The following is a 55,987-nucleotide window of genomic DNA, read 5'->3' as shown; positions in this document are numbered from 1 at the left end:
ATGAAGACGCGCATGCAGCCGATCGGCAATGCCTGGCAGAAGCTGCCCCGCATCGTCCGCGACCTCTCATCCGAACTCGGCAAGCAGATCGAGCTCGAGATGCACGGCGCCGACACCGAGCTCGACCGCCAGGTGCTCGATTTGATCAAGGACCCGCTCACCCACATGGTGCGCAACTCCGCCGATCATGGCCTCGAGACCCCCGCCGAGCGCCTCGCCAGCGGCAAGGGCGAGCAGGGCACCATCCGCCTCTCCGCCTATCACGAGGGCGGCCACATCATCATCTGCATCGCCGACAACGGCCGCGGCCTCAACACCGAGAAGATCAAGGCCAAGGCGCTTTCCTCAGGTCTCGTCTCCGAGGCCGAGCTGGAGAAGATGAGCGAAGCCCAGATCCACAAGTTCATCTTCGCGCCGGGCTTCTCCACCGCGGCCGCCATCACCTCGGTGTCGGGCCGCGGCGTCGGCATGGACGTGGTCCGCACCAATATCGACCAGATCGGCGGCACCATCGACATCAAGTCCGTGGCCGGTGAAGGAAGCTCCGTCACCATCAAGATCCCGCTGACGCTCGCCATCGTCTCGGCGCTGATCGTCGAAGCCGCCGGCGACCGCTTTGCGATTCCGCAGCTCTCGGTGGTCGAGCTGGTGCGGGCCCGCGCCAACTCCGAGCACCGCATCGAGCGCATCAAGGACACCGCGGTGCTGCGCCTGCGCAACAAGCTGCTGCCGCTGATCCACCTGAAGAAGCTGCTGAAGATCGACGACGGCGCCGCCAGCGATCCCGAGAACGGCTTCATCGTGGTCACCCAGGTCGGCAGCCAGACCTTTGGCATCGTCGTCGACGGCGTGTTCCACACCGAAGAGATCGTGGTCAAGCCGATGTCGACCAAGCTGCGTCACATCGACATGTTCTCCGGCAACACCATTCTGGGCGATGGCGCGGTGATCATGATCATCGATCCCAACGGCATTGCCAAAGCGCTCGGCGCCGCCGGCTCCTCGGCCCATGACATGGGCGACGAGAACGGCGCCCATCACATCGGCTCCGGCGAGCAGACCACCTCGCTCTTGGTGTTCCGCGCCGGCTCGTCGCAGCCCAAGGCGGTTCCGCTTGGCCTCGTCACGCGCCTGGAAGAGCTGCCCGCCGACAAGATCGAGTTCAGTAACGGCCGCTACATGGTGCAGTACCGCGAGCAGCTGATGCCGCTGGTCGCCATGGACGGCGTCACCATTGCCAGCCAGGGCGCCCAGCCGATCCTGGTGTTCGCCGACGACGGCCGCTCCATGGGCCTCGTCGTCGACGAGATCATCGACATCGTCGAGGAACGCCTCAACATCGAGGTCGGCGGCTCCTCCTCCGGCATTCTCGGCTCGGCCGTGATCAAGGGCCAGGCCACCGAGGTGATCGACGTCGGCCACTTCCTGCCGATGGCGTTCGCCGACTGGTTCACCCGCAAGGAGATGAAGCCGTCGCTGCACTCGCAGTCGGTGCTGCTGGTCGACGACTCGGCGTTCTTCCGCAACATGCTGGCGCCGGTGCTGAAGGCCGCCGGCTACCGCGTCCGCACCGCGCCGACCGCGCAGGAAGGCCTCGCCGCCCTGCGCGCCCAGAGTTTCGACGTGATCCTGACCGACATCGAGATGCCCGACATGAACGGGTTCGAGTTCGCCGAAGTCGTCCGCTCCGACAACAACCTCGCCGCGACGCCGATCATCGGCCTCTCGGCGCTGGTGTCGCCGGCGGCGATCGAGCGCGGCCGGCAGGCCGGCTTCCACGATTACGTCGCCAAGTTCGACCGTCCCGGTCTGATCGCGGCGCTGAAGGAGCAGACCGCGGGCGCCGCCGGCGCCTCCGAGCTGAGCCGGGCCGCGGCGTAAGCAGGACGGGGATCAGGAGACACCGAGATGAGCAAGAAGACCCAGTCCGCTGAAGGCGCCATGGTCGAGTACGTCACCGCGATGATCGGCGGCCAGCTGTTCGGCCTGCCGATCTCCCGCGTCCAGGACGTGTTCATGCCCGAGCGCGTCACCCGCGTGCCCCTGTCCTCGCGCGAGATCGCGGGCGTCCTCAATCTGCGCGGCCGCATCGTCACCGTGGTCGACATGCGTGCCCGCCTCGGCCTGCCCAAGGCCGAAGACGGCAAGGTGCCGATGGCGGTCGGCGTCGACCTCCGCGGCGAATCCTACGGCCTGCTCATCGACCAGATCGGCGAGGTGCTGCGCCTGCCCGAGGCCGGCATGGAGGAGAACCCCGTCAACCTCGACCCCCGCATGGCCAAGCTCGCCGGCGGCGTCCACCGCCTCGACGGCCAGCTCATGGTCGTGCTCGACGTCGACCGCGTCCTCGAGCTCGCGCCCGAGATGATGGCAGCCTGATACGGCGGCACTGCCGCCGGCGGGCTCGCAATTGGAAGTATCCCCGCAAAGGGGAGGAAGCAGAGGTTCACATGCGAACGTGTCTCGTCGTTGATGATTCCAGCGTCATCCGCAAGGTTGCGCGCCGGATCCTGGAGGGGCTCGACTTCCAGATCCTCGAAGCCGAGGACGGTGAGAAGGCGCTGGAGGCCTGCAAGCGCGGCCTGCCCGATGCGGTGCTGCTCGACTGGAACATGCCGGTCATGGATGGCTACGAGTTCCTCGGCCATCTCCGCCGCATGCCCGGCGGCGACCAGCCGAAGGTGGTGTTCTGCACCACCGAGAACGACGTCGCGCATATCGCGCGCGCGCTGCACGCCGGCGCCAACGAGTACATCATGAAGCCCTTCGACAAGGACATCGTGACGGCGAAATTCCAGGAAGTCGGCCTGATCTGAGCGACCGCCCGGAGGCTGAACGGATCCTTCGGCGCTTGTTTTCAACTGAACCCGTGTCAGTCTGAGTTGGTGAGTAATGAGTGTTGCGTTCGCAGGTAATTCGACCACGAGCCCGTCGCGCGAAGCCGGACCTTTGCGGGTAATGATCGTCGACGATTCCGTCGTCATCCGCGGTCTGATCTCGCGCTGGATCGGTGCCGAGCACGACATGGAGGTCGCGGCGTCGCTGCGCACCGGGCTCGAGGCGGTCAACCAGCTCGATCGCATCAATCCCGATGTTGCCGTGCTCGACATCGAAATGCCCGAGCTCGATGGCCTCTCGGCACTGCCGCAACTGCTCGCCAAGAAGCGCGATCTCGTCATCATCATGGCTTCGACGCTGACCCGCCGCAACGCGGAGATCAGCTTCAAGGCGTTGTCGCTCGGCGCGGCCGATTACATTCCCAAGCCGGAATCGACGCGTGAGGCGTCGGCCGCAGACATTTTCCATCACGACCTGATCCAGAAGATCCGCCATCTCGGCGCGCGGCTGCGTCGCAAGTCTGCGGTTGCGAGCCCGCCGCTGGCGCCCGCGAGCCCGGCTCCCGTTGTCCGCGGTCCTGTTGCGCGGCCTGCCGCGCCTGCGCCCGCTCCGGCCGTGCATGCCCCGTCGTTAGGATCGCTAGCGACACGTCCGTTCTCGACCCAGGCGCCGAAGGTGCTGCTGATCGGCTCCTCGACCGGCGGTCCTCAGGCGCTGATGGCGCTCGTCACCGAGCTCGGCCCCGTGATCGATCGCTTCCCGGTGCTGATCACCCAGCACATGCCACCGACCTTCACCACCATCCTCGCCGAGCATCTGGGGCGCACGAGCCGCCGGCCGGCGGCCGAGGCGGTCGACGGTGAGCCGGTGAAGCCGGGACGGATTTACCTTGCTCCGGGCGGCAAGCACATGCGTGTCGCGCGCAGCGGCGCTGACCCGGTGATCGCGCTCGACGACGGCCCCGCCGTGAATTTCTGCAAGCCTGCGGTCGATCCGCTCTTCACCTCCGCCATCGACGTCTGGCACGGCAACATCCTCTCCGTGATCCTGACCGGCATGGGCTCGGACGGGATGCGCGGCGGCAAGGACATCGTCGCGGCCGGCGGCAGCGTGATCGCGCAGGACGAAGCCTCCAGCGTGGTCTGGGGCATGCCGGGCGCGGCGGCCAATGCCGGCATCTGCGCGGCGATCCTGCCGCTCAACCAGATCGGCGCCAAGGTCAACCGCCTGTTCGCGGGAGACCGCTCGTGACACCCGCAGATTACGACTATCTGCGCAAGTTCCTGAAAGAGCGCTCCGGTCTCGATCTCTCCGCCGACAAGCAATATCTGGTCGAGAGCCGGCTGCTGCCGCTCGCCCGCAAGGCAAGCCTTCCCGGCATCCCCGATCTCGTTCTGAAGATCAGGAACGGCGACGGCCGGCTTGCGACCGACGTGGTCGAGGCGATGACCACCAACGAGACCTTCTTCTACCGCGACAAGATCCCGTTCGATCATTTGCGCGACACCATCCTGCCGGGCCTGATCCAGGCGCGCGCGGCGCGCAAGTCGCTTCGCATCTGGTCAGCGGCCTCCTCGACCGGGCAGGAGCCCTATTCGATCGCGATGTGCATGAAGGAGATGGGCGCTGCTCTCGCCGGCTGGCGCGTCGAGATCGTTGCCACCGACCTGTCGCAGGAGGTGCTGGAGAAATCCAAGGCCGGCGTGTACAGCCAGTTCGAGGTACAGCGCGGCCTGCCGATCCAGCATCTGGTGAAATACTTCACGCAAGTGGGCGAGCTCTGGCAGCTCAACGCCGACATTCGTGCCATGGTGCAGTTCCGCCAGCTCAATCTGCTGCAGGACTTCTCCCATCTCGGCACCTTCGACGTGATCTTCTGCCGCAACGTGCTGATCTATTTCGACCAGGACACCAAGGCGGTGATTTTCGAGCGCATGGCGAAGGCGATGGAGGCGGACGGCACGTTGCTGCTTGGCGCCGCCGAATCCGTCGTCGGCATCACCGACGCGTTCCGCCCGGTCGCCGATCGCCGCGGTCTCTATCAGCTCAACCCCGCGCGTTCCGGCCGTCCGATGGGCGGATTGATGCCGCAGCCGCTGAAGCTCGCCGCGGCGAGGTGAGATGCTTCTCGTCATTCGGGGCCGCGCGTAAGCGCGGAGCCCGGAATCCATAATCACAGGACATCGAGATAGGCAGGCGGTTGGATGTGGGCCATTCCATCCGCCTGGGGTTATGGATTCCGGGCTCGCGACTGCGTCGCGCCCCGGAATGACATTACAAAATTGCATGCGGCAAAAACCGCGAGCGGTTGCCTGTGATCGGGCTCTCGTCCTCGCGGATCGACAGGCCGCAGGGCTCGTGGTTCACCAGCCAGCTTCCGATCACCGGATAAAAGCCCGAAAAGTTCGGCAGCGGTGACAATGCCTGGCGCACGAAACCTTCGGCGCCGTAGGGCCCTGCCTGCTCGTCGAGCTGCATGCCGCCGGACACCAGCGTGACATTGGCGCCTTCGCGCGACAGCAGCGGCTTGCGCACATAGGACGAGCCGAGCTCAGCGGCGCGCGGATCGTCCTCGAAGAAGGCCGGCAGCAAATTGGGATGATTCGGAAACATCTCCCAGAGCAGCGGCAAGATGCCCTTGTTGGAGAGCACCGCCTTCCACGGCGGCTCGATCCAGCGCGTCGGCGCATCCTTCAGCTTGGCGCCGAAGGCGTCCTGGAGCATCCATTCCCAGGGGTAGAGCTTGAAGGCGAGCGCGATATCGTTCTCGTCAACATCGACGAAGCCGCCGGTCTCGTCGCGCCAGCCGACCTGTTCGATGTCGAGCAGCGTCGTCGAGAGTCCGGCCTGGCGCGCGGTGTCTTCGAGATAAGCGAGCGTGCCGGCGTCTTCCTCGTTGCCGGTGATCCCGGTAAGATGGACGGGACGACCGCCAGCGATTTCCTTCCAAGCTGCGATCAGCCGCTCATGGATGGAGTTGAACTGGTCGGCGCGCGAGGGGATGACGCGGCGTTCGATCGCCTGTTCGAGCCAGGTCCATTGGAACACCGCGGCCTCGAAGATCGAGGTCGGCGTATCCGCGTTGTATTCGAGCAGCTTCGCCGGCGACTTGCCGTCGAACCTCAGATCGAGCCGGCCGTAGAGGCTGCGGTCGTCGCGCTTCCAGCTCTCGGCGATCAGGCTCCAGAACGCTTCCGGAATCTTCAAGCGCTGCAAGAAGCGCTCGTCGCCGATGACGCGGCCGGCAAGATCGAGGCACATCGCGTCGATCTCGCCGGTCGGCGTCTCGATGCCGCGCTCGATCTCGTCCAGCGTGAAGCCGTAATAGGCGCGCTCGTCCCAATAGCGCTCGCCGTCGATGGTGTGGAAGACGAAGCCGCATTGCGCCGCGGTCTCTCGCCAGTCGTCGCGCTCCAAGCAAGTGATGCGTTGCATGGTCAACCCCCGCCGGAGAAGCCATGGCCGAACGAGCCGAAGCCGCCACGGCTCACGCTGCTGTGGCCGGAATCCGACGACGTGCCCGACGAGGAATGGCTCGATGAATCGCTCTCGAAGAAGCTCGATCGCGACGACCAGCGCGAGCTGCTGCCGCCCGACGAACTGCTGCTGCTGCTGGTGGTGCAAGTCGTGGTCGTCTGCCCCGGCACGGCGCTGGGGGAGGGCTCGCAGGTCTGCCGCGGCATCAAGGTGTAGGCGGTGGTGCCGACGGCGATCGTACCCATCACCAGCAGCGCGACGTGGCCGGAGCGCTTCATCGGCGGCCGCGAGAGCGGCGGCTCGGCCACCGGCCGGCGCTTGCCGAACTCGTTCTTGGCGGGTTTGTCGGCCATGTCAGTAGATCATGCTGGCGGCGTTGAGCAGCCCCGCGGCGAGCGAGGACAGGCCGAGCCAGATCGCCGGGGCAAGCTCGCCGGCGGAGATCCGCTCCGAGAGGTTGGGGACCGGGACCTTGATGAGGAAGAACACGATGACCTGCACGATCAGCGCGATCGTCGCCCAGATCAGGCAGTCCAGCACGTTCGCCGAATGCGCGATGGCGCTGACCAGCGGCGCCACGAAGCCGAGCAGGCTCAGCCCGAGCGCGATCGCCGCGGCCGGCTCGTTGTCGCGGATGAGCTGGAACTCGTTATGGGCCGTGATGCGGGTATAGACGAACAGATAGGCCACGATCGCGATCAGCCCGGTGCAGAAATAGACCAGGAAGGCGGGCAGGCCGGCGAGTGATTGCAGGATCATCGTTCCCCCATCGTGCAGCGACCATTCGTCGGCAGGGGAAGGCTAGTGGTTCAAACGTTAAGCTTCGGATGAAGCCTCACCCCAAAAAACGAAAACCCCGCCATTTGCGGCGGGGTCCAGGCTGGGAGGAGCGAGCCTGACTGGGCTCGCGAAACCCCTAAGATCAGGCGGGGATGCGCTCGTCGGCCTCGTGCGGCTCGCGCAGCACGTAGCCGCGGCCCCAGACGGTCTCGATGAAGTTGCGGCCCTCGGAGGCGTTGGCGAGCTTCTTGCGGAGCTTGCAGATGAAGACGTCGATGATCTTCAGCTCGGGCTCGTCCATGCCGCCATAGAGATGGTTGAGGAACATTTCCTTGGTGAGGGTCGTGCCCTTGCGCAAGCTGAGCAGCTCCAGCATCTGATATTCCTTGCCGGTCAGATGCACGCGCTGGCCGCCGACTTCCACCGTCTTGGTGTCGAGGTTGACGACGAGGTCGCCGGTCTGGATGACCGACTGGGCATGGCCCTTGGAGCGGCGCACGATCGCGTGGATGCGGGCCACCAGCTCGTCCTTGTGGAAGGGCTTGGTCATGTAGTCGTCGGCGCCGACGCCGAGACCCTTGACCTTGTCCTCGATGCCGGCGAGGCCGGAGAGGATCAGAATCGGTGTCTTGATCTTGGAGACCCGGAGCTGCTTGAGCACGTCGTAGCCGGACATGTCGGGCAGGTTGAGGTCGAGGAGAATAATGTCGTAATCGTATAGTTTACCGAGATCGACGCCTTCTTCCCCCAAATCGGTCGTGTAGACGTTGAAGCTCTCCGACTTCAGCATCAGCTCGATCGACTGCGCGACGGCGCTGTCATCTTCAATCAGCAAAACGCGCATGCCAGTTCCCCATAGTCGCCGCTCCTGGGCGTCAGGTCGGCCGCATTCGCGGCACTCAACAAAACGCCTTTGAACAACTGATTCGGATCCTGACAACAGATGGTTAACAAAGTCTGATTCTGGAACGCAAGTCCCCCCGGTGCAATTTTTGTCGAATCGCCCTAAGGTCTTGCGGGAGAAGCAGCTTTCGTTACCCGATTCCGTTCAAGCTCCACTTTAAGAGACGGGCCTAACCGACTCCCGCGACTCAGCCTTCTTCTGAAGGGGAGTCACGCTCAGTCTCAAAGACAGTGACGCAATGATTAATGATGCGGGTAAACACGAAGTTAAGCGCCGTTCAGAAATATGGCGAAACTTAAGGTTTCCACCGTGATGTCCCGGGATCACCAAAGGCGACCATCTCATGAGGCCCCTCATATGAAGGTGCGCTGCCGATGAAGGCCCCCCTATGAAGGCGCTGGCCGAACAGATCGGCGACATCGACGGCATCAACATCTATGGCCGCGTCGTCGGCGTTCGCGGTCTGATGGTCGAGGTGGCCGGCCCGATTCACGCGATGTCGGTCGGCGCGCGGCTCGTGATCGAGACCGGCGCCAACCGCACCATTCCCTGCGAGGTGATCGGCTTCTCCGGCAACAATGCCGTGGTGATGCCGTTCGCCGGCCTCGAGGGCGTGCGCCGCGGCTGCAAGGCGGTGATCGCCAACGCCGCCAATCAAGTGCGGCCATCCGCGGCCTGGCTCGGCCGCGTCGTCAACGCGCTGGGCGAGCCGATCGACGGCAAGGGGCCGCTGCCGCAAGGCTCTTCGCCGATGCCGTTCCGCAATACGCCGCCGCCTGCACATTCGCGCAAGCGCGTCGGCAGCCCGCTCGATCTCGGCGTGCGCGCCATGAACACCTTTCTCACCTGCTGCCGCGGTCAGCGCATGGGCATCTTCGCAGGTTCCGGCGTCGGCAAGTCGGTGCTGCTGTCGATGCTGGCGCGCAACGTCGATGCCGATATCAGCGTCATCGGGCTGATCGGCGAACGCGGCCGCGAGGTGCAGGAATTCCTTCAGGACGATCTCGGCGAGGAGGGCCTCGCGCGCTCGGTCGTTGTGGTCGCGACCTCCGACGAGCCGGCGCTGATGCGCCGCCAGGCGGCGTACCTCACGCTCGCGGTCGCCGAGTACTTTCGCGACGAGGACAAGGACGTGCTCTGCCTGATGGACTCGGTGACGCGCTTTGCCATGGCCCAGCGCGAGATCGGCCTGTCCGCCGGCGAGCCGCCGACGGCCAAGGGCTACACGCCGACCGTCTTCACCGAGTTGCCGAAGCTCTTGGAGCGTGCCGGGCCGGGACTGGGCGAGGGCGCCATCACCGCGATCTTCACGGTGCTGGTCGACGGCGACGACCATAACGAGCCGATCGCGGATGCCGTGCGCGGCATCCTCGACGGCCATATCGTGATGCAGCGCTCGATCGCCGAGCGCGGCCGCTACCCCGCGATCAACATTCTCAAATCCGTCTCGCGCACCATGCCGAAATCGGCCGATCCGCAGTTCTGGCCCGTCATCCTGCGGGCGCGCCAGGTGATGGCGACCTATGCCGACATGGAGGAATTGATCCGTCTCGGCGCCTACCGCGCCGGCTCCAGTCCCGAGGTCGACGAGGCGATCCGCCTGAATGAGCCGCTGGAAGCCTTCCTGCGCCAGCGCAAGGACGAAAAGGCATCGCTCGCGGAGGGCTATCGCCAATTGGCGCAAATCCTCGGCAATTTGGAAACGGAACGCTAACTTTGTCCGGTCATCATCCGATCCCACAGAGTAGCAGAGCCGGTCTGGGCCCCCTTCGGGCCCGTGGGGTGACCGGTATCGTCCCACGTGCAGCGGGGGGACTTCTGGGGAGTACGAGTCGATGAAGTCACGAGATACCCTCATCCGCCTGAAGAAATTTCAGGTCGACGAGAAGCGCCGCCGGGTCACCCAGATCGAGACCATGATCGCCGACTTCCAGCGCATGTCGGTCGATCTCGAACGCGAGATCCAGACCGAGCAGGAGCGCGCCGGGATCAACGATCCCTCGCACTTCGCCTACCCGACCTACGCCAAAGCCGCGATCCAGCGCCGCGAGAACCTGACCCGTTCGGCCGACGAGCTCAGGGGCCAGCTCGAGGAGGCCAAGGCCGCACTGGCCGAGGCCTTCGAGGAGCTGAAAAAGGTCGAGCTGCTCGACGAGCGCGACCAGGCCCGCGAGCGCGCCGAGGAGAACGCCCGCGAGCAGGCCGACCTCGACAGCATCGGCCTGATGCGTGCCCGCATCGGCGCCGTCGCCTGAGCCGCTAGCGCCAGACCATCCAGAAATTCCAAAACCCGGACCCGCAAGGTCCGGGTTTTCGCATGTGCTGTCCACAGTGTGGCGCCGCGCCCCTTGGTGGTCGGCTTGGCCGCGCGCTATGGTAGCGGGGATGAATGCTGTGCCAGCGACGGCGGTGACCACCTCTCCCTTGGGAGAGGTCGGCGCGGAGCGCCGGGTGAGGGGTAACGGTCTCCCGTCAGCCCTGCGCCCCCTCACCCGATTTGCTGCGCAAATCGACCTCTCCCCGTCGGGGAGAGGTGAAGGGAAGCGACTGGGCCGCGTTTCAGGGGGCTGAATGCTGACGCCAGCAGAGCTGGTCGGGTTGATCGAGGCGGTGGCAAAGGGCGATCAGGCCGCGTTCGAGCGCCTCTACGCCGCCACGCGCGCGAAACTCTATGGCGTCGTGCTCCGTATCTTGCGCAGGCAGGATCTCGCGGAGGAGGTCATTCAGGAGACTTACGTCAAGATCTGGAACAGCGCCGGCCAGTTCAATCCGGCCCTGTCGTCGCCGATCACGTGGATGGCCTCGATTGCGCGCAACCGCGCGATCGACATCGTGCGGAAAAAATCGGAAACCTCCATCGAGGAAGAGCCTCAGGCGATGGAGGTGGCGGCCGAAAGTCCCGATCCGCTGGCGCGCCGCGAGATGACCGAGGAGCTGAAGCGGCTCCTGGAATGCGTCGGCCGGCTCGAGCCGGACCGTCAGAGGCTCGTGCTGCTCGCCTATTACAACGGCTGGAGCCGCGAGCAATTGGCGGAGAAATTCGCCGCGCCCGTCAACACGGTGAAGACGTGGCTGCGGCGCAGCATGCTGGAAATCCGGGAGTGCCTCGGACTGTGATCGCTTGGATGATGAGGGTGGTTCTGGACTGCAATTGATGGCCTACACGGAGGACCATATCGCGCTCGCCGCGGAATACGCGCTCGGTACGCTCGGCGCCGACGAGCGCGCGCAGGTCGAGACCATGATGGCGGTGGACCCGGCGTTCGCCGAAATCGTGCAGGCCTGGGCCTATCGGCTCGGCGTGCTCAACCAGATGGTCGGCTCGGTCGAGCCGCGTCCGATCGTGTGGGAGAACATCAGGGCGGAGATCGCGCGCACGGCCGCCGCGCAGGAGCAGCCCGTGCGCGTCGAGGCTTCGCCGCCGCCGCCACCTGTGCCCGACTCGTTCTCGCTGGGACCTGCGGAGCCTCCGTCCGAGAGCTCGCAGCCGCTGGAGACGCTGCAGCCCGAAGCCGGGCCGATCGAGGCGCCGCATCCCGAGCCTGATGCGCTTCCGGACATCGCGCCGCAATTCATCCCGCAAGTCCATGCTCCGGATGCCAACGTCGTCCGTGCGCCGCAGCCGCCGGTGGTCGACGACAGCAATGTGATTCGTCTCGAGGGCCGGGTGAAGCGCTGGCGCAATGTCGCATCCGCAATCGGCGCGCTCGCCGCCGCGCTGCTCGTGACGCTGTCGCTGCAGATCTTCCTGCCCGAGGCGCTGCCGGGCGCCTTGCGTCCCGCGCCGCGCATCCAGACGGTCGAGGTGAAGACGCCGGCGGCGCCGCTCGCCGCCTCCGCGCAATATGTCGCGCTGCTGCAGGGCCAGGGCGGTGGTCCCGCCTTCATCATGACGATCGACGGCGCGACGCGGAATTTCACGGTGCGCAAGGTCGGCGCGACACCGGAGCCCGGGAAGAGCTTCGAGCTCTGGCTGATCTCGGACAAGCTGCCGCGCCCGCGCTCGCTCGGCGTCATCGGCGCCAGCGATTTCACCGCGCGTCCGCTGCTCGCTTCCTACGATACCGAGGTCATCAACGGCGCGACCTACGCCGTCACCGTCGAGCAGGCCGGCGGCTCGCCGAACGGCCAGCCGACCTCCGCGCCGGTGTTTTCCGGCAAGCTGATCGAGACCGTGCCGCCGTCCCAACCGCAGGCGCCCGCGCAAAAATAGGGGCCGCGGCGACTGTCGCCACGGTCCGTCCCACCGTCGCATCCCGACAAATGCCCCTGAATCCGCCCCCGATTTGAACCTCCGCCCGGTCCGCGGCGTCAAATTCCCGGAATTTGCACGCGGTGATGCCGGAAAGGGCGAGAAATCAGATGGATGCAGCGAGAACGCCGGGCATCTTCGTTCACCAATATACCGGCCTGCCGCACGGTGCGGCCTTCGAACATTGGCGCGAGCGGGCCGTCGGTCCGTGTGGCCTCGATATCGGGCCGAGCCATGGCGACAGCATCGATTGCCGGCTGCAGATCAGCGTCGTCGACAACATCGCGCTCGCCATTGCCGAAGGCGCCTCGGCGCAATATTCCCGCACGCAGAGCCACCTTGCCGACGGCAGCGACGATCTCGTGCTGATTTCGGCCCATGCGGGGCTCGTCCGCGTCGGGCAGAACGGCCACACCGTCGAGCTCGCGCCCGCCCAGATGGTGCTGGTCGACATGAGCGTGACCGGGACAGTCGGCCACACCGAGGCAGACCGCTTCACCACCATTCGCATGCCGCGCCGTGCGTTGCTCGACATCAGCCCGCGTGCCGAGGACAAGCTCTCGCAGGTGCTCATCGACGGCGCGGTCGCCGAGACCATCTTCCGCTACCACGCGCTCGCCGCCAATCACGCGCCGCATCTCGATGCGGTCGGCCAGCGCCTGACCGCGCAGCACATGGTCGATCTCGTCGGTCTCCTGCTCGGCACCGATGCCGAGCATGCAAGCCGCGCCCGCGGCCGCGGGCAGGCGGCGGCCCGCCTCGATCTCATGCGCGCCGACGTGATGGCCGCGCTCGGCCGCAACGATCTCTGCCTCGCCGAAGTTGCGACGCGCTCGGGCTTGAGCCCGCGCCAGGCCCAGCGCCTGTTCGAGCAGGCCGGCACGACCTTCACCGAATTCGTGCTGGAGCAGCGCCTGCTCCAGGCACGCAAGCTGCTCGGCGATCCCCGCGCCAGGATGCGCAAGATCAGCGACATCGCGCATTCCTCCGGCTTCTCCGATCTGTCCTACTTCAACCGCGCCTTCCGCAAGCGCTTTGGCGCGACGCCGTCGGAACTGCGCGAGGCGTAGATCGCAGGTCTGTAGGAAGGTCGTCATTGCGAGCGCAGCGAAGCAATCCAGTCTGCCCCAGCGGAAAGACTCTGGATTGCTTCGCTGCGCTCGCAATGACGGTGTATGTCGCACCAGGTCGTCCTCAAGCTGCGCTCCGCTTCGCTCCACCCATCCCACGGCCGCGTTGCGCGAAGCGTAGATCGCGATTTCGTGTTGGCGGCGCGGGCGCTGCCGCATTTGGTCGCCGCCCGCTGTTGAGCTAGTCTGTCTCTGCGGGCAGGCCGCAGGTAATCCTCGGGAAAGTGCAGTAGGCGGAGATGGCGCGTATCGTCGTGCTCGGCGCCGGGTTTGCAGGCTTGTGGGCGGCCATCGGCGCTGCGCGCAAGCGCGAGGAGATCGGCGCAAGCGAGCGCGACATCGAGATCCATCTCGTCGACCGCAATCCCTATCACAACATCCGCGTGCGCAATTACGAGGCCGATCTGGCCGAGGTCGCGCTTCCGCTTCCGCAATTGCTCGATCCGATCGGTGTCAGCCACGGCCTCGGCGAGATCGAAGCCATCGATCCGGCCCGGCGCGAAATCTCGCTCGTCACCAGCGCCGGCGAGGAGACGCTGTCCTATGACCGCCTCGTGCTGGCGCTCGGCAGCGAGGTGATGCGCCCCGACATTCCCGGCCTTGCCGCGCATGGCTTCGACGTCGACAGCTATGCCGCGGCGCTCCGCCTCGAAGATCATCTGGTTTCGCTCGGACGCAGCGCGCCGTCTGTCGGCCGTTCAACGGTGGTTGTGGTCGGCGCCGGCTTCACCGGCATCGAGGTCGCGGCCGAAATGCCGGCGCGGCTCGCGCATGCGGGCATCACCGGCAGCCGCCGCATCATCCTGGTCGATTCCAATCCGAGCGTCGGTGCCAGCATCGGCGCGCATGCGCGTCCCGTCATCGAGACGGCCCTGACCTCACTCGACGTCGAGATGCGGCTCGGCGTGCGCGTCGCCTCGGTCGAGGCGGCCGGCGTGCATCTGAGCTCGGGCGAGTTCATCCCGGCGCAGACGGTGATCTGGTGCGCAGGCATGCGAGCAAGTCCTTTGGCGGCGAGCTTTCCGGGCGGGCGCGATCGCCTCGGGCGTCTGCTGGTCGATCCCTTCATGCGGGTTGCGGATGTCGGCGGCGTGTTCGCGGCAGGCGATGTCGCCTCGAGCGTGATCGACGGTCTGCATCCGACCGTGATGTCCTGTCAGTTCGCCCGTCCCATGGGCCGCTTCGCCGGCCACAACGTCGTCGCCGATCTCGTCGGCCTGCCCATGTTGCCGCTGCGGATCGACTGGTACGTCACCGTGCTCGACCTCGGCGGCTGGGGTGCGCTCTATACGGAAGGGTGGAATCGCGAGGTCCGCGCCACCGGCGCCGCGGCAAAGGCGACCAAAGAGACCATCAACCGCAAGCGCATCTATCCGCCGCTGACCGGCCGCAAGGACGAGCTGTTCGCCGCGGCCGCGCCGACCGTGCAAGCGCCGCCGCCGACGTATGGGGGGAGGTAGTTTGACAGGCAGGGCCCTGCCGCTTGCTCCGTCATTGCGAGCGCAGCGAAGCAATCCAGAATCTTTCCGCGGAGGCAGTCTGGATTGCTTCGCTGCGCTCGCAATGACGAGTTTGACGCGCGTGCGCTCGCAATGACGAGGTACCCCAGACATGGGAAAGCGCCCGTGGGGGGCGGGCGCTTTCTGTAGTCGACTTGGGGTTGGGGTCGTCTACATATCCACGTGGCGACTTTGGGGGGCTGGTAAAGAGCCGCGTGAATTCAGAAAACTCGTCAGATCTCCTTAGCGAACGAGGGACGCGTTCGAGCTGGTGACAACGACCGGCTTGCCGGCCTTGATGACGCGGGCGGTCTGGGTCAGGCCTTCATCCGAACCCGAGCGTGCCGTGATGCCGAGGCCTGCCAACGCGATCCCTGCGACGAGGGCGACGACCACGACTTTCAAATGGGTCGCGCGATCTGCGCTGTAGATCGAGTGGTTCATGGAAGCCTCCTGCCGCCATCTACCCGAAGTAGTCGCCGGCCGCTTCAGGCAGGTTCATACTTCCGGTGCCCAACAACCTAGTATTGGGTGGAATCGTTCCCAAGAGGCCATCACAAGAGCGTGATAGGACGTGAAAGATCGCGATCAAAAGCGACCTTCGATCGTCGTTTTATACAATTATTTCAAAGCTGTAATGTGCCTGTGGCCCGACTTTTGGGCGCTTGGTCGACAAAGCGCCAGGAACTCAAAAACCATTTGCCTGTGACTGAAAAACACACGGCTTCTTAAGGCAAATCAGATGCTTCCGACCGTTTTCAGCCTCGCCCTGGGGTGGATTTCGGCCTGCGACAGCACGGTGGTCTGGGCCCGGAACCGTTCCACCAGGGACCGCACGAAGGGCCGGATGGACGCGGAGGTGACCAGCACGGGCGCCTCGCCCTCGCGGGCGGCGCGCTCGAAGGCCTCGCGCACGGCGGTCATGAATTCCGACAGCTTCGACGGCTGCATCGCAAGGCTGCGCTCCTCGCCCTGGCCGATGATGGATTCGGCGAAGGCCTGCTCCCATTTCGCCGAGAGCGCTATCAGCGGCAGATAGCCGGCGTAGGAGGTGTTCTGCGCGCAGATCTGCCGCGCCAGCCGCGCGCGGACGTGCTCGACCATGGTGGCGGGGTTGCGCGAAAAGGCGAGCGAATCCGCGATGCCTTCGAGGATGGTGGAGAGATCGCGGATCGAGATGCGCTCGGCGAGCAGCAGCTGCAGCACGCGCTGGATGCCGGAGACCGTGACCTGGCCCGGCACGATGTCCTTGACCAGCTCGCTCTGCTCCTTCGGCAGCTCCTTGAGCAGCTTCTGCACCTCGCCGTAGGACAGCAGGTCCGACATGTTGGCCTTGAGCAGCTCGGTGAGATGGGTCGACAGCACGGTCGCGGCGTCGACGACGGTGTAGCCCTTGAGGGAGGCCTCTTCCTTGAGGCTGGCATCGACCCAGGTCGCGGGCAGGCCGAAGGTCGGCTCGGTGGTGTGGATGCCGGGCACCTGCACCTGGCTGCCGCCGGGGTCCATGACCATGAACTGGTTCGGCCAGATCTTGCCGGTGCCGGCGTCGACCTCCTTGATCTTGATGATGTAGGTGTTGGCCTCGAGCTGGACGTTGTCGAGGATGCGCACCGCCGGCATCACAAAACCCATCTCGATCGCGAGCGAGCGGCGCAGCGCCTTGATCTGCTCGGTGAGGCGATCGGTGCCGTCGGGCCCGTTGACCAGCGGCAGCAGCGCATAGCCGAGCTCGATCTTGAGGTCGTCGATCTTGAGCGCGGCGGAGATCGGCTCTTCCGCCGCGGCAGCGCCCGGAGCGCCCGGCGTTCCCGGAGCGGGTGCGGCCATGGCGGCCTGCTCGGCCTTGATGGCGGTCTTCTTGTGGTTGCGGGCGTGCCAGGCCAGCGCGCCGGCGCCGGCGCCGAGCGCGAGGAAGGGAATGGTCGGAATGCCCGGCAGCGCCGCCAGCACCAGCATCACCGCCGAGGACATCGCCAGCGCCTGCGGATAGCCGGAGAACTGCTTCATCAGCGCCTTGTCGGCGGCGCCGGAGACGCCGGCCTTGGAGACGAGCAGGCCGGCCGCGGTGGAGACGATCAGCGCCGGCACCTGGGTGACGAGGCCGTCGCCGACGGTCAGCAGCGTGTAGGTGCGGCCGGCGTCGGCGAAGGACATGCCCTGCTGCGCGACGCCGATGATCATGCCGCCGACGACGTTGATGAAGACGATCAGGAGGCCGGCGATGGCATCGCCGCGGACGAACTTGGAGGCACCGTCCATGGCGCCGAAGAAGCCGCTTTCGTCCTCCAGCTCCTTGCGCCGTTCCTTGGCGACCTTCTCGTCGATCAGGCCGGCGGAGAGGTCGGCGTCGATCGCCATCTGCTTGCCGGGCATGGCGTCGAGGTGGAAGCGCGCGGCGACTTCGGCGATGCGGCCCGAACCCTTGGTGATGACGACGAAGTTGACGATGATCAGGATGGCGAAGACGATGATGCCGATGACGAAATTGCCGCCCATCACGAAGTTGCCGAAGGCCTCGATGACGTGACCGGCCGCAGCCGTGCCCTCGTGCCCGTGCGACAGGATCAGGCGGGTCGAGGCCATGTTGAGCGACAGGCGCAGCATGGTCGAGATCAGGAGGATGGTCGGGAAGGCGGAGAATTCGAGCGGCGCCTGGATGAACAGCGACGTCATCAGGATCAGGATCGAGAGCGTGATCGAGATCGCCAGGAACAGGTCGAGCACGATCGCGGGCAGGGGCAGGATCAGCACCACCAGGATGGTGAGGATGCCGAGCGCCAGCGCGATGTCGCCGCGCTTGAGGACGGTGACGATGTCGTTGAGGGAGGGGATGCCGGGCTTGGCGTTGCCTACGCCCTGTCCCGCGGTGACGTCGACCATGGTAGCTGCCTCCCCGCGCGACTGCCGTCCGCGCGCCCCAAACGTCTGCGCGGCGGCCGATGGGCCGCCGTTCCGAAAGTGAGGCACCGCACTGGCGTCCACGGGGTTCCTCCCGTTCTACGCGGCCGACGACACTCGACTTCACCCGGCAATTTTTGCCCGGTGTATGGTTAGCAAAGGGTTAACGGAGGGGTGGGAAGGGGTGGACCGGTGTGTTTCGGGGTGTCATTCCGGGGCGATGCGGAGCATCGAGCCCGGAATCCATCGGGTCGCAGGTATGGTGGTGAAATGGATTCCGGGCTCGCGCCAAGGGGCGCGCCCCGGAATGACAGCGGAAGCTACTTCGCCTTCTCCATCTTCGTCACCGTGTAGCCCGACGACGCCTCCTCGGCCTCGAAGGTCACCTTGTCGCCGACCTTCACCTGCTTGAGCATCGCCGCGTCCTTGACGCGATAGACCATGGTCATGGGGTCATCCATGCCGAGACTCTTCGCCGGTCCGTGCTTGAGCGTGATCTTGCCGGCGCCTTCGTCGATCTTCTTCACTTCGCCGCTGATCGAAGCGCCTTCGGCGGCGAGGGTTGCGGTCGCAAGGCCGGCGGTCAGCGCCAGCGCGGCCGTGATATTGATGATGCGGTTCATGGGAATCTCCTTTCGCGTTACTTCACGGTGACCTGGCCGACCATGCCGTACTCGCGGTGGTCGGGAATGAGGCACGAATATTCGAACGTGCCGGGCTTGCTGAACTTCCAGAGGATCTCGGTCGTCTTTTTTGGTGCAAGCCGCACCGCATTGGGATCGTCGTGCTCCATGTGCGGATGCTTCTTCATCTCGACTGCATGCGCGAGATTCTCTTTCGTCGTCGCGAGCAGGAATTCGTGGTCTTCCTTGCCGACATTGCGCAGCACGAAGCGGATCTGCTCGCCGCGCTTCACCTCGATCTTTGCGGGCGTGTAGTCCATCTCGTTCATCAGAATCTCGATGGTTCGTGCGGGCTTCTTGGGATCGCCGGGCTCGCCGGCCGAATAATTTCCGTGCCCGTGCTTGTCGTGAGCAAAGGCCGGTGCGGTCGAAAGTGCAGCCAGCGCGAGGGCGAGCTTGATCGTGATCTTCATCGTAGTCTCCAGTTGGTGGTTCATCGAAACGCTCACATCTTGTGCTTCATCGGCGCCCTGCCGGGTTTGTGCCGTGCCGGCTCCGTGGCGGGTGCGGCCACTTCGTAGGCGACGGTGCCTTGCGGGAACTTGTACGGACCGGGATCGCGGTAATCGTCGCGCGCGAGGTCTTCGCGGATCTTCATCACCGTGAACATGCCGCCCATCTCGATCGGGCCGAACTGGCCGGTGCCGGTCATCATCGGCAGCGTGTTGTCGGGCGCGGGCATCTCCATGTTGCCCATCGCCATGCCGGTCGAGCCCATGGCCATGCCGTCAGGCGCGAGCTTGCCGACGGCCTTGGCGAGGTCCTTGCGCGACACGCCGATCAGGTTGCGCACGTCGTGTCCCATCGCGTTCATGGTGTGGTGCGACTTGTGGCAGTGGAACGCCCAGTCGCCGGGATTGTCGGCGAGCACGTCGAACACCCTGATGGCGCCGACCGGCACGTCGGTGGTCGTCTCCGGGATCTGCGCGCTCTCGGCAATCCAGCCGCCATCGGTGCAGGTCACCGCAAAGCTGTGGCCGTGCAAATGGATCGGATGGTTGGTCATGCTGAGATTGCCGATGCGCACGCGCACCTTGTCGCCGAGCCTGACCGGCAGCGGATCGATGCCGGGAAAGACCCGCGCGTTCCAGGTCCACATGTTGAAGTCCGTCATCTCGTTGACGTGCGGCAGATAGGTGCCGGGGTCGACGCGATAGGTGCTCATCACGAACACGAAGTCGCGGTCGACGGCGCGGAAGTTCGGATCGCGCGGGTGCACGACGACCATGCCCATCATGCCCATCGCCATCTGCACCATCTCGTCGGAGTGCGGGTGGTACATGAAGGTTCCGCTCTTCTTCATCTCGAATTCGTAGACGAAGGTCTTGCCGGGCTCGATGTGCGGCTGGGTCAATCCGCCGACGCCGTCCATGCCGCTCGGGATGATCATGCCGTGCCAGTGCACGGTGGTGTATTCGGGCAAGCGGTTGGTGACGAAGATGCGGAGCTTGTCGCCCTCGACGGCCTCGATGGTCGGGCCCGGCGATTGCCCGTTGTAGCCCCACAAATTCACCTTCATCCCTTCCGCGAACTCGCGCACCACCGGCTCGGCGACGAGATGGAATTCCTTCCAGTCGCCGTTCATGCGGAACGGCAGCGACCAGCCGTTCAGCGTGACCACGGGACGATAATCCGGGCCGCTGGTGGGGTGCAGCGGCGGCTGCATCACCACCTTGTCCATGGTGGCGGCTTCCGGAATCGAAGCGGCCTGGACGCGGCCTTGAATGGCCGATGCGCCGACCAGCGCGGCGGTGCTCAAAAATCCTCGGCGGGAAAACATCTCAGCCTCCGTCTTTAGTGTCCGCCGCCTTCGGCAGGTGCTGCCGCGGCGATAGTGGTTGGAGTGTCCCCGCCGGCGGCGGACGCGCCGCCGCCGTTGACGGCGGTCTGCAGATCGGCCTGGGCAAGGAAGAATCGCTGCCTGGCATCGATCGCGCCGCGCAGCGCCGCGAGGCGCTGCCGCGCTTCGGTGAGCAGCGCGAAGATGTCGACCTGCATGCTGGAGAAGCGCAGCTGCATCTCCTCGGTAATGATCTTGCGCAACGGGATGATCTCGCGCTGGTAGTGGCCGGCGATGTCGTAAGTGGAGCGATAGACGCGATAGGCGTCGCGCGCTTCGGAGCGCACATTCACGGCCCGCTCGGCCAGGCGGTTGAAGGCGAGGTTGTAGGTCTCGGCGGCCTGGCGCACGCGCACCTCGCCGCCGTCGAAGATCGGAATCTGGAATTGTATGTCGAAGCCGCGCTCGCGGAACGGCGGCCCTTCCGGATCCTGGGTGCGGCGGGAGATGCCGGCGAGATCGAGCAGCGTCACGAAGCGCGTCGCCTCGGTGAGATCAAGCGCCTTCGCCAGCGCGGCCAGCTCCAGCCGTGCGATTTGCAGGTCGATGCGATGCGCCACCGCATCGGCTTCGATCCTGGGAAGCGCGAGCGGCCGACGCGGCAGCGGCGGCAATTGATTGGGCAGGCGGAAGTCGAGACCGTCGTCCCACAGCCCCATCAGGCGCGCCAGCCTTTCGCGCGCGCTTCCCGCCGCCTGCCGCGCGGTGGCGAGGTCGGCGGTGGTCTCGGCATAAAACACCTGCTCGCGGGCCTGGTCGAGCTTGTTGAGCGAGCCGGTCTCGCCGAGCTTGAGCGCGAGCTGTGCGGTCGATTCCGCCGTCGCTTTCGCGTCGGTCAGCAGCCCCACCATCTCGTTGGCAGCGACAGTGCGGACATAGGCGAGGCGCACGTCCGCGGCGAGCCGCAGCGTCGCCAGCGCGGCGCGCAGCTGCGCGCCGCGAAAGCGCTCCCGGGCGATCTCGGAGCGGAACGGCAGGGTGGCGAGCGCGAGGATGTCGCCGACCACCTGGCGCTCGATCTCGCTGGCGCCATTGCCTGTGATGCGCGAGACCGCGAACACCGGATTGGGCGGCAGGCTCTGCTCGACCAGGTCGGCCTCCGCCAGCGCCAGCTCGTTATAGGCAGCCTGCAGTCCCTTGTTGTAGAGCAGTGCGATCTGCACGGCGGCGTCGACGCTGAGGGTGCGCGAGAGCAGCTGGCGGACGCGGGCGTCGACCGTGGCGGCGCCCTCGGCCGAGCGCACGAAGGCGACGTCCTTGTTGATGGTCCGGCTCGTCAGATCCGCGACTTCAGTCATGCCGCCGTCGGGCGAGAACGCGGCGCAACCGGACATGCCGAGCGCGGCGAGCAGGAGCAGGGCTCGCGCAAAATGCTGTGACATGGCGCGCCCCTAGCGGTCTTGCTTCGGCCGCGGCGTCACCGCCTCGTTGCGGTCACGCCACGGCGCCGGCGTCGCCGGCCGCAGGCTGGTATAGGGCGCGGTGGTCGAGCGATAGCCGATTGGGGCCACCTTCGCCGCCGGATCGGCGGGATCCGCGCTGGCTATCTGCGTCGTTGCCGGCATGCAGCCGGATAGTACCGTCGCAGCAAAGGCGAGCAGCAGCCAAATGAATCGAGAATGTCGTTCACCCACCGCGGATGCGGCGGATGTCGCCCCGGAAAGCGCAAGCATGTCTTCATTCCTGATCTGAAAGACCACAGGTTCGCGCGCGCAAAAGCGCGTGTCGAAACCGACGCCGTCGTGTCAGATCAGGCGATGGGGGGACGATAGTGCTGGGGCGGCGCGGCGCTGTGCAGGCTGGGCACGATCTCGGGCGCACAGGTCGACATCGGCTGGACCGGCGTGGCGACGCTGGGCAGATCGGCCGGCAGCGCACTGACGCACATCATCGCACAGCACGGGCCCACTGTTCCCTTGCCGTCGTGATGATTCGGAAGAGGTGCGTCCTTCGCGGCAGTCCGGGAAGGGGTGCCCGCATGCTCGTGCGGAACATCGCCATGGCTCGCAGCCATGTGATGATGCACCGGGACGAGGTCGGCCAAGGTCTCGTCGCCAAGGCAGGGCGCAGCACTGCCCCAGGCAAGGCTTGCGGCTGGCGCGAGCACGCAGAACAGATAGGCGAGGGCGATGATTCGCCCCACCCTGATCCGCACCGATCGCGTCAATCGCAACAACATCCCGCCGATAGGCTCCTCGCGCGGCAATGTTGCACGCGCTTATTGCAACCTAATGTCAAAAGACGCATTCGCCAAGAACTTATTACCGCAGCGCACCGCGCATGCCCAATATCGCGGCACGCTGGTTGACCATGCGACGGTCCGCGAACATGGTCCTGACCGTGCACGCGCCAAATCATCCAGGACAAACACCTGCTTCCTTCACCCCTGACTCCCGTCAGGCCTGGGTGCGACTCGTCCTTGCCCTCGTGATCGGCTCGATCGGCGCCGTCGGCATGTGGGCGGTCGTGGTCGTGATTCCCGTGGTGCAGACCGAATTCGCTGCCACGCGCGGCGCGGTGTCGCTGGCTTTCACCCTGATGATGTTCGGCTTCGGGCTTGGCGGCGTGATCGCCGGCAAGATCACCGACCGGTTCGGCATCGTGCCGGCGATGGCGATCAGCATCGCCTTTCTCGGCGTTGCCAATGTGCTCGCGGGCCTGTCGGGGCAGCTGTGGCAGTTCGTGGCGGCATATTTCCTGATCGGGCTCGGCACTTCCGCGACCTTCGCGCCGCTGATGGCCGAAGCCTCGCACTGGTTCGAGCGCTATCGCGGATTGGCCGTGACCATCGTCGCCAGCGGCAATTATGTCGCCGGCGCGATGTGGCCGCCGATCGTGAGCTGGGGCACGCAGGAGATCGGCTGGCGCTACACCCATATCGGCATCGGCATCGTCTGCGCCGGCCTGATGACGGTGCTGGTGCTGATCCTGCGCGCGCAAATGGGCCGCGACACCGTCCACGATCATGCCAACGCACCGCCGCCGCGGGTCGATCTCAGGCTGTCGACGAATACGCTGACGGTGCTGCTCTCGATCGCCAGCATCTCCTGCTGCGTGGCGATGGCCATGCCGCAGGTGCACATCGTCGCCTATTGCGGCGATCTCGGTTATGGCGTCGCGCGCGGCGCCGAGATGCTGTCCTTGATGATGGGCTGCGGCATCGTCAGCCGGATCGGTTCGGGCTACCTCGCCGACAAGATCGGCGGCATCCGCACGCTGCTGGTGGGATCGCTGGCGCAGGGCTTTGCGCTGGTGTTCTATCTGTTCTTCGACAGCCTGACCTCGCTGTATCTGATCTCCGCGATGTTCGGCCTGTTCCAGGGCGGCATCGTGCCGAGCTACGCCATCATCGTGCGCGAGGCGATGCCGGCGAGCGAGGCCGCGACCCGCGTCGGCATCGTGATCTTTGCGTCCGTGTTCGGCATGTCCTTCGGCGGCTGGGTGTCAGGCGTCATCTTCGATGCCACCGGCTCCTATGCCGCGGCCTTCGCCAATGGCGTCGCCTGGAATGCGCTCAACATCGGCATCGTCGTGCTGCTCTTGATCCGCGCGCGGATGGGCTCGGTCAAGACCGGGGCGGGTTTTGCCACTTGAAGTTTGAGCATGATCTTTTCGGAAAACCGCTACACACTTTTCCGGATCATGCTTTAAACGGCCTGTCCCGCCTTCAGCAGCGAGCAGCCGGTGATCTTGTAGCTGCCGTCGCCCTGCTGCTCGAGCGTGTAGAGCGCCTCCCAGGCCTCGCCATTTGCATCGACGATATGAACGCGCTGGGCGATCCAGGTGCCATCGGTCTTGCTCTCGCCGAATTCGAAACTCTTGTGACGATAGACCGGCGCGTAGCCGTTCTGCACCATGGACATGAAGATGTCGGGTGCGGGAAAGATCTCCTTGATCGCCGGTGCCGCATGGGAATAAGCCGCCGTCGCATCGTCGCGAACGAAGGCCTGCTCCTGGGCGCGGATCACGCTTTGGGCGGCCGCGACATCGCCGGCAAACGCTGCGTGATGACAGGCAACGATGAGAGCGACCAGCAAGGCTGCGATGCGCATGGCAGGCTCCGCGTTGAGATCCCGGCGGAGGCGATCCTAGCACATGTGCACCGACAGGGCGTGCACTCAGATATCACGCGCTGGGCTTGGATGCTCCAGATGCCCATTCATCCGGGACAGCGACACAAACCGCAGGCAGCTGCGACATGTTCTCCTAAGGCAGGAACGGCTCCGCGATGGCCGAGTTAAGCCGGCAAAACCACCTTATCAAGGAGCAAAGTCATGGCCCGTGCAACAGCCCATCCGGATCATCACTGCATCTCAAGCGAGGACATTGAGGGAACCGAAGTCTATGGAGCAGATGGGACGAATATCGGCGAGATTGATCACCTCATCATCGACAAGATGTCAGGCCGCGTGGCTTATGCGGTCATGAGCTTTGGTGGATTTGTGGGCTTGGGTCACAGCCACTACCCCATTCCCTGGGGCGCTCTGACATATGACAGGTCGCTTGGCGGTTTTCGAACCAATATCACCGAGCAACAGCTGAGGGATGCGCCCGAGTTCAGCGATGACTCCTGGGAAGATAGAGACTGGGAACAGCGAACTCACCGGTATTATGGAACGCCAACCTACTGGGAAGGGCGAGGTGGCCTATAACGCCAGCTGCGCGTCAGGACAGCTGAACTGACGGCGGCACCAACATCAGAGGTCGTGCAAGTCGCCAATCGGGCAGAAGCTGATTGACTTGTCCTCACTGGATCGGAGGACTGGACTTCGCAATGCCTAGTGCTTTCGCCTTGGAGAAAGGATGGGTTTCGCTGGCGATCTACCCCCATCCTACGAGCTGTCCAGCAGCGCTGCCATGCGGTGTCGGTCGATGATGTTGGGATCCGGCGGGATTTGATAGCCGTCCATTTCAGCCAGTTTTGCGGCGACGCGCGGTCTGGTGACGACCTCCTGAGGCAGCGCAACGCACATTGCGATCTCAATGATGCCACGGAGCACGTCGGCGTCTTGAGACGACGCAATGAGAAGCTTGGCCATGACCGGGTTGGGTGCGGGCAGCGGCGTGCCCGCTTCCAGAGCATTCATCTCAGCGATCCGCGCACGGTCCGCGGCGATCTGGTTGCGGTAAAACGGACCGACCTGGATTTCGGTCTCGGCGTCGTATTCCCGGGAGAACGCTTCGGGATCGTCGAGGTGTCGGCGGGCAACATTGCGAAGCACCTGTGCATGCAGAAGTCCGACGCTCAAGCCTCGTCCGGCGGACGGGTTGGTGCACGCCCATGCATCGCCGACAGCAGCGAATCCCGTGATGACGGGACGGCCATCGACGACAAATCGCCGGTATCGGTCGATAACTCCCGCCATCAGAAGGACGGGTGTTATTGGCTCGCCGTCGAGCCAATGGGCTTGCCGTGGGCACGCTGAGACGACGCGATGGAATGTCGCCGTATCGCGCAAGGCGCGCATCGCCTTGTTTCTCGACGAGGTATACAAGGTGACCGACCAGGTGTCGTTGTCGCCGTCCAGGGTCAGGATCGAGAACAAGCCCATCGGAGTAAGCGCGCGTCCCATCCTGCGAGGCCGCTGTTGCCCCGAGAAATATCGCGTAAAATAGACAAAGTTGCTGTCTTCCGCTTCCTCGAACGGGCTGCGGGCACCCGCGCCGCTGATCCAGTCACAAGCCGTGCTTCGCCGTCCCATGGCGTCGATGACCAAGTCAGCGCGAATCTCTTCGCCGGATGTCGTGCGCACCCCCGTGACGTGCGGCACACCCGCGACCGCCGATGCGCCAATGATCAGTTCGCGAACCTTGGTCCCCCGACGAATAGCCACGTTAGGCGCGGCTTGCGCCATTGCAGCTACGGACCATTCTATAATTGGCCTTCTTCCAGTGACGAAGCGCATGGCCTCGTCGCCGGGACGCGGTGTCTTGTCCGTTAGCGTCGGGGGAAGAGATCGACTGTCGAGAAAGTCCACCCAAACGCATCCGGCGCGCAGCAAATCATCCGTCAATCCCGGCAATTCCAGATCGCTGATCATCCGAAATCGCGAACCGAGGCTGTGCGGTTGCCTGAATTGTGCAACTCCCGGACGTGCCCACGTGTCCCATCCCTCGGCAGCGGCCACAGGGTGACCGGCCGGATCAGCCTCCAGGACCGTGACGTCGTGGCCGTCGCGACCAAGCATCGTCGCAACGCTCAATCCAATCACGCCTCCGCCGCAAATGACGATTTTGCTCATCTTCTTCCCCACCTGTTCGAGCTCGGCGGGCCGCAGAAGCGGCGATGAAATCGTCATCGTCTCCTCCCGGCGAACGACAACGATGCCCACCCACGTGGGCACGGGTACTCAAGAGATTGAGTCGGTGTGGCGAACCGGAGGTTCAAAGAAAGGCGCCAGAAGCGGCCTCGCCCCTTGCAGCTCCTCGTCCAATAGGTCAGCATCAACGCTGCGAGCGTGCAATGCTTTCCACTAGTGATCATAGGGGAAGTCATGTCGGTCGAAGAACATTGGCAAATGGATGCCGCCGCGCCGGAACTTTACGATCGGTACCTGGTACCAGCGATCACTTCACTATGGGCCGGCGACCTGCTCGACCGCATCGCGCCAAAGCGCGGCGACAGCGTACTCGACATCGCCTGTGGAACTGGGGTCGTAGCGAGGTTCACGGAGCAGCTTGGCCTGGCGAGACGCGTCGTTGGCCTTGATCTCAATAGTGCCATGCTCGCGATTGCGCGCTCGAAGTCTCCACAGGTTGATTGGATCGAGGGGAGCGCGCTCGACCTTCCATTCGATGCAGGCAGTTTCGACGTGGTGCTTTGCCAGCTCGGGCTTCAATTTTTTCCAGATCGGCCTCTCGCGCTAAAGGAAATGGTGCGGGTGCTCAAGCCCCGAGGCCGCGCAGGCTTCAGCGTTTACAGCGCAATTGAGAACACCCCCGCAGCGTACGCATTTGTCCAGGCGCTCGATGAGTGCGTCGGAGAAGAGGCGTCACGCACCAAGCGTGCTGAGCATCTCTCTTGCGATGCTCAGGAGATTGCCGATTGGACGAAGCAGGCGGGCTTTGATCTTGTCGATGTGGCCACGGTCACCAAACAGATCAAGTTTCCGTCAATGTTGGATTATGTTCGCTTTCAGCTCACGGCAACACCAATGGCTGGGCTCCTGAAGGACAAGGAGGTACCTGAGCGGGAGCGCCTAATCGTCTCGATTTCCGATGATGCAGCCTCTCGCCTTGATCGTTCGATGTTGGCAGGTGGCAAGCTGACATTTCCGCAGCAATCCTTCGTAGCGATTGCTTCCCTCTAGTGAGCCCCGCTTGGGTTAAAATGCGAAGGAGATCGCTGCTTCCGTCTCCTCCGAGCACCGAACGGTCATGAGCCTCGCAGCGTGACGCAAGGGGCCAGTTCAGACATTTCGATGCTATTCAATCACCTCATCCGCACGAGCAATGAGGACCGATGGCAAGTCGGCTCCAATGAGACGTGCCGTCGCAAGGTTGAGTACCAGCTCGTATTTTGAAGCCTGCTCGACAGGGAGGTCGCCCGGCTTTTCCCCTTTCAGTATCTTGTCGACAAAGAAGGCGACGTAACGATACATGCTGTTGAAGTTCGGTCCATAGCTCATGAGCCCGCCAGCTTCCACGTTCGCTCTGTTCGCAAACATGGTCGGTAATCGGTGCTTGATACCCAGTTCGGCGAGCGCCCGACGGCGAGCGTTTGTGATCGGGGACGATGGGACAAGCACCGAAGCAACCTTTTCGTTCACCATCAGGTCAAAAGCTCGGTTGAAATCGTCGGCCGTGCTGATCGGCGCTCCCACCAAATCGATGCTCTTGCGCTTAGCCGCTTCTTCAAGGACGGACAGTACACGGGCATGCGTCGGCGTGGTCAAATTCCACAGCACCCCCACACGCTTCCCCGGTTGTGCCTCGACAAGGATTTCCAATCCTTTGGCAGCCATTTCTGTAAGGACCATCGATACCCCGGTAACATTGCCACCCGGGTGCGCCAGACTGGCTACGTGCCCAATTCCGACTGGGTCGGCGTGCTGCGCAAAAACGATCGGGATCGTCCTCGTGGCCCGTAGTGCGGGTTCAACCTGCGTCGACGCCGGCGCGATGATAATGTCGACATTCAACTTCGAAAGCTCTTCGGCAAACCTATCCAATTCAGCAATCGCGGCGGCCCATCGAAATTCGATCAGCAGGTTGCGGCCTTCGTGATATCCGAAGCGCTTAAGTCCAAGGCGCAAGGCTTCGATCTGGTCAGTCCAATCCTCGGACTTGCCAAGACCGAGAAACCCGATCCGAGGAACACTCCCGGTCCGCTGCGCCAGCCCCACGACTGGCCACCCGATCACGCAAACCGCCGTGGCAATGAACTGCCTCCGGTTCATCCCTGACTCCAGCTGTACTTAAAAGCCATCGTAGAGACCGGCAGTTCATCCAGAAGGGCCATGTCCGTTACTATCATAGGCACCGCTCTGGCGCATTGCACGCTCAGTGATCTTGGTTGGGGACCCATTCCTCAGCGGTTTCATCCCAATGATGGGTATCGTCGAAATGCTTCCAGAGTGGCTGCCTTTGCTTCCTTTCGTCCTCCTGCCGGTTTGCCTGTACGCCGACAACGAGTGTCATAGCCAACATTACCCATTCGCGAGTGCGAGAATTCCATTTGATTGCTGAGAGCATGGGAGGCCTCCGTCAAAGCAAGAACTTGTCTTCACACTAGGCCGCGCCATGAGCGAGGAGATGTAAACTACTTCACAAGCAGTCAATATCTTCGACAGAGGTGACGGTGATGCGGTGCAGCGAACGAGAGGCAAAGCGTCGGCTTGCCTTCCAGGTTAAGAAGAGTTGCGGCCTGCGGCCCCTGGCGAGGACTCATGGCAGGGGATGCCCAGGCGGCTCGAAAAGCCAGTCCACCTTCCATTGCGGCGGAGCAGATCGAAGCCCACAACCTGTTGGCGCGCGAGCGAGCTTCGGTTGGTTCGACACCGCGCCTGCATGTGCGAGATGGAATGGGCCTGGTATCGACGCAGCGATGCCTGCAACAACTGACTCACCCACCGATGTTGCTGCAATCGTGATTGTCACCATGGATATGACGACTACAACGAAGTAGGGCACAACGCTGTTTGAAAAGTGCTTCGTCATGAGTTGAGTCCTCACAACCGAAATAAACGACCGTGCAGCTACAATCTCAGTTCGTGGCAGATGGTTATTTCTATCGTTGCTCGCAGCAAATGGCGTGCTCGTCGCCTTTGTAGGGCAGACGTGAACAATGTTGTAGCAGCGATCCAGACCTAGTCTGGCGCAAAAACAGCTCCCATCGTGCGTACGCGCTCCTGAAAAGAGCGCCTTCATAAATCAGAGATCGTGCTGCCGGTTTTCACATGATCTTGGATTGTGGTTTGCGACCCGCGTGGCGAAGCGCTTCGCCCGCGGCGTAGGTCGCTCTGCGCGCCCTACCGCTTCCGCTTCGTCGCGGGCTTCGTCGTCTTCGACGAGCGCGCCTTGGCCTTGCTGGGCGGCGGCACCCGCAAGCCGTCGACGAACACGTCGAGCAGGCGCAGCGCCGTCGCCTGCCAGCCGGGCTGGTCGTGCACGTAGCACATGCCAAAGAAGGCGCGCAGCAGGTCCTCCGGGCTGAGGTCGGCGCGCATCTCGCCAGCTGCGACCGCCCGGTCCAGCAGCGAGCCGATCGCCTTGGTCAGACGCTCGAAGGAGAAAGCATGCAGCTCCGACCCGCTCTGCACCGCGAGCGCCAGCGCTGCCATCATCCCCTTCTTGGTCGCAACGAACTCGACCCCCGAGTGCAACCAGCGCCGCAGCGCCTCGACCGGGTCCTTCTCGTTCTTCAGCAACTCGGCAAGCTCGCTGAACTGCTCGACCTCGCGCCGATACACCGCCTCGAACAAGGCCTCGCGCGTCGAAAAATGACGATACAGCGTGCCGATGCCGACGCCGGCCCGCTTCGCCACGGCTTCCAGGCTCGCCTCGGGCCCGCCCGCGCTGAACACCAGCTTGGCCGCTTCGAGCACGCGCTCGCGATTGCGCACGGCATCGGCGCGGGGCTTTCGGGTCTGGTCGGTGTGGTCGTCCATGGCGCGCAATGTAGATCACGAATTGGTTAGATTGAACCCTCGCCGGACCCATGCAGGGCTGCATCGCGTTGGCGGCGCACGCGGTTTTGACGAATTCCAAATATTTCCGGGCGGCTCTTGTTAAACGGAGGGTGCCTCCGTATCTTCGCTCGTGCGCCGGCCGCATCATGTTCGGGCGGCGCTATTCGACGGCGGCCACGGCGGTGGCGCGCTGCGCGATGACTCATGTCCATATCTGATCGGAGCCTTGTATGAACCACTCCATCAGCCTCACCGTGAACGGTGCGCGGCGCGACTTCGTCCTCGACGATCCGCGCGTCACGCTGCTCGATCTCCTGCGTGAGCGCCTCGATCTGACCGGAACCAAGAAGGGATGCGACCGCGGCCAGTGCGGCGCCTGCACCATCCTGGTCGACGGCAAGCGCATCAACTCCTGTCTCGCGCTCGCCATCAGCCATGACGGCGCCGACATCCTCACCATCGAAGGCCTCGCGCGCGGCGACCAGCTGCATCCGGTGCAGGCCGCCTTCATCGCCCATGACGGCTTCCAGTGCGGCTTCTGCACGCCCGGCCAGATCATGAGCGCGATCGGCATGATCGGCGAAGGCCAGGCCGGCAACGATCCCGAGCGCGTCCGCGAATGCATGAGCGGCAATCTGTGCCGCTGCGGCGCTTACGCCGGCATCGTCGATGCCGTGCTGGACGCGCAGGCCGGGATGGACGAGACCAATCAGAGGCGCTCCGCATGAAACAGTTCGATTATGTCAGGCCGGCCACGGTCACTGAAGCCGTTGCTGCCGCGGCCCAGCCGGGCGCGGTCTACCTCGCTGCCGGCACCAACCTGCTCGACCTGATGAAGGGCGGCGTCAGCCGTCCGGACCGGCTGGTCGACGTCACGCGTCTCGATGGCCTCGACCAAATCGAGACGCTCGCGGACGGGTCGTTGCGCATCGGCGCGCTGGTGCGCAATGCCGATCTCGCCCATGATGCGGAGTTTGCGCGGTCCTATCCCGCTGTGGCCGAAGCGCTGCTCTCCGGTGCGTCGGCTCAGTTGCGAAATGCCGCCACCGTCGGCGGCAACCTGTTGCAACGGACGCGCTGCGCGTATTTCTACGATACCGCCAGCCGCTGCAACAAACGCGCGCCCGGCTCCGGCTGCGACGCGCGCGACGGTGAGAACCGCAGCCATGCCGTGCTCGGCTGGAGCGAGAGCTGCATCGCCACGCACCCTTCCGACTTCTGCGTGCCCCTGGTCGCGCTCGATGCCATCGTCGAGATCGAGGGCAGGGGCGGCCGGCGCGAGGTTGCGCTCGACGAGTTGCACCGACTGCCGGGCGATGCGCCCGAGCGCGAGTCCGTGCTCGAGCCCGGCGATCTCATCGTCGCGGTGCGCCTGCCGCCCGCCGCACGCGGCTTTGCCGCGCATGCGCGCTACCTCAAGGTCCGCGAGCGCACCTCCTATGCCTTTGCCGTCGTCTCGGCCGCGGCTGCGCTGCGGATCGAGAACGGCAGAATCGCACAGGCGCGGCTCGCGCTCGGCGGCGTCGCCGCAAAGCCCTGGCGCGCTCGCGCAGCGGAAGGCGTCCTCAAGGGCGTCGCGCCCACGGCAGACGCATTCCAGGAGGCGGCCTGGCGCGCGCTCGAGGGCGCAAAGCCGTCCGGCGACAACGCCTTCAAGATCGAGCTCGCGCGTCGCATCGTCGTGCGCGCGCTGACCTTGGCCGCCGCCGGCACGCCCGCGCGGATCCCCGCGCTGCCGGCCTCTCCCTTTGCCTCGACCTCCGGAGCCATCAATGTCTGAGCTCAATTTGACCAGCGCTCCCGCCCATCTCAGGCACGGCTCGAATATAGGCCAGCCGCTGACCCGCCGTGACGGCATCCTCAAGGTGACGGGGCAGGCGACCTATGCCGCGGACAATCATCCGCCCGGCATGCTGTTTGGGGTGATCGCCGTCTCCAGCGTCGCGCGAGGCCGTGTGGTCTCGCTCGATGTCGCTGCCGCAAAACGCCATCCCGGCGTCGTCGACGTCATGACGCCGGAGAATAAGCCGGCGCTCGCGATCGATCCGGAGATCAAGACCAATCCGTTCGTGTTTCGGATGGAGGCGTTGCAGAGCAACGAAGTCCGCTACGCCAACCAGCCGATCGCCGTCGTGATCGCCGAGACGCTTGAAGCCGCGACCGAAGGTGCCGCGCTGCTGGCACCGCGCTACGAGACGCTGCCTCCGCTGGTTGGACTCGACGCCGGCGAGAGTTTTGTGCCGCCCGTCGTCGGCGTCGGAAACCCGACCGAAAATCACCGCGGCGATGTCGAGGCCGGCCTTGCCGCAGCCGAAAAGCAGATCGATGCGACATACGAGACCCCGCCGCAATATCATAACGCCATGGAGCCGCATGCTGTCGTGGCGCACTGGGATGGCGGCAGGCTGTCCGTGGACATGCCGACCCAGGGCCTGAAGCTGTCGCTGGCGCGCATCGCCGAGCTGTTCGGCATCGCGCCCGACAAGATCCACGTGCGCAGCCCGTTCCTCGGCGGCGGCTTCGGGTCGAAGGGGCTCATGGGCGGGCCGCCGGTCCTCGGCATCATGGCGGCAAAGCTCGTCGGCAGGCCAGTCAAGCTGGTGCTGCGCCGCGAGCAGATGTACGGCCCGGTCGGCCATCGCGCGCCGACACGTCAGCGCCTGCGGCTCGGCGCTGATCACGAGGGCCATCTGACCGCGCTCGACCACCATGCCAGAACGGTGTCGAGCACCTTCGACGATTTCTACGAGCCCGCCGCCGATGCCTCGCACACGCTCTATGCGGCGCCGGCGATCCGCACCTCGCACGATGCCGTCCGCGTCAACACCGGCACGCCGCTGTTCATGCGCGCGCCCGGCGAGGCGACCGGCTCGATCGCGCTGGAGAGCGCGATCGACGAGATGGCCTGGGCCTGCGGCATGGATCCGCTGGCCTTCCGCCTGAAGAACTACGCCGAGGTGGAGCCGATGACGGGGCGGCCTTTCTCCTCCAAGGCGCTGCGGGCCTGCTACGAGCAGGGCGCCGCGCGCTTCGGCTGGGCGGAGCGTCCGTTGCAGCCGCGGCAGATGCGCGACGATGCCGGCCTCCTGGTCGGCTGGGGCATGGGGACGGCGACCTTCCCGGCGCTGATGTTCCAGGCCGAGGCGCACGCGGCGATCCGCCGCGACGGCTCCGGCGTGATGGAGATCGGCGCGCACGACATGGGGCAGGGCGCCTGGACGGCGCTGGCGCAGATCGCGGCCGATTCCGTCGGCCTCGACATCGACCGCCTCGACTTCAAGTCCGGCACGTCCGACCTGCCCGACGCCGGCATCGCCGGCGGCTCGGCGCACACGGCAACGGCGGGCGCGGCGATCCACAGCGCCGGTGCGGCCGTGATCGCAAAGCTCGCCGATCTCGCCACCAGCGACGAGCGCTCGCCACTGTTCGGCGCCGGCAATGCCGGCGTGATCGCGCGCGACGGCAGGCTGATCCGCCGCGACGACGAGAGCCGCAGCGAGAGCTATGCCGAGATTCTCGCGCGCGCCGGCGTTGCCGAGGTCGAGGCGCGCGGCACCGGCGCGCCGAACCCTGCGGCGATGGAGCAATATGCGATGCATGCCCACGGCGCGGTGTTCGCCGAGGTGAAGGTCGATCCCGAACTCGGCCAGGTCCGCGTCAGTCGCATGGTCGGCGCGTTCGCCGCCGGACGCATCGTCAATCCGCGCATGGTGCAAAGCCAGTTGTTCGGCGGCATGATCTGGGGCCAGTCCTTCGCGCTGCACGAGGCGGCGATCACCGACCGCCGCAGCGGGCGGATCATGAATGCCAATCTCGGCGAGTACCACATCCCGGTGAACGCCGACGTGCCGCCGCTCGACGTCATCACCGTCGAGGAGCACGATCCGCACGTCAACGCGCTCGGCATCAAGGGCGTCGGCGAAATCGGCATCACCGGCAGCGCCGGCGCGGTCGCCAACGCGGTCTGGCACGCCACCGGCGTGCGGGTGCGCAAATTTCCGATCCGGATCGAGGAGTTGCTGACGCAGCTTTGAAGCGCGATGAAATGAGGCCAAATCGCTGCAACGACGGAGGTGCGCTCCCTCTCCCGCTTGCGGGAGAGGTGAACGAGTCGCGCCGGATGCGTCGATCTCGCCTTCAGAACGTCGGCGGCGTGCAGGCCGAGATCACCTCGCACGGCTTGCCGCCGACGCAGCGGAAGCGATGCGGGCGGCGGCTCTCGAAGTAATAGGCATCGCCGGGATTGAGGATGCGGCGCTCGTCCTCGACGGTGACTTCGAGCTTGCCTGAGATCACGATGCCGCCTTCCTCGCCGTCATGGACGAGATGCACGCGCCCGGTGTCGCTGCCGGGCTCGTAGCGCTCTTTGAGGATCTGCAGGCTGCGGCCGAACAGATTGTCGCCGATTTGTCGGTACGAGATCGGCTTCTTGCCGACCTCGGTGAGCTCCTCGGCGCGGTAGAAGATCTTGCGCCTGGACTCCGGCTCCAGCGCGAAGAACTCGGCGAGCCCCATCGGGATGCCGTCGAGGATGCGCTTGAGCGCGCCGACCGAGGGGTTCATCTGGTTGGATTCGATCAGCGAGATCGTCGAATTGGTGACGCCGGCACGCTTGGCCAGCTCGCGCTGCGACAGCTTGTGGCGCGCCCGGATGAATCGCAGCCGTCCACCGATGTCGACGCTCATGCCCTGGTCCCGTGTTGCAGGTGTTGCGGATCGCGCAAATATGGACCGGCAGCCCCAGCTAAATCAATGGCTTGCAGGTCACCAGAAAAGGACTTGTTGCGCTTTCCAAGCCGTGGCTCTGCTAGCGGGTCAGCAAAGGAGCGCGGCCGTGACCCTTCATCAGATTCCGAACACCATCAAGACCGACTCGTTCTGGATGCCGTTCACGGCCAACCGGCAGTTCAAGAAGGCGCCGCGCCTGTTCTCCTCGGCCGAGGGCATGCATTACACCACCGTCGACGGCCGCAAGGTGATCGACGGCTCCGCCGGCCTCTGGTGCGTCAATGCCGGCCACGGCCGCAAGCAGATCGCCGCCGCGGTCGAGCGCCAGCTGATGACGCTGGATTTCGCGCCCACGTTCCAGATGGGCCACCCGCTGGCCTTCGACTTCGCCGAGCGTCTGGCCGAGATCGCGCCGAAGGGCCTCGATCGCATCTTCTTCACCAATTCCGGCTCCGAGTCGGTCGACACCGCGCTGAAGATCGCGCTGGCCTATCACCGCGCCAACGGCCAGTCGAGCCGCACCCGCCTGATCGGCCGCGAGCGCGGCTATCACGGCGTCGGCTTCGGCGGCACGTCGGTCGGCGGCATGGTTGCCAATCGTCGTGCCTTTGCGACCCTGCTGCCCGGCGTCGACCACATCCGCCATACCCACGATCTCACCCGTAACGCCTTCGCCAAGGACCAGCCCGAGCATGGCGCCGAGCTCGCCGACGATCTCGAGCGTCTGGTCGCCTTGCATGGCGCCGAGACCATTGCCGCCGTCATCGTCGAGCCTGTGCCGGGCTCGACCGCGGTGCTGCCGCCGCCGAAGGGCTATCTGCAGCGCCTGCGCGAGATCTGCGACAAGCACGGCATCCTCCTGATCTTCGACGAGGTCATTACCGGCTTCGGCCGCCTCGGCACGCCGTTCGCCGCCAACTTCTTCGGCGTCACGCCGGACCTGATGACGACGGCCAAGGGCATCACCAACGGCACCATTCCCTGCGGCGCCGTGTTTGCGAGCCGCAAGGTGCATGACGGCATGATGGTCGGCCCCGAGAATCAGATGGAGCTGTTCCACGGCTACACCTATTCGGCGCATCCGACCGCCTGCGCCGCCGGTATCGCGACGCTCGACATCTACAAGGACGAAGGCCTGCTCACGCGCGGTGCGTCGATGGCCGAATATTGGCGCGATGCGCTGCATTCGCTGAAGGGATTGCCGAACGTCGTCGACATCCGCAATTGCGGCCTGATGGGCGCGGTCGAGCTCGCCCCGCGTGACGGCATCGTCGGCGCGCGCGGCTATGACGTCATGGTCGACTGCTTCAACACCGGCCTTTACTTGCGCATGAGCGGCGACAGCTTCGCAATGTCGCCGCCGCTCATCGTCGAGAAGAGCCACATCGACCAGATGGTCTCGATCCTCGGGGACGCCATCAAGAAGGTGGCCTGATAATTGCTCTCGCCGCCAGCGAGTTGTGTCCTTGCAGCGGCGAGCGCCGCGGGAGTTTGACGAAGCGTGAAAGTCCTGATCCTCGGCAGCGGTGTCATCGGTGTCACCTCTGCCTACTACCTCGCGCGTGCAGGCCATGAGGTGACGGTCGTCGACCGTCAGCCCGAGCCGGCACTGGAGACCTCTTTCGCCAATGCCGGCGAGGTGTCGCCCGGCTATTCCTCGCCCTGGGCCGGCCCCGGCGTGCCGGTGAAGGCGGTCAAGTGGCTGTTGATGAAGCACGGCCCGCTGGTGATCCGGCCGAAGCTCGATCCCGTCATGTGGGTCTGGCTGCTCAAGATGCTGCGCAACTGCACCAGCGAACGCTACGCGGTCAACAAGAGCCGGATGATTCCGATCGCGGAATACAGCCGCGACTCTTTACGCGATCTGCGCCGCGACATCGGCATCCAGTACGACGAGCGCTCGCAGGGCACGCTGCAGCTGTTTCGCTACCAGGCCCAGCTCGACGGCACCGCCGAAGACGTCGCCGTGCTCAAGCAGTACGGCGTTCCTTTCGAGGTGCTGAGCCGCGAGGGCTGCATCGCGGTCGAGCCGGCGCTTGCGGGCGTGAAGGAGAAGTTCGTCGGCGGACTTCGCCTGCCGCAGGACGAGACCGGCGACTGCCACATGTTCACGCAGGCGCTCGCCAAGCACGCCCAGGCGCTCGGCGTGCGCTTCATGTTCAACACCTCGATCGATCGCATCGTCACCGAGGGCGCGCGCGTCAGCGGGGTCGCGACCAGCGCCGGCCTGTTGCAGGCGGATGCCTACGTGCTCGCGCTCGGCAGCTGGTCGTCGCGGCTGGCGGCGCCGCTCGGCATCTCGCTGCCGGTCTATCCGGTGAAGGGCTATTCGATCACGGTGCCGATCAAGGACGCCTCCGGCGCGCCGGAATCGACCGTGATGGACGAGAGCTACAAGGTCGCGATCACCCGCCTCGGCAATCGCATCCGCGTCGGCGGGACCGCGGAGATCTCGGGCTATTCGAGCAAGCTCTACGACGCGCGCCGCGACACGCTCGATCATTCGCTGACCGACCTGTTCCCGCGCGGCGGCGATCTGTCCAAGGCGACGTTCTGGAGCGGCCTGCGCCCGATGACGCCGGACGGCCCGCCCGTGATCGGCCCGACCCACTACGCCAACCTGCACCTCAACACCGGCCACGGCACGCTGGGCTGGACCATGTCCTGCGGCTCGGGCCGCGTTCTCGCCGACATGCTGTCCGGCAAGAAGCCGGAGATCGACGTCAGCGCGTTGACGGTGGAGCGGTACAAGCACCGGTTTGGCTAAGGCTCTATCCCCTCGTCATTGCGAGGAGCCCTTGCGACGAAGCAATCCAGGCTGTCCCCGCGGTGAGACTCTGGATTGCTTCGCTGCGCTCGCAATGACGGCGTGGCGATGTCCCGGGATTTCTTCACTCCGCCGCGTGCGTTGAAGCAGCTACCCCGCCCCCGTCACGCAATTCACCCACAGCACCACGGCCTTCGCATCCTGCGCCGGATTGGAAAACCGGTGCGGCCGTCGGCTCGCGAAGCGAAAGCTGTCGCCTGTTTTCAGCGACCACGTCTGGCTGTCCACCGTCAGCATCATCTCGCCTTCGAGCACCAGCCCTGCCTCTTCGCCATCGTGGGTGTAGAGCTCATCGCCGGTGGAGCCGCCGGGCTCCAGATGCACCAGGAACAGATTGAGCTTGTTGTCGCTGCTGGCCGGGCTCAGCAATTGTTTGGACACGCCGGTGCGCCAGAGCTTCAACTCGGGCCGTTGCAGCCCGCGTGTCACCACCTGATCCGATGCGCCGTCAGCGCTCGGGCTCGCGCCGAACAGCGCGGCGATGCCGACGCCGAGCACGTCGGCGAGGGTCGCCAGCACCCGCAGCGACGGCGACGACAGCCCGCGCTCGATCTGGCTGAGAAAGCCGATCGAAAGCTCCGTGCGCGCGGCGACCGTCTCCAGCGAGAATTGCCTGACCCGCCTGAGGTCGCGGATGCGGCGGCCGACCGCGACGTCCATCGCCGGCTCGGCCGGCTTGGCCTTCACCTTAGCCGGCCTTTTCTTGGCCGGCTTTGCGGCGGCCGGTTTGCGCATTCTTTTGCCACCGCTCACGTCAAACCGCTTCCTTCATGTGCATGAAAACCGCTTGCATCGTCCGCGAAAGTATGACCAAAATTTCATATTAGTGAAAATAGGCCGAAACGGCCCGGCCCGCAACGTCTGATCGCGACATGTGCCGGCCAGGCCCAAAAGGGGGATGCGATGAAGCGTTTTGTTCAGGCCGCAATCGCGGCGCTCGCCATTGCCACAGCCGTGCCGGCTTCGGCGCAGCAGGTGCTGAAGGTCGGCTCGACACCGACAGGCATTCCCTTCACGTTCCTCGACACCAAGACCAACACCATCCAGGGCATCATGGTCGATCTCGTCACCGAGATCGGCAAGGACGCCGGCCTCAACGTGCAGATCGAGCCGATGGCGTTCTCGGCGCTGATCCCGTCGCTGACCTCGAGCAAGATCGACATCATTGCGGCCGCGATGTTCATCACCGCGCCGCGCAAGGAGGTCGTCGACTTCTCAGACCCGATCTACACCTATGGCGAAGGCCTCGTGGTGCCGAAGGGCGATGCCAAGGCCTACGCTGCGCAGGAGGACCTGAAGGGCGAGACGGTCGGCGCGCAAGTCGGCACCGCCTTCGTCGATGCGCTGAAGAAGTCCGGCCTGTTCGCGGACGTGAAGGCCTACGACACCATCCCCGACATCCTGCGCGACGTGAACACCGGCCGTCTCAAGGCCGGCTTCGCCGACTATCCGATCCTCGCCTACAATCTGAAGCAGGGCGGTTTCCCCGACGTGCGTCTCGTCGACAGCTACAAGCCCGTTACCGTCGGCTCGGTCGGCATCGGCGTGCGCAAGGGCGAGAGCGCACTGCTCGGCAAGATCAATGCCTCGCTGGCGAAGCTGAAGGCCAACGGCACCATCGACAAGATCCTCGAGAAATGGGGCCAGAAGGCGCAAGGTTGATTGCCAAGACCTGACCGCAAGACCTGATCGATCGAAGGCTGCCCGATGAAAGGCTTCTGGCGCGACGCCGTCGAGTTCTTCCCGATCCTGCTGAACGGCGTCGCCCTGACGATCATCGTCACGGTGGGCTCGCTGCTGCTCTCGACGGTGCTGGGCCTCGTCTGGGCGATGATGCGGGTCTCCGGCATAAGAGCGCTGTCGATGCTCAGCGCCAGCCTGATCAACGTGATCCGCGGCATCCCGATCATCGTGCTGTTGTTCTACCTCTACTTCGTGATGCCGGATCTCGGCGTCACGCTGTCGGCCTTGCAGGCCGCCATCCTCGGCCTCGGCATCGCCTATTCGGCCTATCAGGCCGAGAACTTCCGCGCCGGCATCGAGGCCATCGACAAGGGCCAGATCGAGGCGGCGCAGTCGATCGGCATGGGCTGGTGGCTCACCATGCGCCGCGTGGTGCTGCCGCAGGCGGTGCGCATCGTGCTGCCGCCTTACGGCAACGTCATGATCATGATGCTGAAGGATTCCTCGCAGGCCTCGACCATCACGGTCGCCGAGCTCGCGCTGCAGGGCAAGCTGATCGCGTCCTCGACGTTCAAGAACACCAGCGTGTTCACGCTGGTCGCCCTGATGTATCTCACCATGAGCATTCCGTTGATCCTGCTCGTCCGTCACTTCGAGAAGCGGGCCGGCAAGCGATGATCGAGCTGAGCGACGTCCACAAGAGCTTTGGCAAGGTCGAGGTGCTCAAGGGCATCACGGCGAGCGTCGAGAAGGGCGAGGTGGTCTGCATCATCGGCCCCTCCGGCTCCGGCAAATCCACCATCCTGCGCTGCATCAACGGGCTCGAAAGCTACGACCGCGGCGAGATCAGCGTCGAAGGCCTGAAGGTTGACCGCGACGCGCCGTCGATCGTGAACATCCGCACCCAGGTCTCGATGGTGTTCCAGCGCTTCAATTTGTTCCCGCATCGCACTGCGCTGGAAAACGTCGTCGAGGGACCGCTCTTCGTGAAGAAGGAGCCGCGTGCGCAAGTGCTGGAGCGCGGCCGGACGCTGCTCGCCCAGGTCGGGCTTGCGGAAAAGGCCGACGCGCATCCGCCGCAGCTCTCCGGCGGCCAGCAGCAGCGCGTCGCCATCGCGCGGGCGCTCGCCATGCAGCCCAAGGCCATCCTGTTCGACGAGCCGACCTCGGCGCTCGATCCCGAGCTCGTCGGCGACGTTCTTGGCGTCATGCGCAAGCTCGCCGACGACGGCATGACCATGGTCGTCGTCACCCACGAGATGGGCTTTGCCCGCGACGTTGCCGATCGCGTGTTGTTCATCGACGGCGGTGTGATTGTCGAGCAGGGGCCGGCGAAATCGGTGCTCAATCAACCGCAGCACGCGCGGACGCAGGACTTCCTGCGCCGCGTGCTGCATCCGCTCTGACCGGACTCGCCATGACGCGCCTGCCTCTGCCGCCCTCGCTCTATGCCGATACTGCAGTCGCGCCGGTTGCCACGCCGCCGCTCGACGTCGACAAGAGCGTCTCCGTCGCGATCGTCGGCGGCGGCTACACTGGCCTCTCCACCGCGCTGCATCTGGTGGAGCAGGGCGTCGAGGCGCTGGTGCTGGAGGCGCAGGAGCCGGGCTGGGGCGCGTCCGGCAACAATGGCGGCCACACCAACCCCGGACTGAAGCACGATCCCGATCAGATCGAGGCCGATTTCGGCGCTGACCTCGGCCGCCGCATGATCGCGTTCGCCTACGGCACGACCAACTTCACGCACGATTTGATCCGCCGTTACCAGATCCCGTGCGAGGCGCGGCAGAACGGTACGCTGCGCGCGGCTTACAATGAGAGCAGCGCCGCCGCGATCGAGAAGACCGCGCAGCAATGCATCCGCCGCGGCCTGCCGGTGACGTACCTCGACCGAGCGCAGCTCCGCGACATGACCGGCACCGACCGCTACATCGGCGCCATGCTCGATACAAGCGGCGGCGATCTGCATCCCCTCAGCTACGCCCGCGGGCTTGCGCGGGCCGCCATTTCGGCGGGCGCGACGGTTCATGGCGAGACGCCGGCGTTGTCGCTGCGCCGCGACGGCTCGCGCTGGCGCATCGAGACGCCGCGCGCGGTGGTTCATGCCGACAAGGTCCTGCTCGCCACCAACGGTTTTACCGACGATCTCTGGCCGGCGCTCCGCCGCACCATCGTGCCGGTGTTTTCCTCCATCGCCGCCACCGCGCCGCTCTCCGACGCGGTCGCCCGTTCGATCATGCCGACGCGTCCGGTGCTCTACGAGAGCGGCCACATCACGGTCTATTATCGCATCGATCAGCAGAACCGCCTGCTGATGGGCGGACGCGGCCCGATGCGCTGGATCAAGTCGCCGCATGACGTCGCCTATCTCATGCGCTATGCGGAGCGGCTCTGGCCGCAGCTCAAGGGCGTTGCCTGGACCCACGGCTGGAACAGCCGGCTCGCCATCACCAAGGACCATTATCCCCACGTGCACGAGCCGGCGGAAAGCGTTCTGATCTCACTCGGCTGCAACGGCCGCGGTGTTGCGCTCTCGACCGCGATGGGCGCGCAGCTCGCCCGCCGCCTGATCGGCGGCGCCAAGGCCGAGATCGACATGCCCATCACCGGCATCAAGCCGATCCCGATGCATGCGTTCTGGCCGGTCGGCGTGACCACCGCCGTGATCGCGGGCCGCGTGCGGGACCAGCTCGGCATATGAAAAAAGCGTCGCCCGTGAGGAGCGACGCCTTGTGTGAATTCCGGATCGGCTTTAGCAGCGACCCTGCTTCCACAGTCCGGGCGGGCAGCCGTAACCGCGCCAGCCCACTTTGCGTCCATGCGACCAGCCGGGCGGCGTGCCATGGTAATGATGGCCCATCTTATGGCCATGACCATGGCCATGACCATGACCGCCACCGTGGCCGCCCTTGGCCAAAGCAGGGCTGGTGAATGTGAACCCGGCCGCAATGACCAGCGACGCAGCGAACGCAAGTTTCTTCATATGTCCTCCAGGGGTGAGCGCACTTGTCCGTTCAATGAACGACGTTCGGCTGCCTAAGTTCCCCGCGAATGTGGAGGAGTCGTGACGCTCGCCTTGATGCGTAATCGCGCAAATGCTCAACGCGCGCTGGCACGATCTTTCTTCGATCCCCGCGTTCAGCTCTCCGCCACCGCATCGGCCCACGGCTGGAAGATCTCGACCGCGCCGGAATTGAGCTCGCCCTCGCGCATCACGACGCTCGGGAAGGCGAACTTCTGCGGCACCGCCTGCAGCCGGCTCTCTTCATAGTCGAAGCGCGCGGCCAGCGCTTTGCGCACCTCCGCCGGCAGGCGCGCATCGCCGATCACCACCGCGCCTTCGCTGGCGTCGATGCGCGGCTGGTGGGTGGCGGCGTCCAGGTCCATGCCGTAATCCATCGCGAAGGACACGAGCTGTATCACCGCGGGCAGGATGCGGCGTCCACCGGAGGCGCCGACGGCGAGGCGCTTGCCGTCCTTGGTCTCGGCGATGACCGGCGTGTAGTTGCAGAGGCAGCGCTTGCCCGGTGCAAGCGAGTTGGTGGTACCAGGCGTCGGGTCGAACCACATGATGCCGTTGTTCATGGTGATGCCTGTGTGCGGTGTCACGTAGCGCGAGCCGAACGACGAGAGCAGCGTCTGCGTCACCGCCGCGATGTTGCCGTGACGGTCGACCACCGAGAAATGCGTGGTGCAGGCCGGCGCCAGATATTCGGCGCCGAGCGAGCGCTTGCCGTCGGCATCGCCCATGTCCTTGAGCCGCTCACGGAAGGCGGCCTGCAGGGCGAGCGCATATTCGACATAGGCGCCGGCATTCGGCGCGCCTGCGGGCGTCAAGCTCTGCTGCAACAGCCGCAGCGCATGCGCCATGGTCGGCCCCGCGGTGAGCTCCGGGGTCGCGAACACCCTGCCTTCGCGATAGGGGATCGCCAGCGGCTCGCGCAGATGGGCGCGGAAGGCAGCGAGATCCTCCACCGACAGCGAGCCGCCGTCGGCCTTGATGTCGGAAGCAATGCTCCTGGCGAGATCGCCTTGGTAGAAATCGCGCGCGCCCGCATCGGCGAGATGTGACAGCGTCGCCTTCAGGGCGTCCTGCGGCAGCCGCGTCTCGAACTTGATGCCCCATGGCGCGGTCGGCGGCAGGCCGTCCTTCAGATATGCCGCCGCGCTCGCGGGATAGCGCCTGAGATCGGCTGCCGAGCCCGCGATCGTCACCGTCGTCCACCAATCGACCAGCAGGCCTTCGCCGGCGAGCCGAGCTGCCGGCGCGATCAGATCCTTCCACGGCATCTTGGCGTAGCGGCGATGCGCCTCTTCCATTCCGGCGACGACGCCGGGCACGGCAATCGAGCCGGGGCCGTGAATGTTGCGATCGCCTTTCACCCTTGGCCAGGGAAACAGGTCGGAGGCGGCGCCTTCGCCGCTGAGCGGATAGTCCTCAGTGCGCAGGCTCCGCGGCGCGCACATGCCGTAGTCGATCACCTCATAGCGATTTTCCTTGGCGCGGTAGAGCACCATCGCACCGCCGCCGCCGATGCCGCTGTTCCAGGGCTCGAGGACGTTGAGGGCAAACGTGGTCGCGACGATCGCGTCCACGCAGTCGCCGCCGGCGGCCAGCACCTGCGCCCCGACTTCAGCCGCCCGCCGCGATTGCGAGGCAACGATGCCGCCCTGGGATGTGACGGCGGGCTTGCGGACGGTTTGGTTGAGACTGAACTGCTGAGGCATGGTGTTGTCTTGATGCTTGTCGATGGCTTCGCTGCGTTGAATGCGAGGCTCCGCAATTGGCGAAGCGCGCGGACAATGGCACATTGCCGCCAACGAGAACATCCAAAGGGAGGCGCGGCATGGCTGGTGTGAAACAGGCGCGGGATGGCGCGGTCGGGATCCTGACGCTCGACGAACCGGCCAGCCTCAACGCGATGACGCCGGACCTGCTCGGCGCGCTCGCCGCTGCCGTGACCGAGATGACGCAGGACGAGGACATCCGCGCTCTGATCCTGACCGGCGCCGGGCGCGGCTTCTGCTCGGGCCAGAACCTGAAGGCCTCGGAGGCACTCGGCGAGGACATCGCGGCCGGCGTGATGCGCTTCTACTGGCCGGCCTTCAAGGTTTTGCGCGAATGCCGCGTGCCCGTCCTCGTCGCCGTCAATGGCGTTGCGGCTGGCGGCGGTTTTAGCCTGGCCATGGCCGGCGACATCATCGTCGCGGCGCGGTCGGCGAGCTTCATCCAGGTTTTCAGCCGCATCGCGCTGGTGCCGGATCTCGGCTCGACCTGGCTGCTGCCGCGACTGGTCGGCCGGCAGCGCGCGCTCGAGCTGATGCTGCTCAACGAGCCGCTGACGGCGGAACGTGCCCAGGAGATCGGCCTGGTGCGGCAGGTCGTCGACGACGCCAAGCTGATGGACGAGGCGTTAGGTCTGGCCCGCCGCCTCGCCGAAGGACCGACCCGCGCTTTGGTGGCCACGCGCGCGCTGGTCGAGGAGAGCGAGCACGCGACCTACCAGGCGCAGTTCCGCCGCGAGATCGAGCTCCAGGCCACGATCCGCAAGAGCGCGGACGCCATCGAGGGCCGCAACGCGTTCGTCGAAAAGCGCAAGGCGAGGTTTACGGGGAGGTGAGGTGGGGCACACTTTCTCCCCTCGTCATGCCCGGGCTTGTCCCGGGCATCCAGCGTCCTCGTATCGGCGCCCCCAAAACGTGGATGGCCGGGACGAGCCCGGCCATGACGAAAGATAAAAATGTCTGCAAAGGCGCGCTAAGCGCTGCCTCAGCGCATGCGATCCAGCCGGCTGGCCTGATACTTGGCGCGCCATTTCGGGCCCGGTCCGCGCATGTAGTGCAGCTCGGGGCGATAGGGGTTGGCCGCGACGCGGATCAGCGTCTGCCATCGGGTGGCGACGAAGCTCAGGGGCTGACGCAGCAGGCTCAGGGAAGCGAGCAACATGGCATCACCTCAATGCGGCTTGCCGAGCATGGCGGTGAAGGGGAGATCGAAGATCTCCTCGCCAGCGTCGTCGCTGACATGGATCACCCAGTCGCGCCAGTCTTCGGCACCGGGGGTCTGGATCATCGAGTTCATGATCTGAGCGGCGCGGTCGCGCGCCTCGGTCAGATTGGCGACGGCGGCGCCGTAGCGGTCGATCAGCGTGCCCTCGGTGTTGGAGCAGTGAAAATAGACCTGGACCATAGGCGCCTCCTGTAGAAAGCGATCGGGACGGCAAACCGATACCACCCCAAGCATTCGCGAAACATTCGGGTCGAGCCCGGTAAGGAAATCTACGGATATTGGTCGGACCCAAGGTCGTTACAGGTTTAATCACAGGCGGGTGATGACTGGACGGCGCCGCCGCGGCATGGAACAACGTCCGCGGGAAGGCGGGGGTCACCGTGAACCAGCTCACATTCGCGCGCGAACGCCGACATCTGCGCTTGCTTGCAGCGATTGTCTTTCCAGCGGTTTTGGCCGCCGCGTTGCTCGGCTTGGCCCCGGCTTCGTCCGAGCCGGTCAGGAAGAGCGGCTATGCGATCGGCACGGAAGCCTGCGGCAGCGGCGAACTGGCCTTTCCCAGGATCCAGATCGACATGAAGGCGGGATTTTGCGCCGGCCTCGTCGCCAGCGAAGAGGACCGCCTCAAATTTCCGCGCGCGATCGTGCAGGTGCCCGGCCGCGACCTGTTCGTGCTCGCCGACATGGGCGGCTGGGGCCACACCGACGGGCGGCTGCTGCTGCTCGATCCGCGTGCGCCGCAGGGGCAACGCTTCAAGGATCTGTTGACGGGGATAGAATATCCGTTCGGCCTCGTCGTCGGCCCGGACAGGAAGCTCTACGCCTCGACCGCGGAGACGATCTTCCGGTTCGATCCGCTTGCCGACAACCCGCGCAGCACGGTCGAGACCATCATCCGTCACATGCCCGGCCGCCGGATCACGCTGCCGGATGGCAAGAGGGTCGATGAGAGCGCGCATCCGCTCAAGCAGTTCGTGTTCGATCGCGACGGCCGGCTGTTCGTCAATCTCGGCTCGCACAGTGACGACTGCATCACGCCTGCGCCGATCACAAAAGCCTGCGCGGCGGCCGAGGGCGCGTCCGCGCTGGCCTCGATCTGGCTGTTCACGCCGCCGGCAGGCGGTGTCTTTCCGGCATTGAAGCCCGGCGATCCCGACCCGCCGCACACCGTCTATGCGCGCGGCTTGCGCAACTCGATGGCCCTGGTGCTGCATCCGAATTTTCCGGATGCCGGCTACGCCTTCCTGCAGGGCGAGAACGCCCGCGACCTGCCCGACATCTTCAAGCCGAACGAGGAGATCAACGCAATCGAGCAGGGCAGGCACTATGGCTGGCCCTATTGCTACGATTTGTCGACGCCGAGCCCCGAATTCAGGCTGGTGCTGCAATCGGGGATCTACAAATCGCTCTGCTCAGCCAACGCGCTCTACAAGCCGCCGCTCTCGCTGATGCCGCCGCACGGCGCGCCGCTCGCGATGCTCTATTACCACGGCGCCAAATTCCCGGAGCTGGAAGGCAAGCTCTTGGTCGGCCTGCACGGTTATCGGCCGACCGGCAGCCGGCTGCTGGTCTATGACGTCGACGAGCACGGCTTTCCCAAACCCAGTGCGGCACCGGTGCGCTATCACGTGAGTTGCGCGGCCGACCCGACCCGCAGTTTCCAGACCGACGCCGGCGAGGTCGCGGCCGCGCCGTTCGAGGAGCTGATCGCAGGCTGGCATCGCGTCAACGGCGCGCGGCCGCAAGGCGCGCCGGTCGGCATGACGGTCGCGGAGGACGGTGCGATCTGGCTGGTCGAGGACAAGAACAAGACCGTGATCCGGATCGATCGCGCGGCCGGCGAGCGACCTCAGCCGCTCCCCTGCGATACGCGCAGCCAGGCGATGATCGACCAGCTCGCAGCTTTCGTCGCCAGGGATGCGCAGAACAGCGCTCGCCTCACCACCTTGCGCAAGGGCCTCGTCCAGAAGCATTGCGTCGGCTGCCATTCGGATTTCGGCCTGATTGCGGGGCAATCGGATGCGGAGAAGGACAGGGTGGTGCTGCACTTCATGCTGGCGCAGGACGGCTGGATCTATCCTGGCGATCCCGACGCCGGCAGGCTGCGCACGCGCCTGCGCGGCCTTGGCGCCGAGAAGCTGATGCCGCCCGGCGGTGAGAGCCTGCCCAAGACCGAGCCCGGCTATTCGCGCCTGCGCGATACCGCGGACCTGTTCGTCGCCAAAATGGTTCCGGGCACGCGGATGCGGATCAAGCCGGGCCCGCCGCAGCGAAAGTTTTTCAGCAAGGCCAACAAGGAATGCGGCGAAATACCGGTCGGAAAGGTCGTCGTCGTGACACAAAGGAGCGCTGTAGACAAACCCGGCTTCAGCCGATTCTTCCGGCCAGCCGATCCCTATCTGAATGGTGAGTGCACCGACGGCGATGGCTATTACATCCGGCAGGAACTTCTGGTGCCTGTGCAGTAGCATCCTGCTGGTCGCGACGCAGCCGGCCGCCGCCGAAACGAAATTGTTCGAAAGCGCACAGGTGACGCCCGCCAGCGAATACACCTTCGGGATCGAAGGGCCGGCCGCCGATCTCGACGGCAATCTGTTCGTGGTCAATCTCGGCAAGCCCGGCACCATCGGCAAATTGCCCGCGGGCGGCGCCGCCTCGGAGCTGTTCACGACGCTCCCCGGCGGCAGCGTCGGCAATGCGATCCGTTTCGATCGCAGCGGCACCATGTTCATCGCCGACTACAAGAAGCACAACATCTTCGCGATCCCCAAGGGCGCGACCGAGCCCGCGGTGTGGTTTCACTCCGACGAGATGAACCAGCCCAACGACATCACCATCGCGCGCGACGGCACGATCTATGCGAGCGATCCGAACTGGAAGGGCCGCGAAGGCCACATCTGGCGCATCGTCAGGGGAGCGGACGGGACCGCGCAGGGGCAGGTGATGTCGGCACCGCGCGCGATGGGCACCACCAACGGCATCGACCTCAGTCCTGACGGCAAGACGCTCTATGTCGGCGAGTCCAGCAGCGGCCAGATCTGGTCCTATGCGATCAGCGGCAACGAGCTCACCGCGGCAAAACTGGTCAAGGCATTTCAGCCCGACACCATCGACGGCCTGCGCACCGATGTCGCCGGCCGCCTCTACGTCGCACGCATTCTCAAGGGCACGATCGCCTTGATGAAGCCGACCGGCGCGGTCGAGCGCGAGATCCCGCTGAAGGCCAAGGAGCCGACCAACCTTGCCTTCGGCGGCAGCGACGGCAAGACCGTCTTCGTCACCCAGCGTCAGGGCGGCTTCATCGAATCCTTCCGCACCGACCAGCAGGGCCGCGAGCACTGTCTCCAGCGCGGCCGCTGCTGAGCTTCGCAAGCGCTCTGCTTTCGGCGCAGAGCAGCGCAACGATGGACGGCATTCTTCTTGCTTGCATCCGGCGGCCGTGGCGATCAAGACTCTGCGGCAACGTCCAGTAGCATGCGACCACGGAGTGTTTGAGTGAAAGCCGTCCATACCGAACTGCACCGCAGCCACGATCCGCAATTCTTCCTGGTGCGCGGTGTCGTCAAGCGCACCACCGAGCAGCCCGAGCGCGCCGACCGCCTGCTCAAGGGGTTGAAGGACGGCAAGCATCAACTGGTCGAGCCCAAGACATTCGGGCAGGGGCCCCGCGCGCGCATTCACAGCCCGGAATACCTGTCGTTCCTCAGCGAAGCCTGGGACGCCTGGACCGCGCTCGGCGATTCCGGCCCGGAGATGATCGGCAATATCCATCCCGTGCGCCATGCCGCGACCTATCCGACCCACATCGTCGGCAAGCTCGGCTGGCACACCGCCGACACCGCGGCGCCGATCGGCCCGGGCACCTGGGCCGCGGCCTGCGCTGCCACCGACGTCGCGGTCACCGCCGCGCAGATGGTGATGGATGGCGAGGACGCCGTCTACGCGCTCTGCCGTCCGCCCGGCCATCACGCCTATCGCGACATGGCCGGCGGCTTCTGCTTCCTCAACAACAGCGCGATCGCGGCGGCGCATCTGCGGCAGAAGCACGAGCGCGTCGTGATCCTCGACGTCGATGTCCATCACGGCAACGGCACGCAAGGTATCTTCTATGCCCGGCCCGACGTCTACACGATCTCGATCCATGCCGACCCCTCTGCGTATTATCCCTACGTATGGGGCTATGCGCATGAGCGCGGCGAAGGTCCGGGCCTCGGCACCAATCTCAACATTCCGCTTCCCATCGGCACCGGCGATGACGGCTATCTCCAGGCGCTGGACGTCGCGCGCAAGGCGATCGAATCCTTTGCCCCCGGCGCCCTCGTCGTCGCACTCGGCCTCGATGCCTCCGAGCACGATCCGCTGAAGGGATTGGCCGTCACCACACCCGGCTTCCGCCGCATCGGCCAAGCCATCGCGAAGATGGGCCTGCCGACCGTGTTGGTGCAGGAAGGCGGCTATCTCTCGGATATCCTCGGTGCCAACCTGACCTCCGTGCTGGCGGGCTTCGAAGACGCGCGGTGAGATCGCTTCGCCTCTTCCTGCTCAACGCGCTCACTCAGCCGCTTCGCGGAGCGGCCAGGCATGGCGGCTGATGGGAAGGCCGCCGTGCGCGCGGGAGCCGTCGGCGATCGCGAGGCGATGCGAGGGCGATGGCGAGCACAGCGAGAAGCGCCAGCCGTCCGGATCGTCGACGATGTCGGGCTTGAAGCTGATCTCGATGGCCTCGCGTGACACCTGCATGGCGAAGGCGTCGAGCGGCAGATTGAGCCCAAAGCCCCTGGCCTTCAGATAGGCCTCCTTGAGCGTCCAATAGTCGAAGAAGCGCTCGATCGCCGCGGGCTCCGGCAGTCCGCGCAAGGTTTCGACCTCCTCCGGCGCAAAGAAGCGAAGCGCGGTGGACAGCGGCGCGATGCGCCGCGACACGGTTTCGACGTCGACCCCGACGGCCTCATGCCGCGACACCACGCAGGCGACGCAGCCGTCGGCATGCGACAGGCTGAAATGCAGCGCGGTCGAGGTGGCCGGTGCTGCGACGAACGGCCGGCCATAGCGGCCCGCGCCGAACGACCAGTCGGTGGGTGCGACGTTGGAAGCGACCTGCGACAGCGCCAGGCGCAACATGGCATGTGCGAAAATGTACTGCCGCCGATGCCGCTCGAACACGAAGCGATCGGCCCGCGCCCGTTCGTCGACCGAGAGCAGGCGTCGGCACGCCTCGACCGCGCCCGGCGCGTCAATGGTCTCGATCAGTCCGACAAAGAGTTCGATTCTGTCGTCTGCCATCAATTGGGCCCATGGCGTCAGGCGAGGCCAAATCCCCCGGTCCCGACGGAAGAAGCAACTGCGCAAGAATCAGCCGAGAGGACCGTTCCTAGCGGTCCACCCGGGCGATTTCTTGTCGATTTGTAGGCCGGTTTACAGGCGCAAGCTTGTGCGAGCCCCCAAGCTCGACAAGCAAGCGGCCGATCTGCGAAGACTCGTACGGCGTCCCCGACCGACGAATTTATTTCTTCTTCTTGGACTTCTTCTTCTTGGACGCGCGCAGAGCCTTAAGGCTGGCTTCGACATCCTTCAGCTCGGTCTGGAGTTTCTGCTTCTCGAAATTGAGCAGGTCCTGCAGCGCCTTACGGTCCTCCGCGCTGAGCGAGGTCTTCTTGGTAAATTTGATGAAACCCATAACACTCCCCGGGTTGAAAATAATCGTCCAAATCAAACCCCGGGAATAATCTTGCGCGCTGGTGCCAAATAATCAAGATGCAACTTGATCATTCACAGCTTTGCCGCGTGAACCCGTATTCTTGCGCGATGCAGCGGCGTCAGGCGGCCCTGCGCGCGAGCAATCTGCCGAGTGGTGCGTTGGGCTGGGCGATCGCCGCCGTCAGCAGCGCGACGAGGTCCTCCATCCATTCTCCGACCACGCGGCCCTCCAGCAAATCGCGCTTGTAATTGCATGAGCCGGTGATGCCGGTCGGGCGCTCCTTGAGCATCAGCGACAGCCAGGTCTGGTCGATCGGCAGCACCGGCTGGCCTTCGCGCGCGACGTTGCCGATCGATTCCGTCGCGAGATCCGGGAGGTCGAGCGGTTGGCGCAGCGGATTCTGCAGCGTGAAATAGACCTGGAGCAGCGAGGCCGGATCGATCCCCTCCTGCTCCAATCGATCGGCCAGGACGTTGAACGGCAGCTCCTGCCGTGCATGCGCGTCGAGCACGCTCTGGCGCACCCGCATCAAGGCCTGGACGAACGACAGATCCGGTGTGATTGTCGTGCGGACGATCACCGTGTTCTCGAACGGGCCGATGATTCGGTCGGTGTCCGGCTGGGCACGATTGGCCATGGCGGTCGCGATCGCGATGTCGGTGCGGCCCGTCCGGGCCAGCAGCATGGCCTTCAGGCCGGTGAGCAGGCACATGAACAGCGTGCAACTGTGCTGGCCGGCGAACGCCGTCAGCCGGGCGATCAGCTCGTGCTCGAGGCTGACCGGATGATGCCCGGTGGAGGCGCCCGGGCTCGATTCGCCGTTGAAAAGGGGGCCGGCTCCACGCAAATTCTGGGTCCAGTCTTCAGCCTGGCGGCGTGCCGCGTCGGTGCCGCACCACCAGCGCTGCCAGCGTGCGACATCCGAAAAGGCCGGCGGCGGCTTCGGCAATGGCGCGGACGGATATCCGGCCAGCGCCGCATAGCGGCTCGACAATTCCTCGAACAGCACGCCGATCGACCAGCCGTCGACGACGGCGTGATGCAGCGTCAGCAGCAACACGTGGTCGTCGTCGTGGAGCCGCAACAGCCGGGCGCGCAACAGTGGCGCGCGCCTGGTGTCGATCGGGATATAGGTCTCCTGCTCGATCAGGAGATTGATCTTCCTGAGCTCGAGCGCCTTGCGCCGCTTGTTGTTGTGGGGATGGCCGTCGCCGATGGTCTCGACCGTCATGATTCGGCCGAGCGTGCGCGGCGCGGCGATGCGGCTTTCGGGCTCATCGTCGTTCCAGGCGAACGCGGTGCGCAGCGATTCGTGCCGGCGCACCACGTCGTCGATCGCCTTTGCCAGAGCAGCCGAGTCGAGCGGGCCCTGTAGACGGAAGGCGAAGGGCAGGTTGAACTGCGGCAGCCCCGGCAGATTCCGTTCGATGTGCAGCATCTGGTCCTGCCCGATGGAAGGCGCGGGCGGCCCGCCCGCAGCTGATCGTGGCAGGCTTGCGGCAGGCTTGCGCGGCTTCGTGGCCACGGCCTGGTCGACCCGCCGCGCCAGCCCTTCGATTGTCGGCGCCTCGAAGATGGTCTTGATCGGCAGCGACACGCCGAGCGCCCGCGCGATCCGCGCCATCACCTGGCCGGCCAGCAGCGAATGGCCGCCGAGGTCGAAGAAATTGTCGGTGACACCAATGCTCTCGGCCTTCAGCAGTTCGATCCAGATGTCCGAGAGCACCTTTTCGGTGAAGCGCCGCGCCGGGACGGCCGGATCTGCACCGGACGTTTCCGGCGGGACGGGCGCCAGCAGCGCGGAGCGGTCGATCTTGCCATGGGCGTTGAGCGGCACCTGATCCAGGAACAGGAAGGCGGAGGGGATGGCGTGGCCGGGCAGCCGGCTCTTCAGGAAGTCGCGCAGCTCGCTGGCGCTGCTGCGGCTGCCGGGCTTGGCGACGACATGGGCGATCAGCCTGATATCGCCGCTCGCCTCGCGGCGCGGTTCGACGATGGCGGCGCGCACGCTTGGATGCTCGGCCAGCGCGTTCTCGATCTCCTTGAGCTCGATGCGATAGCCGCGGACCTTGACCTGATGGTCGGCGCGGCCGAGGCATTCGATCGTCCCGTCGGCGCGGCGCCGGGCCAGATCGCCGGTCCGGTAGAGCCGGCTGGCGGCCTGGCGCGAAAACGGATCGGGCAGAAAGCGCTGCCGGCTCTGCGCGGGATCGTTGATGTAGCCGCGGCCGATTCCTGCGCCGCCGATGCAGAGCTCGCCGGTCACGCCGATTGGTTGCGGTTGGAGGTGCGCGTCGAGCACGTAGAGCTGGGTGTTCGGCAGCGGCGCGCCGACCGGAACGTTGGCCGTCGCGATCGCCGGCGCCTCGGTCAGGCGATGGAGGGAGACGTCGTCGGAGCATTCCGACGCGCCATAGGCATTGATCAGCGGCACCCTCGGGCAGCGGGCAAACCAGGTGCGGCAGAGCTCGACGGGCAACGGCTCGCCGGTCGAGATCAGCAGCCGCAATTTAGAGAAGGCGCGCCGCATCGGCGCCTCATCCATGCGATCGAGAATGACGCGGAGCAGCGAAGGCACGATCTCGAGCACCGTGATGCCCTCGCGCTCGATCTCGCGCGCCAGCAGGATCGGGTCCTGCACGATCGCGTTGCCGCAGACATGGACGCGCGCGCCGACCATGGGACCGGCGAGGAATTGCCAGACCGAGATGACGAAGCTCTGCGGCGCGGTCTGCGCGATCACGTCCTTAGGCGAGAGACCGAGCTCGGAGATCAGCGAGGCCAGATGGTTCGACAGGCCGCACTGCTCGATCATGACGCCCTTCGGCGCGCCGGAGGAGCCGGACGTATAGACGAGATAAGCGAGGCTCGAGGCGGCGCGCCGTGCGATGCGGGCCGGCTTGTCTGCCCTTGGCGCGATCCTTGGCGCGACCACGTCGTCGAGCTCGGCCACCTGGATGCGCTCGACCAGCGGTTCGAGCAGGGCCTCGACCATGCCAGATTGCGCCCGCCCGGTCAGCAGCACGCGGGCACAGCTCGATCCGAGGATGGTCGAAAGCCGAGCCGTCGGCTGGTCGGGATCGAGATTGAGGAAGGCCGCGCCGACGCGCTGCACCGCGATCATCGCGGCGAGCAGGTCGGGCCCGCGCTCCGCGAGCAGGGCAACCACGCTCTCAGCGCCGACGCCCTCGCGGGCCAGCCAGCGCGCGGCCGCCCGGCTGCGGCGTCCCAGCTCGCGATAGGTCAGGGACGTGCGACCGTCCGAGACCGCGACGGCGTTCGGCGTCTTCCTCGCCTGGCGGTCGAAGCGTTCGCTTAAGTTGCCGCTTGTGGTGAAATTGGCCGGCGTGCCCCGGCCTTTCGCCAGCAATTGCCGGCGTTCGGCCTCGGTCAGGAGCGGCAGGCGCGAGATGCGCTGCTCCGGATTGGCGATGACGGCCCTGAGCAGCGTCTTGAACTGGGCGGCCATGCCTTCGATCGTCGCGGCGTCGAACAGATCGGTGGCGTATTCGAAGAAGCCGGTGAAGCGGCCATCGGCCTCGACCAGTTCGAGCGTGATGTCGAAGCGCGCCACCCTGGGATCGACTTCCAGCCGCCGCGTCGACAGGCCGGGAAAGCGCGCCGCCTCGATCGAGGCGTTCTGGAGGATGAACATGATCCGGAACAGCGGATTGCCGTCGCTGCGGCGCGCGACCTGCAATGCGCGCAACACCTCCTCGATCGGAAGGTCCTGGTTGCGGTAGGCGTCCAGCGTGACCTGCCGCACCCGCCGCAGCATCTCGCCGAAGCTCGGATCGCCGCTGAAATCGTTGCGCAGGATCAGGGTGTTGGCGAACAGCCCGATCAGGCGTTCGCTCTCGATCTGGTTGCGGTTGGCGATCAGCGATCCCGTGGCGACATCATCATGCGAGGTGTGGCGGAACAACAGGCACTGGAAGGCGGCGAGCAGCGTCATGAACGGTGTGACGCCCTGGTTCTGGCTCAGCGTGCGCAGGTCGGTCGACAGGGATTTTGGCAATTCGAGATAATGGCGCGCGCCGTGCCCGCTCCAGACTTCAGGCCTCGGCCTGTCGGTTCGGAGCGGCAGCATGGTGACGCCGTCGAGCTGGGTCCGCCAATAATCGAGCTGCTCCGTGGCCGCCGGCGTCTGCGCCCAGCTTTGCTGCCAGAGCGCGAAGTCGCGATATTGGAAGGCGGGCGGAGGCAGTGCGGCCGGATGCTTCTTGCGCGCTGCGGCATAATGGACGGCGAGCTCCTCCCAGAACAGCCGCTGCGACCAGCCATCGGTGGCGAGGTGATGGACGTTGACCACCAGCGCATGGCTGTTCTTGCCGAACGACAGCAATGTGGCCTTCAGGGGCGGCTCGTGCGCCAGGTCGAACTGATGTTGCGCAAGCTTGAGCGCCTCGCGCCGGATTGCCGCAGGCCGCTTGTCTGCCGGGCATGGCTTGAGCTTGATGTGCGCCAACCGCGGCGGTGACGACAGCACGAGCTGCACCGGCTCGCCCTGGCGCTCGATGAACACCGAGCGCAGCGCCTCATGGCGCGTTGAGATCGCAGCGAGGCTCGCAGACAGCGCGGCGGCGTCGACGCGGCCCTCGAGGACGGCG

54 protein-coding genes (2 of these 54 only partly in view) are annotated in these 55,987 nt (G+C 65.4%); 29 read left to right on the top strand and 25 right to left on the bottom strand.

Going from position 1 to position 55,987, the window contains the following annotated elements:
• The 5 genes from ACNJYD_RS33510 to ACNJYD_RS33490 all read left to right on the top strand — a co-directional run.
• On the top strand, positions 1-1,881 hold the 3' portion of the coding sequence (locus ACNJYD_RS33510; protein ID WP_172789752.1) for a hybrid sensor histidine kinase/response regulator. 918 nt of this gene lie to the left of the window's left edge; 1,881 of the gene's 2,799 nt are visible here — the last part of the coding sequence; its start codon lies off the left edge, out of view; it ends in the stop codon at positions 1,879-1,881.
• A gap of 27 nt (positions 1,882-1,908) precedes the next feature.
• Positions 1,909-2,379, top strand: coding sequence for a chemotaxis protein CheW (locus tag ACNJYD_RS33505; RefSeq protein WP_260382291.1), 471 nt, complete (start codon positions 1,909-1,911; stop codon positions 2,377-2,379).
• A gap of 71 nt (positions 2,380-2,450) precedes the next feature.
• Positions 2,451-2,816, top strand: a complete 366-nt coding sequence (locus ACNJYD_RS33500; RefSeq protein ID WP_007600538.1) for a response regulator — start codon at positions 2,451-2,453, stop codon at positions 2,814-2,816.
• A 76-nt stretch (positions 2,817-2,892) separates the two neighbouring features.
• A complete protein-coding gene (locus ACNJYD_RS33495; protein ID WP_439364547.1) occupies positions 2,893-4,089 on the top strand; it encodes a protein-glutamate methylesterase/protein-glutamine glutaminase in 1,197 nt (398 codons plus the stop codon).
• A complete protein-coding gene (locus ACNJYD_RS33490; protein WP_172789633.1) occupies positions 4,086-4,958 on the top strand; it encodes a CheR family methyltransferase in 873 nt (290 codons plus the stop codon). The genes ACNJYD_RS33495 and ACNJYD_RS33490 overlap by 4 nt, the downstream gene beginning before the upstream one ends.
• A 154-nt stretch (positions 4,959-5,112) precedes the next feature.
• Here the strand turns inward: ACNJYD_RS33490 and ACNJYD_RS33485 are convergent, their stop codons facing one another.
• The 4 genes from ACNJYD_RS33485 to ctrA all read right to left on the bottom strand — a co-directional run bounded on the left by ACNJYD_RS33485 (position 5,113) and on the right by ctrA (position 7,939).
• The gene (locus tag ACNJYD_RS33485; protein WP_439364546.1) at positions 5,113-6,273 is read right to left on the bottom strand and encodes a glutathionylspermidine synthase family protein; all 1,161 of its coding nucleotides are present in this window, start codon (positions 6,271-6,273) and stop codon (positions 5,113-5,115) included.
• Positions 6,274-6,275: 2 nt separating this feature from the next.
• Positions 6,276-6,668, bottom strand: coding sequence for a hypothetical protein (locus tag ACNJYD_RS33480; protein WP_439364545.1), 393 nt, complete (start codon positions 6,666-6,668; stop codon positions 6,276-6,278).
• 1 nt (position 6,669) lies between these two features.
• Positions 6,670-7,074: a DUF350 domain-containing protein gene (locus ACNJYD_RS33475; RefSeq protein ID WP_172789636.1), complete on the bottom strand. Its 405-nt coding sequence runs from the start codon at positions 7,072-7,074 to the stop codon at positions 6,670-6,672.
• 163 nt (positions 7,075-7,237) lie between these two features.
• Positions 7,238-7,939: a response regulator transcription factor CtrA gene (gene ctrA, locus ACNJYD_RS33470; protein ID WP_016848562.1), complete on the bottom strand. Its 702-nt coding sequence runs from the start codon at positions 7,937-7,939 to the stop codon at positions 7,238-7,240.
• A 448-nt stretch (positions 7,940-8,387) separates the two neighbouring features.
• Here ctrA and fliI point away from each other — a divergent pair, with 448 nt between their 5' ends.
• The 6 genes from fliI to ACNJYD_RS33440 all read left to right on the top strand — a co-directional run bounded on the left by fliI (position 8,388) and on the right by ACNJYD_RS33440 (position 14,841).
• Entirely contained in the window at positions 8,388-9,713 is a 1,326-nt protein-coding gene (gene fliI, locus ACNJYD_RS33465; protein ID WP_439364544.1) for a flagellar protein export ATPase FliI, read from the top strand.
• A gap of 121 nt (positions 9,714-9,834) precedes the next feature.
• Positions 9,835-10,254 carry a flagellar export protein FliJ gene (fliJ, locus tag ACNJYD_RS33460; RefSeq protein ID WP_172789638.1) on the top strand — a complete coding sequence of 140 codons (420 nt, stop codon included), beginning with the start codon at positions 9,835-9,837 and terminating at the stop codon, positions 10,252-10,254.
• 316 nt (positions 10,255-10,570) lie between these two features.
• Positions 10,571-11,116 (top strand): sigma-70 family RNA polymerase sigma factor, encoded by a 546-nt coding sequence (locus ACNJYD_RS33455; RefSeq protein ID WP_172789639.1) that lies wholly within the window; start codon positions 10,571-10,573, stop codon positions 11,114-11,116.
• A 37-nt stretch (positions 11,117-11,153) separates the two neighbouring features.
• Entirely contained in the window at positions 11,154-12,212 is a 1,059-nt protein-coding gene (locus tag ACNJYD_RS33450) for an anti-sigma factor domain-containing protein (protein WP_439364543.1), read from the top strand.
• 149 nt (positions 12,213-12,361) lie between these two features.
• Positions 12,362-13,321, top strand: coding sequence for a helix-turn-helix transcriptional regulator (locus tag ACNJYD_RS33445; protein ID WP_172789641.1), 960 nt, complete (start codon positions 12,362-12,364; stop codon positions 13,319-13,321).
• Between the two features lie 299 nt (positions 13,322-13,620).
• Complete coding sequence (locus tag ACNJYD_RS33440) at positions 13,621-14,841, top strand: NAD(P)/FAD-dependent oxidoreductase (protein WP_439364542.1); 1,221 nt, start codon at positions 13,621-13,623, stop codon at positions 14,839-14,841.
• Positions 14,842-15,123: 282 nt separating this feature from the next.
• Here ACNJYD_RS33440 and ACNJYD_RS33435 read toward each other — a convergent pair whose 3' ends face one another.
• The 8 genes from ACNJYD_RS33435 to ACNJYD_RS33400 all read right to left on the bottom strand — a co-directional run bounded on the left by ACNJYD_RS33435 (position 15,124) and on the right by ACNJYD_RS33400 (position 22,444).
• Positions 15,124-15,324, bottom strand: a complete 201-nt coding sequence (locus tag ACNJYD_RS33435) for a hypothetical protein (protein ID WP_172789643.1) — start codon at positions 15,322-15,324, stop codon at positions 15,124-15,126.
• A gap of 294 nt (positions 15,325-15,618) precedes the next feature.
• On the bottom strand, positions 15,619-17,760 hold the full coding sequence (gene flhA, locus ACNJYD_RS33430) for a flagellar biosynthesis protein FlhA (protein WP_172789644.1): 2,142 nt from the start codon (positions 17,758-17,760) through the stop codon (positions 15,619-15,621).
• 338 nt (positions 17,761-18,098) lie between these two features.
• Entirely contained in the window at positions 18,099-18,401 is a 303-nt protein-coding gene (locus tag ACNJYD_RS33425) for a copper-binding protein (RefSeq protein ID WP_172788126.1), read from the bottom strand.
• A gap of 17 nt (positions 18,402-18,418) precedes the next feature.
• Positions 18,419-18,874: a cupredoxin domain-containing protein gene (locus ACNJYD_RS33420; protein WP_439364541.1), complete on the bottom strand. Its 456-nt coding sequence runs from the start codon at positions 18,872-18,874 to the stop codon at positions 18,419-18,421.
• A 32-nt stretch (positions 18,875-18,906) separates the two neighbouring features.
• Positions 18,907-20,241 carry a copper oxidase gene (locus ACNJYD_RS33415; RefSeq protein ID WP_212260449.1) on the bottom strand — a complete coding sequence of 445 codons (1,335 nt, stop codon included), beginning with the start codon at positions 20,239-20,241 and terminating at the stop codon, positions 18,907-18,909.
• A 14-nt stretch (positions 20,242-20,255) separates the two neighbouring features.
• Positions 20,256-21,683: a TolC family protein gene (locus ACNJYD_RS33410; RefSeq protein ID WP_439364540.1), complete on the bottom strand. Its 1,428-nt coding sequence runs from the start codon at positions 21,681-21,683 to the stop codon at positions 20,256-20,258.
• A 9-nt stretch (positions 21,684-21,692) separates the two neighbouring features.
• Complete coding sequence (locus ACNJYD_RS33405; RefSeq protein WP_439364539.1) at positions 21,693-21,974, bottom strand: hypothetical protein; 282 nt, start codon at positions 21,972-21,974, stop codon at positions 21,693-21,695.
• Between the two features lie 77 nt (positions 21,975-22,051).
• The gene (locus tag ACNJYD_RS33400; protein ID WP_439367544.1) at positions 22,052-22,444 is read right to left on the bottom strand and encodes a hypothetical protein; all 393 of its coding nucleotides are present in this window, start codon (positions 22,442-22,444) and stop codon (positions 22,052-22,054) included.
• Here ACNJYD_RS33400 and ACNJYD_RS33395 point away from each other — a divergent pair.
• Complete coding sequence (locus ACNJYD_RS33395) at positions 22,431-22,691, top strand: hypothetical protein (RefSeq protein ID WP_172788125.1); 261 nt, start codon at positions 22,431-22,433, stop codon at positions 22,689-22,691. The genes ACNJYD_RS33400 and ACNJYD_RS33395 overlap by 14 nt on opposite strands.
• The gene (locus ACNJYD_RS33390; protein WP_172788221.1) at positions 22,630-23,895 is read left to right on the top strand and encodes an MFS transporter; all 1,266 of its coding nucleotides are present in this window, start codon (positions 22,630-22,632) and stop codon (positions 23,893-23,895) included. Before ACNJYD_RS33395 ends, ACNJYD_RS33390 begins: the two co-directional genes overlap by 62 nt.
• Before the next feature lie 53 nt (positions 23,896-23,948).
• Here the strand turns inward: ACNJYD_RS33390 and ACNJYD_RS33385 are convergent, their stop codons facing one another.
• Positions 23,949-24,353, bottom strand: a complete 405-nt coding sequence (locus ACNJYD_RS33385; protein WP_439364538.1) for a DUF4864 domain-containing protein — start codon at positions 24,351-24,353, stop codon at positions 23,949-23,951.
• A gap of 222 nt (positions 24,354-24,575) precedes the next feature.
• Here ACNJYD_RS33385 and ACNJYD_RS33380 point away from each other — a divergent pair, with 222 nt between their 5' ends.
• Positions 24,576-24,953, top strand: coding sequence for a PRC-barrel domain-containing protein (locus ACNJYD_RS33380; RefSeq protein WP_172788132.1), 378 nt, complete (start codon positions 24,576-24,578; stop codon positions 24,951-24,953).
• A 180-nt stretch (positions 24,954-25,133) separates the two neighbouring features.
• Here ACNJYD_RS33380 and ACNJYD_RS33375 read toward each other — a convergent pair whose 3' ends face one another.
• Complete coding sequence (locus tag ACNJYD_RS33375) at positions 25,134-26,600, bottom strand: FAD-dependent oxidoreductase (protein ID WP_439364537.1); 1,467 nt, start codon at positions 26,598-26,600, stop codon at positions 25,134-25,136.
• Positions 26,601-26,795: 195 nt separating this feature from the next.
• Here ACNJYD_RS33375 and ACNJYD_RS33370 point away from each other — a divergent pair, with 195 nt between their 5' ends.
• Complete coding sequence (locus ACNJYD_RS33370) at positions 26,796-27,611, top strand: class I SAM-dependent methyltransferase (RefSeq protein WP_439364536.1); 816 nt, start codon at positions 26,796-26,798, stop codon at positions 27,609-27,611.
• 114 nt (positions 27,612-27,725) lie between these two features.
• Here the strand turns inward: ACNJYD_RS33370 and ACNJYD_RS33365 are convergent, their stop codons facing one another.
• Positions 27,726-28,700: an ABC transporter substrate-binding protein gene (locus tag ACNJYD_RS33365; protein ID WP_439364535.1), complete on the bottom strand. Its 975-nt coding sequence runs from the start codon at positions 28,698-28,700 to the stop codon at positions 27,726-27,728.
• Between the two features lie 489 nt (positions 28,701-29,189).
• On the opposite strand from ACNJYD_RS33365, the gene ACNJYD_RS33360 reads away from it, so the two are divergent.
• Positions 29,190-29,393, top strand: a complete 204-nt coding sequence (locus tag ACNJYD_RS33360) for a hypothetical protein (RefSeq protein ID WP_439364534.1) — start codon at positions 29,190-29,192, stop codon at positions 29,391-29,393.
• A 378-nt stretch (positions 29,394-29,771) separates the two neighbouring features.
• Here the strand turns inward: ACNJYD_RS33360 and ACNJYD_RS33355 are convergent, their stop codons facing one another.
• Positions 29,772-30,410, bottom strand: coding sequence for a TetR/AcrR family transcriptional regulator (locus ACNJYD_RS33355; RefSeq protein ID WP_172788137.1), 639 nt, complete (start codon positions 30,408-30,410; stop codon positions 29,772-29,774).
• Between the two features lie 251 nt (positions 30,411-30,661).
• Here ACNJYD_RS33355 and ACNJYD_RS33350 point away from each other — a divergent pair, with 251 nt between their 5' ends.
• From ACNJYD_RS33350 to ACNJYD_RS33340, 3 genes are read left to right on the top strand one after another with little or no spacing between them, the layout of a single operon-like run.
• Positions 30,662-31,159, top strand: a complete 498-nt coding sequence (locus tag ACNJYD_RS33350; protein WP_172788138.1) for a (2Fe-2S)-binding protein — start codon at positions 30,662-30,664, stop codon at positions 31,157-31,159.
• The gene (locus ACNJYD_RS33345; protein ID WP_439364533.1) at positions 31,156-32,211 is read left to right on the top strand and encodes an FAD binding domain-containing protein; all 1,056 of its coding nucleotides are present in this window, start codon (positions 31,156-31,158) and stop codon (positions 32,209-32,211) included. The genes ACNJYD_RS33350 and ACNJYD_RS33345 overlap by 4 nt, the downstream gene beginning before the upstream one ends.
• On the top strand, positions 32,204-34,465 hold the full coding sequence (locus ACNJYD_RS33340; RefSeq protein WP_439364532.1) for a xanthine dehydrogenase family protein molybdopterin-binding subunit: 2,262 nt from the start codon (positions 32,204-32,206) through the stop codon (positions 34,463-34,465). Before ACNJYD_RS33345 ends, ACNJYD_RS33340 begins: the two co-directional genes overlap by 8 nt.
• Positions 34,466-34,568: 103 nt before the next feature.
• Here the strand turns inward: ACNJYD_RS33340 and ACNJYD_RS33335 are convergent, their stop codons facing one another.
• Positions 34,569-35,117, bottom strand: coding sequence for a cupin domain-containing protein (locus ACNJYD_RS33335; RefSeq protein WP_008561958.1), 549 nt, complete (start codon positions 35,115-35,117; stop codon positions 34,569-34,571).
• A gap of 148 nt (positions 35,118-35,265) precedes the next feature.
• Between ACNJYD_RS33335 and ACNJYD_RS33330 the strand changes: the two genes are divergently transcribed.
• Both ACNJYD_RS33330 and ACNJYD_RS33325 read left to right on the top strand, forming a co-directional pair.
• A complete protein-coding gene (locus ACNJYD_RS33330; protein WP_439364531.1) occupies positions 35,266-36,594 on the top strand; it encodes an aspartate aminotransferase family protein in 1,329 nt (442 codons plus the stop codon).
• A 66-nt stretch (positions 36,595-36,660) separates the two neighbouring features.
• On the top strand, positions 36,661-37,926 hold the full coding sequence (locus tag ACNJYD_RS33325) for a D-amino acid dehydrogenase (protein WP_439364530.1): 1,266 nt from the start codon (positions 36,661-36,663) through the stop codon (positions 37,924-37,926).
• 150 nt (positions 37,927-38,076) lie between these two features.
• Here ACNJYD_RS33325 and ACNJYD_RS33320 read toward each other — a convergent pair whose 3' ends face one another.
• Complete coding sequence (locus ACNJYD_RS33320) at positions 38,077-38,721, bottom strand: helix-turn-helix domain-containing protein (RefSeq protein WP_172788143.1); 645 nt, start codon at positions 38,719-38,721, stop codon at positions 38,077-38,079.
• Positions 38,722-38,889: 168 nt separating this feature from the next.
• Between ACNJYD_RS33320 and ACNJYD_RS33315 the strand changes: the two genes are divergently transcribed.
• The 4 genes from ACNJYD_RS33315 to ACNJYD_RS33300 are packed head-to-tail and all read left to right on the top strand — an operon-like array spanning position 38,890 to position 42,370.
• Positions 38,890-39,648 (top strand): ABC transporter substrate-binding protein, encoded by a 759-nt coding sequence (locus ACNJYD_RS33315; RefSeq protein WP_172788144.1) that lies wholly within the window; start codon positions 38,890-38,892, stop codon positions 39,646-39,648.
• Positions 39,649-39,693: 45 nt separating this feature from the next.
• Positions 39,694-40,347: an amino acid ABC transporter permease gene (locus ACNJYD_RS33310; RefSeq protein ID WP_172788145.1), complete on the top strand. Its 654-nt coding sequence runs from the start codon at positions 39,694-39,696 to the stop codon at positions 40,345-40,347.
• A complete protein-coding gene (locus tag ACNJYD_RS33305; protein ID WP_172788146.1) occupies positions 40,344-41,075 on the top strand; it encodes an amino acid ABC transporter ATP-binding protein in 732 nt (243 codons plus the stop codon). The genes ACNJYD_RS33310 and ACNJYD_RS33305 overlap by 4 nt, the downstream gene beginning before the upstream one ends.
• A gap of 11 nt (positions 41,076-41,086) precedes the next feature.
• The gene (locus ACNJYD_RS33300; RefSeq protein WP_439364529.1) at positions 41,087-42,370 is read left to right on the top strand and encodes an NAD(P)/FAD-dependent oxidoreductase; all 1,284 of its coding nucleotides are present in this window, start codon (positions 41,087-41,089) and stop codon (positions 42,368-42,370) included.
• Between the two features lie 51 nt (positions 42,371-42,421).
• Here ACNJYD_RS33300 and ACNJYD_RS33295 read toward each other — a convergent pair whose 3' ends face one another.
• Positions 42,422-42,652, bottom strand: a complete 231-nt coding sequence (locus ACNJYD_RS33295; protein WP_439364528.1) for a hypothetical protein — start codon at positions 42,650-42,652, stop codon at positions 42,422-42,424.
• 155 nt (positions 42,653-42,807) lie between these two features.
• Positions 42,808-44,397, bottom strand: coding sequence for a gamma-glutamyltransferase family protein (locus tag ACNJYD_RS33290; protein WP_439364527.1), 1,590 nt, complete (start codon positions 44,395-44,397; stop codon positions 42,808-42,810).
• A gap of 119 nt (positions 44,398-44,516) precedes the next feature.
• Between ACNJYD_RS33290 and ACNJYD_RS33285 the strand changes: the two genes are divergently transcribed.
• Positions 44,517-45,290: an enoyl-CoA hydratase-related protein gene (locus tag ACNJYD_RS33285; protein WP_439364526.1), complete on the top strand. Its 774-nt coding sequence runs from the start codon at positions 44,517-44,519 to the stop codon at positions 45,288-45,290.
• A gap of 149 nt (positions 45,291-45,439) precedes the next feature.
• Here the strand turns inward: ACNJYD_RS33285 and ACNJYD_RS33280 are convergent, their stop codons facing one another.
• Positions 45,440-45,616: a hypothetical protein gene (locus ACNJYD_RS33280; RefSeq protein WP_172788150.1), complete on the bottom strand. Its 177-nt coding sequence runs from the start codon at positions 45,614-45,616 to the stop codon at positions 45,440-45,442.
• A gap of 9 nt (positions 45,617-45,625) precedes the next feature.
• A complete protein-coding gene (locus ACNJYD_RS33275; RefSeq protein ID WP_025032002.1) occupies positions 45,626-45,859 on the bottom strand; it encodes a DUF6894 family protein in 234 nt (77 codons plus the stop codon).
• A 200-nt stretch (positions 45,860-46,059) separates the two neighbouring features.
• Here ACNJYD_RS33275 and ACNJYD_RS33270 point away from each other — a divergent pair, with 200 nt between their 5' ends.
• The 3 genes from ACNJYD_RS33270 (at position 46,060) to ACNJYD_RS33260 (ending at position 50,200) form a co-directional block, all read left to right on the top strand.
• Positions 46,060-48,147: a PQQ-dependent sugar dehydrogenase gene (locus tag ACNJYD_RS33270; protein ID WP_439364525.1), complete on the top strand. Its 2,088-nt coding sequence runs from the start codon at positions 46,060-46,062 to the stop codon at positions 48,145-48,147.
• Positions 48,104-49,042, top strand: coding sequence for an SMP-30/gluconolactonase/LRE family protein (locus ACNJYD_RS33265; RefSeq protein WP_439364524.1), 939 nt, complete (start codon positions 48,104-48,106; stop codon positions 49,040-49,042). Before ACNJYD_RS33270 ends, ACNJYD_RS33265 begins: the two co-directional genes overlap by 44 nt.
• 132 nt (positions 49,043-49,174) lie before the next feature.
• Positions 49,175-50,200 (top strand): histone deacetylase family protein, encoded by a 1,026-nt coding sequence (locus tag ACNJYD_RS33260; RefSeq protein WP_439364523.1) that lies wholly within the window; start codon positions 49,175-49,177, stop codon positions 50,198-50,200.
• Between the two features lie 30 nt (positions 50,201-50,230).
• Here ACNJYD_RS33260 and ACNJYD_RS33255 read toward each other — a convergent pair whose 3' ends face one another.
• The 3 genes from ACNJYD_RS33255 to ACNJYD_RS33245 all read right to left on the bottom strand — a co-directional run.
• Positions 50,231-50,962: a 4'-phosphopantetheinyl transferase family protein gene (locus ACNJYD_RS33255; RefSeq protein ID WP_172788154.1), complete on the bottom strand. Its 732-nt coding sequence runs from the start codon at positions 50,960-50,962 to the stop codon at positions 50,231-50,233.
• A gap of 220 nt (positions 50,963-51,182) precedes the next feature.
• The gene (locus ACNJYD_RS33250; RefSeq protein ID WP_172788155.1) at positions 51,183-51,356 is read right to left on the bottom strand and encodes a hypothetical protein; all 174 of its coding nucleotides are present in this window, start codon (positions 51,354-51,356) and stop codon (positions 51,183-51,185) included.
• 139 nt (positions 51,357-51,495) lie between these two features.
• Positions 51,496-55,987, bottom strand: partial view of an amino acid adenylation domain-containing protein gene (locus ACNJYD_RS33245; protein WP_439364522.1) — the 3' portion only. It continues 1,964 nt past the right edge of the window; only the last 4,492 of its 6,456 coding nucleotides appear in the window; its start codon lies beyond the right edge, outside the window — the gene reads right to left on this strand; its stop codon occupies positions 51,496-51,498.

Origin of the sequence: Bradyrhizobium sp. SPXBL-02, from assembly GCF_051853065.1 — a bacterium.
Taxonomy (GTDB): domain Bacteria; phylum Pseudomonadota; class Alphaproteobacteria; order Rhizobiales; family Xanthobacteraceae; genus Bradyrhizobium.
This window is presented reverse-complemented; position numbering and strand designations above follow the sequence as displayed.

Coding starts and splice junctions, on each gene's coding strand:
- ACNJYD_RS33505 (WP_260382291.1), top strand. CDS start 1,909: ATGAGCAAGAAGACCCAGTCCGCTGAAGGCGCCATGGTCGAGTACGTC.
- ACNJYD_RS33500 (WP_007600538.1), top strand. CDS start 2,451: ATGCGAACGTGTCTCGTCGTTGATGATTCCAGCGTCATCCGCAAGGTT.
- ACNJYD_RS33495 (WP_439364547.1), top strand. CDS start 2,893: ATGAGTGTTGCGTTCGCAGGTAATTCGACCACGAGCCCGTCGCGCGAA.
- ACNJYD_RS33485 (WP_439364546.1), bottom strand. CDS start 6,273: ATGCAACGCATCACTTGCTTGGAGCGCGACGACTGGCGAGAGACCGCG.
- ACNJYD_RS33480 (WP_439364545.1), bottom strand. CDS start 6,668: ATGGCCGACAAACCCGCCAAGAACGAGTTCGGCAAGCGCCGGCCGGTG.
- ACNJYD_RS33475 (WP_172789636.1), bottom strand. CDS start 7,074: ATGATCCTGCAATCACTCGCCGGCCTGCCCGCCTTCCTGGTCTATTTC.
- ctrA (WP_016848562.1), bottom strand. CDS start 7,939: ATGCGCGTTTTGCTGATTGAAGATGACAGCGCCGTCGCGCAGTCGATC.
- fliI (WP_439364544.1), top strand. CDS start 8,388: ATGAAGGCGCTGGCCGAACAGATCGGCGACATCGACGGCATCAACATC.
- fliJ (WP_172789638.1), top strand. CDS start 9,835: ATGAAGTCACGAGATACCCTCATCCGCCTGAAGAAATTTCAGGTCGAC.
- ACNJYD_RS33455 (WP_172789639.1), top strand. CDS start 10,571: ATGCTGACGCCAGCAGAGCTGGTCGGGTTGATCGAGGCGGTGGCAAAG.
- ACNJYD_RS33450 (WP_439364543.1), top strand. CDS start 11,154: ATGGCCTACACGGAGGACCATATCGCGCTCGCCGCGGAATACGCGCTC.
- ACNJYD_RS33445 (WP_172789641.1), top strand. CDS start 12,362: ATGGATGCAGCGAGAACGCCGGGCATCTTCGTTCACCAATATACCGGC.
- ACNJYD_RS33440 (WP_439364542.1), top strand. CDS start 13,621: ATGGCGCGTATCGTCGTGCTCGGCGCCGGGTTTGCAGGCTTGTGGGCG.
- ACNJYD_RS33435 (WP_172789643.1), bottom strand. CDS start 15,324: ATGAACCACTCGATCTACAGCGCAGATCGCGCGACCCATTTGAAAGTC.
- flhA (WP_172789644.1), bottom strand. CDS start 17,760: ATGGTCGACGTCACCGCGGGACAGGGCGTAGGCAACGCCAAGCCCGGC.
- ACNJYD_RS33425 (WP_172788126.1), bottom strand. CDS start 18,401: ATGAACCGCATCATCAATATCACGGCCGCGCTGGCGCTGACCGCCGGC.
- ACNJYD_RS33420 (WP_439364541.1), bottom strand. CDS start 18,874: ATGAAGATCACGATCAAGCTCGCCCTCGCGCTGGCTGCACTTTCGACC.
- ACNJYD_RS33415 (WP_212260449.1), bottom strand. CDS start 20,241: ATGTTTTCCCGCCGAGGATTTTTGAGCACCGCCGCGCTGGTCGGCGCA.
- ACNJYD_RS33410 (WP_439364540.1), bottom strand. CDS start 21,683: ATGTCACAGCATTTTGCGCGAGCCCTGCTCCTGCTCGCCGCGCTCGGC.
- ACNJYD_RS33405 (WP_439364539.1), bottom strand. CDS start 21,974: ATGCTTGCGCTTTCCGGGGCGACATCCGCCGCATCCGCGGTGGGTGAA.
- ACNJYD_RS33395 (WP_172788125.1), top strand. CDS start 22,431: ATGATTCGCCCCACCCTGATCCGCACCGATCGCGTCAATCGCAACAAC.
- ACNJYD_RS33390 (WP_172788221.1), top strand. CDS start 22,630: ATGGTCCTGACCGTGCACGCGCCAAATCATCCAGGACAAACACCTGCT.
- ACNJYD_RS33385 (WP_439364538.1), bottom strand. CDS start 24,353: ATGCGCATCGCAGCCTTGCTGGTCGCTCTCATCGTTGCCTGTCATCAC.
- ACNJYD_RS33380 (WP_172788132.1), top strand. CDS start 24,576: ATGGCCCGTGCAACAGCCCATCCGGATCATCACTGCATCTCAAGCGAG.
- ACNJYD_RS33375 (WP_439364537.1), bottom strand. CDS start 26,600: ATGACGATTTCATCGCCGCTTCTGCGGCCCGCCGAGCTCGAACAGGTG.
- ACNJYD_RS33370 (WP_439364536.1), top strand. CDS start 26,796: ATGTCGGTCGAAGAACATTGGCAAATGGATGCCGCCGCGCCGGAACTT.
- ACNJYD_RS33365 (WP_439364535.1), bottom strand. CDS start 28,700: ATGAACCGGAGGCAGTTCATTGCCACGGCGGTTTGCGTGATCGGGTGG.
- ACNJYD_RS33360 (WP_439364534.1), top strand. CDS start 29,190: ATGGCAGGGGATGCCCAGGCGGCTCGAAAAGCCAGTCCACCTTCCATT.
- ACNJYD_RS33355 (WP_172788137.1), bottom strand. CDS start 30,410: ATGGACGACCACACCGACCAGACCCGAAAGCCCCGCGCCGATGCCGTG.
- ACNJYD_RS33350 (WP_172788138.1), top strand. CDS start 30,662: ATGAACCACTCCATCAGCCTCACCGTGAACGGTGCGCGGCGCGACTTC.
- ACNJYD_RS33345 (WP_439364533.1), top strand. CDS start 31,156: ATGAAACAGTTCGATTATGTCAGGCCGGCCACGGTCACTGAAGCCGTT.
- ACNJYD_RS33340 (WP_439364532.1), top strand. CDS start 32,204: ATGTCTGAGCTCAATTTGACCAGCGCTCCCGCCCATCTCAGGCACGGC.
- ACNJYD_RS33335 (WP_008561958.1), bottom strand. CDS start 35,117: ATGAGCGTCGACATCGGTGGACGGCTGCGATTCATCCGGGCGCGCCAC.
- ACNJYD_RS33320 (WP_172788143.1), bottom strand. CDS start 38,721: ATGCGCAAACCGGCCGCCGCAAAGCCGGCCAAGAAAAGGCCGGCTAAG.
- ACNJYD_RS33315 (WP_172788144.1), top strand. CDS start 38,890: ATGAAGCGTTTTGTTCAGGCCGCAATCGCGGCGCTCGCCATTGCCACA.
- ACNJYD_RS33310 (WP_172788145.1), top strand. CDS start 39,694: ATGAAAGGCTTCTGGCGCGACGCCGTCGAGTTCTTCCCGATCCTGCTG.
- ACNJYD_RS33305 (WP_172788146.1), top strand. CDS start 40,344: ATGATCGAGCTGAGCGACGTCCACAAGAGCTTTGGCAAGGTCGAGGTG.
- ACNJYD_RS33300 (WP_439364529.1), top strand. CDS start 41,087: ATGACGCGCCTGCCTCTGCCGCCCTCGCTCTATGCCGATACTGCAGTC.
- ACNJYD_RS33295 (WP_439364528.1), bottom strand. CDS start 42,652: ATGAAGAAACTTGCGTTCGCTGCGTCGCTGGTCATTGCGGCCGGGTTC.
- ACNJYD_RS33290 (WP_439364527.1), bottom strand. CDS start 44,397: ATGCCTCAGCAGTTCAGTCTCAACCAAACCGTCCGCAAGCCCGCCGTC.
- ACNJYD_RS33285 (WP_439364526.1), top strand. CDS start 44,517: ATGGCTGGTGTGAAACAGGCGCGGGATGGCGCGGTCGGGATCCTGACG.
- ACNJYD_RS33280 (WP_172788150.1), bottom strand. CDS start 45,616: ATGTTGCTCGCTTCCCTGAGCCTGCTGCGTCAGCCCCTGAGCTTCGTC.
- ACNJYD_RS33275 (WP_025032002.1), bottom strand. CDS start 45,859: ATGGTCCAGGTCTATTTTCACTGCTCCAACACCGAGGGCACGCTGATC.
- ACNJYD_RS33265 (WP_439364524.1), top strand. CDS start 48,104: ATGGCTATTACATCCGGCAGGAACTTCTGGTGCCTGTGCAGTAGCATC.
- ACNJYD_RS33255 (WP_172788154.1), bottom strand. CDS start 50,962: ATGGCAGACGACAGAATCGAACTCTTTGTCGGACTGATCGAGACCATT.
- ACNJYD_RS33250 (WP_172788155.1), bottom strand. CDS start 51,356: ATGGGTTTCATCAAATTTACCAAGAAGACCTCGCTCAGCGCGGAGGAC.